Raw genomic sequence first — 54,929 nt, 5'->3', positions numbered from 1 at the left:
TCATCGATACAAGGAACACTAGGAAAAAAGATAGTTGGAATTCAAGTTACGGATACCGATGGCAATAAAATTTCGTTTCTTCGTGCAACAGGTAGACATTTTAGCAAAATATTATCGTCCTTGATACTTCTAATTGGTTATATAATGGCTGGATTTACCTCAAAGAAACAAGCATTACATGATATGATTGCTGGCTGCTATGTCGTAAGAAAATAATCATATTTTAGGTTTCGACTAGAATAGAGCATTATGTTTGGGCTGCTAATTGGATTTATGGTTGCATGACAGTTTATTCATCAAAAATAAAAAGAAATCCTTTTTTATTTCTTAAGTGTACGAACGAGTTCGTTCATTGAAGACGAAACAAAGGGTAAGCAAACATATTAAACATGGCTAATATGTACTTACCTTTATTTTTATTTTAGGTCTTAATGATTTATGGCAGCCTTTTTTTAGTGGTTTAATGTATACAGAAGCTTACTCCAAATCTTGAATTCTGCATGGCTCGGTTCATTAAATATACATCGGCTTCTATCATATAGCATCTCATAAGAATCACACGTTCCCGATATTCTACCCAAACCATTAAATACCGTCATTCCCCACACTACACTCCCGCTCATAACAGCATTTCTTACAGCCATTTCATCGGTTGATCAATCGAATGTTTTGTGATTATTGATGTGTTTTTAATAAAAAGAAAAGAGGATACTAATCATACAGAAATAGCCATGATGCTCTGTACAATCAGTGTCCTCCCGCTCTCGGTCTTAGATTGAGTTTTGTTTCCATTATAAAAAAGACACATTAATGGATATCTCTTTTCTTAAAACGTCCACCACGTACTTCAGCCATATCAGCTATAGCTAAAAAAGCATTTGGGTCATTTTCTTCGACAATTTCTTTAAGTTTTGCTTCCTCAAGACGAGTAATCACACAAAATATCACTTTTTTATCGTCACCAGAAAACGCTCCTTCTCCGCTCAAATATGTAACACCGCGCCCTAATCGGTTCATAATAGCATCCCCAATGATTTCAGAGTTATCACTAATAATCCATGCCGACTTCGATTCATCTAATCCTTTAATGACAACATCAATCGTTTTAAAAGCAATCACATAGGCCAAAATGGAATACATCGCTCTATCCCAAGTGAAGACAAACCCGGCAGTACCGAGAATAAAAATATTAAAAAACATGATGATCTCGCCAACGGAGAAAGGAAGTTTTTTGTTCATGAGTATAGCGAGTATTTCAGTGCCATCCAAAGCACCACCATAACGAATGACAAGACCTACTCCTGTACCGAGAATCATTCCGCCAAAAATGGTAGCTAATAAAATGTCTTCTGTAAAGGCTGGAACAGGATGAAACAGGGAGGTAAAAATAGATAAAACGGTAATCCCGAACAATGTGGAAATAGCAAAAGTTTTGCCAATTTGCTTATAACCCATAAAAAAGAACGGAAGGTTTAAAAGAAAAATAAAAATTCCAAGACGAAATCCCGTAATATGGGAAAGCATAATTGAAATGCCTGTTATGCCTCCATCAATAACTTTATTAGGGACTAAAAAGATTTCAAGTCCTACTGCCATTAGAACAGCCCCGATGAAAATAGCAGTTGCCCTTTTAATGATTTTAGCTTTAGATAATCGTTGATGTTGAATCTGCACCTTGCTCAATTCTGTCAATGGTTCTCCTCCTTTTTTATATAATGATTGCATGTATTTTATTATAACAAAAAATCATTAATGATATTGAAAATGGTACACGAATTACATATATTCTGATACTCTTATGCTTTTCTTGATTGGTGTAGAAAAGAAAATAATTATCATTTTGTTTCCATATCCCTTACTTCAATTTTTGTAGAAGTAAATTCTACCTGACGTATCTCATCCTCTTGTTCCTCACCTTTTAAAGTAATGATGGCTTTATTTCCATTCCATTTAATTATGACGTTTTCTTCACCTAAAGCTTTACCATCATTCGCTAATTCAGTTGAAAATAACAATTTTTTAGGACTGTTATTCTCTTTTCCATAAACATAAACTGTATGGTTACCAAAGGTCAAAGGATGATCCGCTTCAATGATTATTTCGTAATCACCTGATTCAGATTTTGATGAAGTTACCACATCAGTATCGGTAAAACAAATAATAAGAAATAATAATAATCCTACTAAAACAGCCATACTTACTAAGAGTATTTTCCAAAGTGTTCGTAATGGCTTTTTCAACATGTCAATGACACCTCAATAGAAATAAAATTTTCACGAGGTATGATATTCGTTGTAATTTTCATAAGTCCTCTAGATATAAGATTAGTTGCTCACATTATGAGTAAACATATTTGCTATTATATTTAAAAATAAAGGGACTGACCCAAAAGCAAAGTGTCAGTCCCTAATGTTCTTAAATTTTTAATCATTTTCCCTCTACGGTTATTTTTTAGTTTTGTAAACACTGTCATTAATTGTTTTACTAATTCAACAACATTCTGATTTAAAATGCCACTATCATCAAAACCTTGATTCAACATTTTTTAACTGTAAAAGATCTTACCTTTCCTAATGAAGAAAATCATCCTTCCGACTCTGGCAGCGTAGAGATCACCGGCTCGAGCCCGATATGCTCCATCAGAAAGAGGGTGCCCTAAATGGGGACACCCTCTAGTTCGGCAATCTTAAGTCGTTTTCTTTAATCTTTCCAAACTTTTTAAGCATATAGTAGATGGCATATGAAACTGCAGCTGGAACGATTACGTAAGTGATGAGCATCGCTGGAACAATAAATTCGATATCATATGTTGTTAACAACTGTAATGGTGCTACGAAAGAACTTAATCCCATACCCGCAATCTCTTTTCCTGCTTCAATCTTGAAGATTAACGCGGAGATAGGCCCAACAATCGCACTGGCAACTACTGTTGGTAGTAAGATGTAAGGGTTTTTTGTAATGTTAGGCAATTGCACTTTAGGAGTACATACAGCTTGAGCCAAAATCCCGCCTAGTTGATTTTCTTTCCAAGATATAATAGAGAATCCGATAAAGTGTGCCGCACAGCCTGCTAAAGCTGCTCCCCCTGCAATACCGCTTACATCTAAGGCCATCGCTAATGCCACAGATGATGCCGGCGAGATTAAGAACAATCCCCAAACGACGGCTAAAACGATTGACGAGAGCAGCGGGTTTCCTGCCGTTGATGATTTAATCACCCCGCCTACCATTGTTAAAACAGGGGCAATGACATTGGATAACCATAAACCGATCAATCCAGCTATTAAAATGGTTCCTAATGGAACAATCATCATATCCAGAGCTGTTTTTCCGCTCATTCGTTTGCCTACATAAGTTGCAATCGTAGCTGTTAGCAGTGCTCCAATCGGTTCTCCTGATTTAATGAAAACACCTGCATCTGTAATGCTTAGCGCACCTGCCCCAACTGCCGCGGCCATCATCGCTGAGAAGATGACGAGAGCGTTCGCTCCCATCATTAAGGCAATTCCCACACCGATTGCTGGTGCCATCAAACTAATCGAAATCGTACCAATTTGTACAAGTGCATCAATTCCAAAGCTTGTTCCTATGTTTTTAATCAACAAACCAATACCGAGTGTAACAAAAATTCCTTGTGCAATACCTGTTGAAGCTTTAAAAACTCTTGACATCACATACTCTTTCATAAGAAGCTCCTTCTTTCCAAAAAGCAGCAATATTTTTTGCAAAGTAGACTTATACCGTTGCTAGATTCTTTTGTTTGTAACCGATGCTTTCCATGTATTCCCGTAATATAGCATTGGATTGTCTGAACTTTGCTTGCTCTTCTTCCGTTAATCGAAGCTCGACAATTTCTTTAATCCCTTCACGAGTAATAACGGCTGGAACACCTGTACAAATATCCCTTTCGCCGTACTCGCCATTCAACACGCAAGATAGGGCAATGATTTTATGGTCATCATTGAAAATCGATTTTGTAATAAAAGCTAATGCATTTCCGATACCGTAATAAGTTGTCCCTTTTCTTTTTAAAATCTCAAATCCAACCTTTTTAACGTTTTCAGCAATTTGCTCTAAATCGACCTCACCAAGTTCTTCTTTTCGTTCTTCTAAAATTTCTAGAAGCGGCTTTCCACCTACGTAAGTGTGAGACCAGACGGCAAACTGTGAATCACCATGTTCCCCCATCATGTAGCCGCTAATACTTCTTGGGTCGACATCTAAAATTTCCGATAAAAATGTTTTTAATCTCGAAGAATCTAACGAAGTACCTGTTCCGATCACTCTATTTCTTGGTAAACCGGATAGTTTCCAAACATGATAGGTGATAATATCAACCGGGTTGGAAGCTATTAAGAAAATTCCATCAAAACCGCTCGCCATAATTTTTGGAATGATATCTTCCATAATTTTCGCACCAATCCCTAATGTATCTAGGCGAGTTTGTCCTGGCTTTGGCGGTGGACCAGCGGTAATAATGGCTACGTCGACATCTTGCAAATCTTCGTATGATGCTGTACGAACTTTTGTTCTTGAACTTATAAAATCTATGCAATGAGATAAATCTAAGGCTTCACCTATAGCGCGTTCCTTGTTGATATCGACCATTAATAATTCGTCACAAATCCCTTGGTTTATGATGGAATAGGCCGCACTTGAACCAACTAATCCTGTACCGATGATCGCAACTTTTCTTGTGGTTTTCCTCATCTTGGTCATCTCCTTAAAAATAGCTATTTTATATTGTGAAATATTTCACAATATCGTTTAAAAAAAATAATTTGTTTATTAAACAATAAATTTGTGAAACATTTCACATTCTCATTGTATAGCTGCTGTAATTAAATTTCAATCAGAGATAACGCTTACAATTTGAAAAAATTTTGAATAAAAAAGACATGTGTTGAATAGGAGTATTGTTTTTTATTATGAAAAACTTTATTCCCTATGTTTCATATCGTTTTAAATGATAACGCTAAATAACCAATAAACGATAAACGACTGTCTCACTAAATTTTCAGCAGTGTTAATTTCATTTCATATTTACCTTCGTATTATGTTAAATAAAAAAAATGAGCACATTTTCTACCCATAAAAACGCTTTCAGTCTATTTTACAAATATTTTTCTAACAGAACCTTTATTTTGATATTGAGATAGAGGATGATGAAAAAAGTATTTCGAGACATGCTCGAAATACTTTTTAAATGAATTTATGGTCGTCATCGAAAAGAAATGGAATCATATGATGGAAATAGTGTTTCAATACGGTTTGACGGCTAAGTAAACGGTAAAAACAAGTCAACACCTCGATAAACTATTGAACCTAGTCCGCCATGTGGAAATCTCTTAGTAAAGATGACAACGCGTATTATGAACTGTCCGCGACTTAACTTCATCTGAAGTGGCAGCTTCTAAGCAAATGCCCGCATGCTAACGCTTGAAGTATAGAATTAACAACGTCGAAACGAGTTTTGTCACTTGTATCTCTGTTCATTTGTTCAACAATTGATTGGCTTTGCTTCTTCTTTCTTGATGCCCATACATTGTCAGCCATATTCCGTAAAAAATCTCTCCTGTTTGATAGCAATTTTACTGCTATCTACACAGAAGAGATTGCATTGGGAAAGGAATATGGTTGTACTTGTTAGCATAAAACATGCAAGATTGGCGGAATGAGTCAAGTTATTTTGATTGTTGATTATAATTATTGTTAATTGGAATGTTTTTCGGCTTTTCCGCTATCTCTTTGGAAAATTCCATAGCCGTCGCTAAGTTGGGCATTCTCATTCGTTGATTGATAAAGCTGTTTACACCCTGCATCGCACGCTGAATCGGTTTTGGCATCATATATTGAGCATTGCGTCCTCTTCTCATGCTGAAAACGGTTGTCGCGGCAATTCCCAAGCCTAAACTTAATACAGTCCATATGGCGTTGTTATTGCTCCGACGTCCTGTTAAGCGCGATAATTGACGCCACACTCCTCTATTACGCCCAAAATTAAATAGACGCAAACGATTCATGAGTTTTACACTCCTCTGTTCGAATTTTCCTTGCGCTCGAAAAGAGAATGATTCTTTTCGAACATTTATTAATGTACGTTAGAGAAGCAAACTCATGCATGGAAAACACTTACTTAATAACACTGCATATTCTGATTCCAATGAGAAATGTTAATTATGAAAGGCTATTTATGATCAAAAAAAGCAAGATTTTCGCCATGTTTATGCCAACGGAAGAAAAAATAAGGTTTTCGGTCCGATTTTTGTTTTAAGAGATCGTTGGTTTATGGTATAAAATTAAAATTTCCCCTCATATTAACCCTCTCGCTTTCGATATTTTAACGCTGCTATATAATTCGGCGAAACTCGCTTTAACGTGACTAACTATCGTGGATTGCAAGCATGCTTTTTGTTAAAAGTCATTCAACGCTTCTCTCAGCAACTGCATAACCTCTGTTCGCTCAAGCTTGTTCATTTTCCCTCTCCTGTCATATTTAATTCTAATAAAAATATTAAAATTTTCCTGATTTTTTCCGATATAATACTTGTCTGTTCTTTCACATAAAATCGCCGGCTTTGAAAGAGATTTGCAACCAACGCAGCTTAAGGAGGGTGATAGCGATGATGCAAAAAATGAAGCAATTGCCGTTTATAACGAGAATTATTTTGCTGACAACCATATTGTCTTTGGCACTTGGCGTTTCATTAATCGTTGCTAATTTAATACTGCAAAGCAATATTTTAAAAACGGAAATGAATAAACAAGCAACGGCAATTGCCAAGCAGTGGGGAAAGAAAATTGATGTGGATTTAGTTGAGACGGCAAAAAATGAAACAGATTTTAATGATCCAGCGCAGAAAAAGCTAACAAAGTTTTTTGATAATATTTCCAAGTATAATCCAAATGTTGCCCAAGGATACATATTCGGAACGGACTTGCAAGACGGAAACAAAACGACAATTATTTCCAGCCCTTCACATATTGTTGAGCAGTTAGAGAAAAATGGGATTAAAGTTGGAGATTTGTACGAGCAGCCTCCGACCATTGTCAAATCCATTAAAAAGCTGAAAGAAACAAAACAAATGGTCGCTTCAGATATTTATGAAGATCAATTCGGTACATGGGTAACAGTGCTGTATCCGATTCAAAATGATTCAGGAGAAGTGTTCGCCTTTTTTGGCATTGATGTCGATGCGAGCATGGTGAAAAATGGAAAAGAAAAATTATTTACTGTTTCCTTGTCGATTCTTGTGCCTGTTCTTATTTTAATCATGCTCGTGCAGGTCTTTTTCATCAGAAGCAGTGCCAAACCGTTAAAACAGCTTTTATCAGGCATCGAGCAAATGAAGCAAGGCAACTTGGATATTCACTTGCCAACACGGGAAGACGATTTAGGAAAAATGAATGAAGCCTTCAATCAAATGGCTGCAGAAATGAAAAATATGATTCATAAAATTAAGGAAACATCCGAAACAGTGTTAAAGTTTTCTGAAATGGTAACGGTTGTTTCGCAAACGTCAAGAGAGCATTCTGTTAAAATCACCGGAGATATAAAAGAAATGAACGAAGGAATTGAGACGCAAGAAATGTCTATCTCCGAATCAGCGGGGGCGATTGAGCAAATATCTGCGGAAATTCAACAAATCGCTCACTCATCGCAAGATATATCCCTTCTTTCCAAACAGATGGAAGATTATGCGGCGAAAGGAATGGCTGCGATCAACGATGTGACGAAACAAATGTCCAATATTAGTGACAATGTAAAACATTCAAGCGATATTATCAGTTCTCTTAAAGCACATTCCGAAGAAATAAGCGCAATTTTGAAACTTATCACAGAAATTGCCGAACAGACAAACTTGCTTGCTTTAAACGCAGCGATTGAAGCAGCTCGCGCGGGAGAGCACGGAAAAGGCTTCTCAGTCGTAGCGCAAGAAGTTCGCAAATTAGCGGAAGGGTCAAACCGCTCGACCGTGCGAATCGCTGAAATCATTGAAGAAATTCAGAGAGAAATCCAGAACGCGGTAAAGGCGATGGAAAGCGGTACGAAAGAAACGAAAAAAGGACAAGAAGTCGCGAAAACAGCGAGCGAATTGTTCGAAAAACTGAAAGGTTTTTCCGACCAGCTTGCCGAGCAAATTGAGGCGGTTTCCGCAGGAACCCAAGAAATTTCCGCGGCCACGGAAGAAGTTACCGCTTCCGTACAAGAGTTAACGCACGTTGCGAACAAAAATACATCCATTTCGCACCAAATCGCAACAAGCGCTAATGAGCAATTGGAATCTGTCAACCGTTTGGCTAATTCAGCAGCGGAACTCAACCAATTGACAAAAGAGCTTCAAGAGATTGTCGGAAAATTCCACGTATAAAAAACGAGACGATGCTTTCCGCATCGCCTCGTTTTTCTTCCTTAAATGAGCACTAACTCTTTCGAGTGAATATCCATGAAGTGCTTCAAGAAATCTATATATCGCTCCACGTCTTGCACTGTCGTGTAAGGAGAAACGGTATAAAACTTATGGGCATAAATCGGGACGCGCGTATTCGTGTTTCTCGCTTCCACTAATCGTTGCTTTTTCGTGCTTCCAAAATAAATCATATCGCGATGCAAGCCGATTAACTCCGCGAAGTTGTCATTGTACTTGTTAACAGCTTCAATTTCCTCATATGTAGCTTTCCCATTTACTTCTTCTTCCCAAGTCACTTTTTCCGGATAAAATCGGAACGTCGTCACAGGCGACACATTGTTAGTAACCGCCACATTCGGAAATGCTTGCATTAATTTTTTTCTAAACTCAAGATTGACACGGATATAATTCGCTAATAATTGTTGATATCCTTTAATACCAAATGCAAGCAATGAAGCATAGATCGGAATTGCGCTACCCATCCGCGAACATTCCAGCGTATAGCTTGTATGATAGCTTCCATAACCGCGGTTTCCAACATAAGGTGTTTCGGTTGGATCTAAATCAACATACTGCAAGTTCATTTTATCTTTTATTAAGAACAAGCTTGTAATATAAGGAGTTTGTCCAAGTTTATGGAAGTCAAACACCATACTGTCAGCTAAGTGAACATCTTTAAACAATGATTGATAACCTTTTAAAACTTGGCAAACGTCTTCTTCCAACTGTAATGGGTTTGTCTCAAAATCATAATCATTGAAAAATGTATACATTCCACCCATTGCTGTATCTGCATGAATATAAATCGGTGGTAAGTTATACTTTTCTTCTAATGAAGTAGTTATGTTTTTAATTTCGCGAATATGATCGATACCGAATGTATCAGTTGTTCCCATTGTCGCTAATACGTAAACAGGGATACCACCGTTTTGAATTACTTCTTCCATTTTTTGTTGCAAATCTTGTAAATTCATGGAATGGTCGCGATTCGCTTTTATACGAATGAGATGATCGGTACCGATTCCAGTTGCCTCAACCGATTTATACAAGCTGTAATGGGATAGCTCCGAGCAGAAGCAGTATAAATTATTCGGAATGCCCGTACGGTTGGCTTCTGGAAATTGACGGGCAATCGCAAGTCGAAGCGAATTAAATACGGCACCTTGCCCTCCCCAAGTCGTATATCCCGCACTTTGATTAGGATCATAACCTACAATTTTGGATAACATACTTGTAATCCTTACTTCGGCGTTCGCTGCCGCAGCTCCCTCGACATCCCAGACATTGTTCCCATTTAACAAAACCATTAACAGATTTCCGAGAATGCTGGCAATGTTCGGAAGTGGTGTGGCATTCGCCAAGTAATTGCTATTTGGGTAACGATGTCCTTTCGCTAACTTCAAAATTTCCTCAATGGTTTCATCCAATGTAATCCCTTGCTCTGGCACATTAGAAGTAGAAATAATTTGATTATAATAGTCTTCCGTATATTCCGGCATTTCCCCTAATGTGAGCTTAGCAGGATTTTTTAATTTATCAAATTCAGTGATTAGTTGATTCATTTTTGAAACAAGCAAATCACGAGTTTCTTTATTGCCATCTTGACTTGGAAACAGCTTTTGAATCTCATCCATATAATTCATTTGATTTCATACCTCCGCATCGTTGGTTAGATGTTATTTAAGAAAATCAAGAAATCCAAGTACATCTAAGAAAACAATTAAGATGGCAATAGGTGCCACATAACGAATTAAGAAAAACCAAATATCGAAGAAAAGTTTACTGATTGTTGATCCTTGTCTTAACTCATCAAACAATGTATCTTTAGCAATCTTGAGTGAGACAAATAGCGAAATTAATAATGCACCTAATGGCATTAACACGTTGCTGACAGTAAAATCTGCAATATCAAAAATCGTTCTATTAAATACCTGAAAATCTGCCAAAACTCCAAATGAGAGGCAAGAAGGGATACCTACGATAAAAATAAGAATTCCAATAAGCCATGTAGCTGATTGTCGCTTCTTCGCATCATTTTTAGCAACGGAAGCAACGATAATTTCAATCATGGAAAATGCTGATGTTAAAGCGGCAAATAAAAATAAAATTAAAAACGCAATAAAAAATAGCGAGCCAAATGGTATATGATTAAAAACAACAGGCAAAACAGCAAAAACTAGCGTTGGACCAGCGTTTGGCTCCATTCCAAATGAAAAGATCGCTGGGAAAATGGCTAATCCCGCAAGCACGACAACGAAAGCATTCATCACAACAATCGATATAGCCGATTTCGGTAAGCTTTGTTCCTTATTAAGATAAGAACTATAAGTTACCATGACCGATACACCTAAAGATAATGTAAAAAATGCTTGTCCAAGAGCATATAACACTGCTTCTGAAGTGAGCTTTGAAAAATCAGGAACAAATAAAAACTTTAATCCTTCTATCGCTCCATCTAAAGTCATGGAACGAAATACCAACAATAAAAACAACAAAAATAACGCCGGCATCATTAATTTACTAGCTTTTTCAATCCCTTGTTGGATTCCTTTTGCCACTACAATAATTGTTAATAAGATAAAAATAAATTGTGCTAACAACGTTTGAAACGGGTCCGAAATGAGTTGACCAAATAGTTCTCCATATTGAACTTGCGATAAACCACCCAACTCTCCGCTAACCGCTCTAAATAAATACAAAATAATCCATCCGCCGACTACACTGTAAAAAGATAAAAGAATAAAGCAAGCAATCATTCCAATCCATCCGGTTACATGCCATAACGTGTGCGGAGCTAGTTTTTTGTAAGCAGAGATAGCATCACTTTGGGTATGGCGACCAATCACAAATTCACCAATTAATAAAGGATACCCCAGCAATAACGTAAAAATAAGAAAAACTAAAAAGAAAGCTCCTCCACCGCTCGTTCCGGCTACATACGGAAATTTCCATATGGCGCCTAATCCAATTGCTGAACCAGCTGCGGCTAAAATAAAGCCAATTTTTGAAGCCCACTGCTCTTTTTGGGAAAGTTGCGACATCCTTTCACTTCCTCTCATATTGTTTCGATAAATGCTCCGACACTCTTTTTATCGCCAAAATATGAGGAATTTTAATATTTTAAGATAATGTTTTTTACTTTTTTATAAAAATTTATCCTTTTTTGGAAAATAAACAAAAAGCAGGAACCCGTTAAAGATTCCTGCTTCGTTTGTTAATTATCATACACACTGCTCTTTTATTTTTTGAAGAAAACAAACAGGTTAGTTTCTGTATCATTGTCTTAAATCCGGCAACAATTCTTCTACTGATTGATCGTTGGAAATAACGTTACTTCTTGGAGAGCCTTGCTCAAAAAGTTTAAATCCATATTTCGTCAGTTCTTGTTTTTGTTGTTCAGTTAAATGGTTATAAGAGACAACAGTGGGAGCCCCTGTTGACTTATAAATCAGGTTGCCGGTAACGGGGCATTGAAAAACATCGGCCACATACCCTTCCCCATCTTCAATCGTAAACAAACGAATAGGCATTAAGTTCATATTTTCTTTCCTTTCCATCACTTTTTCTTTATTACGATTGTCCAATCTATGCTCCCTTATGCAGAAAAAAGATCGTGCAGCAATGACGAATAGAGAATCATCCTTATGCCTCACTCTTTTCTGATGAACAATCAGTAATGTCTATCTCTTTCATCCATATTTACCACTAATAAAATTATATTCCTAAAAATATTATTGCTGTGGATAAATTTTCTTACCTAAAATCACTAAATCTCTTTCGATACCGTCCAACTCAGCGACTTTTGGTAAATGCCCCCATTTTTTAAATCCAAATTTATAAAATAATTTCAAACTTGGTTCATTATGTCCGAAAATAAATCCAAGTAACGTTTTAATCCCGAGCTTTGGACATTCATTAATCGCTCTTTGCAGCAAATGACTGCCAATCCCTTTTCCTCTATATTCTTCATCGATATAAATACTGATTTCCGCTGTATGCCTGTATGCTGGTCTTCCATAAAATGATTGAAAGCTAAGCCAAGCGCACACCTGTCCGTCAGCTTCAACAACCCAAATCGGCCGAAAATCCGGAGTATGTTCAAAAAACCATTTCTCTCTGTTCTCCACTGTAACAGGCTCAATATCAGCTGTAACCATTCTTGTCGGTATCGTTGAATTGTATATATCGACAATTGCCTTTAAGTCTTCCTTTGTTGCGTCTCTAATGATCAAGTTTTTATTCATTTTCCCACTCCCTGAATATTGAATTTTATTATGGTGCAACGCAAAGGTTAGTTAATTTGAAAAAACAATATGATTCTCATTATTTTATCGCTCATTTACATTCCCTAACAACCCATCATCAGTCAAAAAATGTAATAAAGGGGACAGGAGAATAGTGTCTGGTAGGTCTAGCCCAAAAAAATGCACATTTTACATTCAATCTTCTATCACAGAAGAGATGATCCATATGTATGTAAGCATAGTTATACCGCTTGACGATTTGCTTTTTAAACATCCTGACAATGTCAACTACGGTTTAGTTGGATATCCTGATTTCATTTTTATTAAAAAATTGGCAATCATTTTGCCGACTTTTTTACGTTTGTATGATTAAAAAAACGGTTATAACAGAAAATGAGAATCATAAAAAATTGGAGGGAGTTAAAATGAATAGTAAAGAAAATCACACTAAACCATTAATTTTGGGAATGGGATTAAGTACTTTATCAACCTTAGTCATATTTTTTCTCATCAAACCGTTTCTGCTTGATGCCGTCTCCTCTACTTTAATCGAGTTGTTCCTTTGGATAAGATAATTACAAAATTTCATCATTGGCGTATGTTATATCAACAATGTCTTTTAAAAATAAAAAATGTATTTTCCCCTCTTCATCTAAAATTTTTACTTCTCCTTTGTATACATGCACATCACGAATCATTCCTCTTAGATACTTAAAATCGCCGTTCACGTAATAAGTAATACCCATCATTTGCGTTCTTGCCATTGCTTGCTGCATCATTTGATTGAACTGCTCATACTGTTGCTCGTCAATGGCAGGCTTTTCTTTATAGTTAAATTCTTCGTACAAACGAGACAACAATCTCTTTATGCTCTGGCAGCATCATCGCTGTCTATTTTTTTGCGCCGCGGTCATGAATCATGGCTTATGTCCCCCAATCCGTTGACTGCGCTGGATCGCTGTTCCTCCTAACGTGTAGCTTTTTGCTCGTAAAATTGCCGTTGCTCCATATTTGGCACGGATTTCGTCCATCACATATCCAAGCGCTCTTTTTTTTACTAAGTTATGAAATAAGCTCATTTGCAACATGTTATCAGGGACAAGTTTGGAAAGAGAAATAGAAACAGAGCGCACAATGCGACCATCGTAGTTTTCTTGGAACAACTGTAGACACGTTTGATAAATGTCCATCGTTATATTGGTTGGTGTGTCGATTGTTCTGGAACGTTGAAAGCCTCCTCCCCCTTCCGTACGTGAATAGCCTATATGTAAAGAAACCGTTTTTCCAGCGACTCTCGCTTTTCGAGCTCGCATGGCTACTTCTTCTCTCATCTCAAGAAGCACGGTTTTGATTTCTTCTATATAGTGACAACACTTTTGTTGATGGTTAGTTTTTTGTTACAAAAGAATAGCCTTTCTCTTTACAGCCAACTTGAAAAAGAAAAGCACGGTTGAAATTAAAAGATGTTATGCGTGGAACAGTTACATTTATATTAAAAAATTTAAATTAAGTTTAAAAATAGGTTGTAAGTTTCTTGATTGTCATATCTTTATGATATGTAAAATGTTTATAAAAACAGAGAGATTTGGTATTCAAAAAACGGTGGTATAGCCAAGTGGTAAGGCAAAGGTCTGCAAAACCTCGATCCCCGGTTCGAATCCGGGTACCACCTTCGTTTAAAGTACAAAAAAAGCGGCTTCCCTTCGAATGAAGGGTTTTTTATTGAATGGCTACAACCTGTTCGTTAAAAGGTTTATTGAAAAGAAAAAACCGCTTAATCCTTATAAGGACTTAGCGGTTTTGATTTCAAATTACAAATGCATAAAACAATTTAGGCAGTTCCTAAAGTACCCTTTCCACCTGCACCACCATCATGACTCAATAGTCTTAGATAATAGGTATCTTTCGGTATAGTTACTTCAGCATAAAGAGATTCTCCTGGATCAAGGGACCAACTTTTAACAACATCATCAAAATAAGTGGTTTCCATGATTTGTACGGTCATTACTCCAAATCCACTTGTATGACTTGCAGTAACTTTTGCTCTACCAGTCAAAAGGTTAATTTTTGGGGAATCAGCTAAACCAGCACCAAGGGGAAGAGTGACTGATACACTTGCTTGAGCTTCTACTTCATTGTTTTCCAACTCGTTTGTTGTATTTTGGTAGTTTTGATTTTCTTGTGTCATTTTGGTTTCCTCCTTTTTTAATTAAATTTTTTATGTCAGCTGATAAGAACTTAAAAGCTGTACCATATAAAGAAAAAGAAAACCGTATAACCACAACCAATTTGTAAAGTTTTTAAAGAGTGTGTATTGAATTTAACTTATAATTAATGAGGATGGTTTGATTCCCAATTGTGTACTTATTCGTGTTGCCATTTTATTTTTAAAGACCCTCTGTATTCATCTCATTCTCACCCGTTGTTCTTTGTAGGTTCAGATTTCGATGGCTATTTCTACATCTTCATATAATAGTTCATCAGTCATAAAGTACTTTTTCCGATAAATAAAAATAAAAACACTCAGATAACTAAAACCTCTGAGTGTTTTTATTTATTCTTATTTGTTTGTGAATCTTAAGTGATTAAAAGTTTAAAGATTTTATACCCAACTAAACCAAACAGTAAATTCAGCAATGCAAGACTAATGGTATTGGTGAAGTTTAAACTTTCTTGTAAATTAAGAAAGAATATATGGTATAAATATTTACTGGAGCCAAAAGTAGCTAATTCTGCTGATATATAGAGAAAAATTAATGTAATTGGAATGCTTACGTCACCAAAAACGGCAAATAAAATTAATGAAACAACGGCACTGATTAAACATTGTGTAAATAATAGCATTAAGATTGGTAAAGTCTGAAATTCATCAAATCTAAATTCAATCGCTATAATTAGAGATATCAATGGAATAAATAAAACAACAAAAAACATAATTAATATCTTTTCTATATTTGTTTTATAATACAGCCACATATACTGAAAATTCCCTGTTCCCAATAAATCATAAAACAGATATAACGTCCAAATACATACAAGCGGAATGAACGTTAACTGAAGTAACACTATTACTACATTAACATTGTTATTGGGTATACCAAAAATGAAAAATAACATTGCAACGAAAATGGCCATCGGCAAATATAGCAGCCATCCTAATGATCTACTTTTTAATTGGAGTAAATTTATCATGGAACTACCTCTCCTTTTAATAGAGATACATAGCTGCCTAAAAATCCGGGTTGAACTGGTTTATATAATTGGTGGTCGGCAATAGGTTTTCTTGTAATGAATTTTACCTTTACTAATTTATCAGATATCTTGTCTATTTTTACTATTTCCCCTATAACATTTAATTTTTGTAAATCATTCAATTCTATAGTGGCTTCATAGGAAAGATTTTCTGAGCGTTGTATCATTTCGCTTAAACTACCTTCAAACCTTTTCTGTCCTTTTTCAATTACTACGATATGGTTACAAATATATTCAATGTCTTCAGGCAAATGAGAAGAAATTATTATATCCTCCACCTTCTCACTTATAGTTAAAAGAATATTTCTCAATTTAATACATTCTATTATATCTAATCCGGCAGTTGGCTCATCTATAATTAAATAATTAGGTTTATTTAAAAGGGCTTGAGCTATCCCTACCCTTCGATGTGTTCCACCAGATAATTCTTTCATCTTTTTATTCTTATAATTAGCAAGATTAAATAATTCGATTAGATATTCTATATGAGCGGAATCAAAATTCCCTTTCAAAGTAGCGAGTAGTTTCAATACTTCATAAACTGTTAAATTAGGATAAATAGAAAAATTTTGAGGTAGATATCCTATCCGTATTGGCTCATTACTTGTATTATTGAATATAATTTCGCTCCCTTTATCGCCTTTTTCCACGGAAGCAATAATTTTCATTAATGTAGATTTACCAGCACCATTTGGCCCAATTATCCCTGTAATTCCTTTTAGCTTTAGGTTTAAATTATCTATTATCTTATTCCCTCTAATAGTTTTTGATAAATTTTTTATTGTTATCATTGTATTGCCCCCATTTGTGTTGTTTTTAACAACTTCTGAAGTTGTTCCCAGTCATTTTCTTCGTCATCCTCTAAAAGTAACTTCCATTTGATCAGAAATTCATTAGGTAGTTTTGTATTATTGTATTTCAGTAATTGATTATAAATTGGTTTATCTTTTTCACTGATATAGGGTTCGGCAACTAACTGCTGATATTGTTTGAATATAAAAGAAGATTTGTCTTCAAAGTCGTTATCTAAGTTCGCACCTAAAAAACTATTAAAGACTAACCAATTCGCAAATTGTTCAGGTCCATCGAAATTCTTATTGTTGTTAAAAGCAAATTCCATCTGATATGGAATTGTTGTATTTAATGGACGTTTCTTCGTTAGTTCCACTGGGTCCAGTTGGATGATTAATTGTTCTTTCGTACCCGATGTAAAGGTAAAGATATATGAGTCGTTAATAGCCATACTAGGCAGCAAAACGATGTTTTTTGGAAGTTTATAATTTGTTTTGAAAAGATTGTTGTAATTACTTATAATCTTTTCAAATTCTACAAGATATTTATCTAACTCAAATTCATAACTAAACCAAGATTTCGGATAATAAATGTTGTGATCATCTTTTTTCCTTTGCGTTAAATCTCCACTGATTAATGTGAGTCCAGTCGCTTCCCCTTCATAAACTGAACTACTCCTTTGTTTTAAGTTTACATAGTCCAGCTTATCTTTTCCCTCATATGTTAATTTAAATTTAATCGGTTCTGGATTACTAAGTTTATTGGGTATAACGTGTTCGTTGAAAACAAAGTGAGTAGGAGTCATTTTATTGGTAGGTATCCAACCAAAATCAGAAGGCAAAAACACCTTATTCTGTGTGGCCGGATTAGCAAGTGTTCCATTGCCAGTATATTTAACATTAAGTGTCATGGTACGTTCTTTATAATTCAACGGTAAGTTAACGATTGTATAGTCACCCGTCTGTTCGAATAGAAGATTTATACCATTAGAATCATTAATTTCAGTTATATGAAAACCTTTATACAAAGTAAAAGCAATTTTAGATGTCTTTATATTGTTAACTTCCATTTCAAGATCTACAGAAAATTTTTCGTAATTCTTTACCACTACCTTTATGTTTTCAATCTTATAATCAAATAAATCCTTATATGGAATCTTATGTCGTTTTTCATAGAAATCATATTCGTCTAGGTATCCATCTAAATAATTAATATTATTAGATGAATATGGTATTAAACTAAAACTAACCAAAGTAAACAATACCGATGCTATATTAATCCGCTGTAATCTTTGTTTAATTGCTGTAAATATAGAAAGGATACAAATCCCTAACAAAATCAATATATATATCACTTTTTTTGCCCAATATAACTGAAAACCATAGAAAGGTTGATAAGGCACATTCATATCTTGTACACCAAGATTCAAGTTATGCAATAACGAAAATCCTTCTGTTAACTGAGTGTTGGACAAGAGATTATTTACGAAGTACTGGTTTGTAGGTGATAATAATGCCCATATTAGTATTAAATAAGCATATGAAAAGGTACTGCGTGAATTAACACCAACGATGTATCCGATTAATCCAGTAATAAAATACGGTAATAAAAGGTTATTTATCAGAAAGGCGCCACTCTCAAAATAAAAATGATTGGATGGATTCAAATGAAAGTAATACAAAGTTGTAATAACAATTAATGAGAAAACAAAAATCGTAATAATTAAGAGTAGTAATACAATATTTAAAAGAAGTACTTTAATAATACTGCCTTTGATGGTTTTATATAGAGCCATCGCTCCTGAATTCTTCCTTGCTAATCGAAATCCCAAAAACATAAAAAACAGCATTCCTGATTGTATTAAAAAGCTCGATAACTGCAAAGCATTACCTGCATCTTTTAGTTTAAACAAAGTGCTGTACAATAAAAAACCTGCATAAATATATAAGCTGACTAAGCCAAGTATAAGTAAATATTTATGTGACTTTATAGTTTGGACTGATAAAATCTTAAATGTCCTCATTCTCCCACCCCAATTAAAAAGTAATGAACCATTAAGAAATCTTAACGGTTCATTACTTTCTTTTTTAATTAGAAATACTTACTCTTGCGTAGATTTTACTTGGTGAATACGCATAAGCGTAGTAGCTAGAAGGCTCAAGTGAAACCCATTCGGTAACACCAGTACCCGGTGGATCGATACGGAAATGCACATAAGGATCCGGAAGAACTGCCACTGATTTTCTAATACTAGCTTCTAGGCGATCCACAGATCTACTTTCATTAAAAGAACTAAAGCTTACACCTCCGTTATGAACAGCAATATTAGCTCCACTTTTGCTAGATTCGTTCGATAAAATAGCTGTTGAAGTAGCTGCTTGTGCGGTTGTAGCCAAAATTGCCATAAACAGCATACTGATAATCAGGAAGATTGATTTTATATTTGATTTACTTGTGGCTAGACTCATGATATTTACCTCCTATTATTTTTAAATGTTTTTATATTGTTTTAATTAGAGAAATAACCAACTTTTATGTTATTTCCTTTGTTTATTAGTCGTTCACGCTTACTGCATATTGGCCGCCCTGTGTGCATAATAGTTACTTGGCTCAAGGGATACAGTTCTAGACCAGTTACTTCGCGGCGCTATCATCCGATGTCATGTGTAGGGGCCAGGAAGTAAAATAATAGATTTCTTCACATCTTCTTCCATACCCCGAAAATAACTGTAATTATTAGCAGCAACATAAGCACTACCACTATGAATCGGTATGGAAGGTCCATCTTTAGAAGTCTCTTTGTTTAATATTGAAGTAGAAGTAGCGGCCTGAACGGTAGACACTACAGCCCCCATTAAAACCATAGTGGGAATTAAACCAATTTTTCTTAAGTTCGTTTTAGATGATGTTAATCATAGATTCCTACTATTTTTAAAGTTGAGTAATGAACCAAAGAATCGATTCATTACTCATTTTTTATCTACTAACTAACGGTTTAGCAGACAAAACAGAAAATGGCTTCAACAACTGGTGTCATACCATACGCCGGAGCAGCTTGTGCGCAATCACATAGTCTTTGGTCACAATAGCAATTTGGATAGTCAACGTTATTTCTTGAATAACAGCAGTCATGTGACTTACAACAATGATCTAACTCATTAATCCCGTATTGGGAAGAAGTACAAGCAACAGAACCTCCACACTTCATACCACACCAGATATATCCACCGGGCAAACAACCATCAAGAAACCCTTCGGAGTCAACTTGATCTAGCAGCATCCCCGGATAGTAATTTTCATCGATAGGGAATTCCTCTTTTGCCTGAGTATCAACTTCAGCAGCCGCTTTAATTGCCTCTTCAGTTAATCTAGTTTCAAACGAAGAGATAAATGTGTCATGTCTGGCCTTGAAGTGAGTTACCGTAAATCCCTCTCCATCGTCACTATTACGAGTGATACTTCCAATAAAGAAGTCGTTTGTTGTTTCTTTATCGCCATTCAGATGACGGACAAGGTATTTGATTTTTACATTGTCGTTTACCTTTAGGTATAAAGATTTAGCAGAGATAACGTCATTACCTTTTACTACGTCAAACTTCAGAGCTTGGATAACCTCAACTGTATCCTCATTGAAATCGAATTTTTCTTGTTGCTTCATTTCACGGATAAGATTTTGAAATTTTAGTTTGTTGTTGAAAGTAGAAATTAGTTCTTTAATCTCTACTTGGTCTAAATAATTACCAACTAACTGCATTTTGGTATCCTCCTTGTTTTTTTATCTTTTGTCAGCTGACACTATATATAGAAAAACAAAGGGGAAAAGTTACAACCTGATAAAATAAAAAATCAATTTATTCATGTGGAGAATTTAAACCGCATGCATATAATTAATTCCTATATAATGGAAATGAATGAATTTTATTTATTTTCTTTTAAATTGTTTACCTTTTACGTACATAAACGTCTTATCAGTAGGAGGTTTTACATGAATGAGTTCGATTTAGGGGAGAAACTACATGAACAATTGGAGCGAGTAAAGGTCTATCTTTTAAAAATGGGGGCAAGTCTGCAAGATGCTGAGGATGTGACCCAAGAAACGGCTTACAAATTTTTAACTTATATAGACTCTGTAAACATTGAACATGTAGAAAATTGGCTTTTTCGTGTATCCGTTAACTTATATTACGATTTATGTCGCAAACGTAATAGACAACAAAATATTTTATTGAAATTCAATTACAAAGAGTTATTTGAGGAATTCACGCCTGAAAAAGCAGTCCTTCAAAAAGAATTAGAAAAAGACATTTATATCCTTTTAGACCGACTCAAACCAAAATATGCACAATTTCTAATTTTAAAATACAGCATAGGTTTAAAACTAACAGAAATTGCGGCTTTATATGATATGAAAGTAGATTCCGTTAAGACAATCATTCACAGAGCACGAAAACAATTCATAGAGGAATACAGGAGGTATCAAAATGAACGAGGATAATGAGTTTCTTCCGAAAGATCCAGATTTTAGGGAATTGGTTAAAAAAGCAAAAAGAAATTCTATTTTAAGGATAATTGTTATATCTCTAATTATAAGCATAGTTGTCGTTACCGCTTTTTACTTTATTGGTAACTTCATTATGAAAAGTAAGATTAATGAAGAGGTGAGAAATGATGCAATATGGCATAGTATCCACGGTGCCAATATAGTAGAACAAGGAACGAGTATTAATTATTCGTTATTTTCAGCAACTTCAAAAACAGAGTTTTTCAAAAAAGTAAATGACATTCCTGTACCTTGGACGTCTGTAGAGAAAGTGTATTACATCTTCGGTCAGTCAAAAATTGTCACTTCAGGAGGTGCAATTGGAACTGGAAATGTAGAGAAAAAAAGAATTCCGATGTACTTTAGCGGAGAAAGAGTCATTGAATTTATTCATCCAAAAGTCAACGCTTCTTTATTTGATGATAGAAGCATTGTTTCCAACATGGATGATGATAAAATAGTAGAATTGGCTCTTTCGTTTGATAAAGGGTATAAAGTAACGGATATTCAAAAAATATTCAATAAAAATATCTCTTGGTTTTGGGTTAATACCTATAGCCAATCAGATATAAAAGATTATAACGACTTCATTAAAGAAACCGGAAAAGATTTTACTATCATTGGTGATGATGCAATTGGTTTTCATTATAACAATCAACCAGAGAGTAATTGGGGGGCAGAATCCTTCATCCGCAATCTAAAGGCCCTTAAACAAAATGGTTCTTATAAAGATTTAGCCGATAAAATCATTCAAAATATCACACATAACAACAAAGAGAAATTGTCAGCCGAAAACCTTGAAATTATAGGTGTAGTAATCACTGGAACTCCTAGCGAAATTGAAAAATTTAATAACGTACCTTTTGTTCGAGCCGCTTCCCTCGGAGTCACTACTGATAGATATTAACTGATAGATATTAAATGAAATGAAGGAGTGTTATTCATCTCATTGCTTGTTATGTTCCTCTTTCTCCTATTTCTTAATATTTTTGTTGTTAAGTTTCTGGTACTACACGCAGCTGTTGGATAACTTCTGGTCTAATCGCCATGCTTTTGTATTCACCAATAGTAACGGCTATAACCATTTATATTACACAATCAGGAGCCGGAATTATCTTTGGTATAGCAAGCTTTATGAATAGAAGTATTTTTTTATTAAGGGCCTTCTCACAAGGAAAAACAAGTCTGACTGTTAAGTCATATCACAATAAGGAGGACTATTATGAATAAAATAACAAAAATTAGTATAGGTGTATTCGGGATATTAGCATTAGGTATAGGGCTTTTTTCTTTCGCATTTGCACAAGGCATGAAGGGAGATGAGGATGAAGCTAAAAAGGTAAAAATACAGGCACAGGAATATATAAATAATACATTTAAAGATAAAACTGTTATTTATGGCACACTATTTGATAATATGGGTAACTTCTCAACATTTGAATACGCTGCTAGAGCAGAGAACAAAAAGGATCATACACAGTTTTTAGTCTATTACAATGAAGAAACAAAACAGATGGAAGACACCTATATTGCGGAGAAGTGGGAAAAGGAATTAGAAAACAATATACGTCCTTATATTGAGCAAAAGCTTGGTTCGCTGGATGAATTTTGGATAGAATATGATGAAAGGACCGGAATAACATATCACGTGAATCCAAATAAGCCAAGTAGTTATAAAGAATACGATGCGGCCCCTTTTATTCAGATATCTATACCTAGAGAGCCGGATAAAAAGGACGAAGAGATTTTTAACGAGATCGTATCATTTATTCAAAAGGATGCTGGATTAAAGCATGGAACAGTTTCTATGAATTATGTTAAAAAAGGTGTACCAATAGATGATAAAGAATGGCGCGAGACCTTTTAATAAGTTCTAAAGAGTATAATTGAGTAAACAAAAGGAGCTTAAAAAGTTATCTAAGCTCTTTTTGTTTAGCTATAGGCTACTCTGAAAATAAGAGGTATACAACAGTATAAACTCAATAATATCAACAATATAGCTTATTTTAATAAATCGTTGTGCCAAAACACACTAAACAAAAGTGTATATGATCAAATTAAGTTCAATCAAGGTTTCTGATGTTTTAATTTACGAAGCCTTCTCAAAACTACAGTGAATGGGGTTTATGCTTAGTTTTAAAAAGCGGCAAAAAATAACTGTTCCCAACCAGGGGAACTGCTGTAAATCTTACGGGACTTCAGATACTGATTTCGAATGGGGTGAGTCCATTGTTCTTTTCGTTCTTTCTACTTGTTTTTCGAACGTTCGGATCATCCGTAAACCTTCTTTCTTCTAAAAAACGATGAACACTTGGACACACCTGCATAAAACGAAATTCATTTTCGTATTGAAAAACGAACTCGTAATCAACCACTTAAATCTTGTATTTCTTATCTATTGTTCTCTTTTACGTCTTTGGTCACCTTGAACCTTTTGTAATTATAATTGTTATAATCTCTCCGTTCGCCGTATTCCCTTTTTAGACTTAACATCATTAATTAATTCATCTAGTAACTTTTCTTGATTAAATCCCCTGATTTTTGAGACGATAATGCCATTTTCTTTTTTAATAGTAAACGGCGTACCGTACCCCCCTAGTTCCTTAAATTCTTGAAAATATTCCTCATTTTCATAAATATCCCTTTCTTCAAACTCAATCCCCTTTTCAGTTAAGAATTCTTTTTGTTCTTTGCAATATTTGCAATTTTTCACCGAATATACAATAACTTCCATAATAAATACCTCCTATTTTTTAGTTTACATATAATGAAGAGAATTCTTAAAATGAATACCTTCTAGCTTGCATTTTTTCTATTTTGGATTTGGTCTTTTAATTCCCAAAAACCTGGTGTAGAATCGACATCGTATCCTTGGATATACATAATTAATTTACACTTTAATTCTTGTGCCAAATCTTCGCGTTCACTATAGTTAGTAAGGGTTAGGGACTTTCTTAATTTTGGTTCAAACAAATTAATAATGGTTTCTAATGCCTTTACATTTTTCTTGGATTCTTTTACTAATTCATATAGCATAACAAACATACTGTTCACTCCTTTCTATATTCTTTAATAACTTCGCTTAGTTGAAGAATGACTATCTCTAACTTTTCCAGTTTCTTTTCAAAACGTGAAAACAAGTAGATAGTAATCGCAATCGGAAAACCAAAATTACCTACAATTGTTATCCATTGAGGAAATTCAACTACAGTCATTTCTTAATCTCCCCCTTTTCATTGATAAAGTTATAAATATTTTTTAATGCTTTCTTGCGCGTTTTAGAGATTGCTTGTTGCGATTTGTTTAACACTTTGCTAATTTCTGTATCTGAAAGACCTTTCACATATGCTAAATTAATTACCTCTCTCTGTTTATCCGATAATGTTAGAATAGCCTCATAGAGTACAGGGTCAGCAATATAATCCTTTATATCATCGCTTTGTATAATCCATTCTATTTGTATTTCCGCTTCAGAGTCAGTAATCATGTCTTTAAACGAAATATCCTCTTCTTCCTTCAACGGTTTATCAACTGTCAATGTATATCGATTCAACATTTTACGGTATCGTTTATCAAAATTGACTGCATTAAAATATAAAGCAGTTGAAATAAATGCAGTAAATCTTATACCAAAATAAAATTTTTTAAATTCTTTATCTAATAACTCTTTGTTTTCATCTGTAGGATTACAAATAACTTCCAAAAACAACTTCCAATTCTTTTCATTTTTTAGAAATGATTTGATTATTGGATTTTCTAAAAATTCCTTATTCTGTTTTTTAAAGATTTCTATTTCTTGTATACAAAGGTTATCTAATCCTTTTAGATTCAAAATCTTACCCCCTTTTGTTAACAAAAATGAACATATGTTCTGTTTTTGTGTTCAAAAAAATGACCAATTGAAATCTTAGTCATAGAGGAAATACAATTTTTTGGATAAATCATTTACTTTTATGAATATTTTAAAATATTATATCACTCAATTTAAATTATTTTACAAAAATCCATAATTTTGTTAGAAGTTTTTGCTGATTCTTTTACTAACTCCAAAAGGAACTCTCTTTCCTCATTTGATGAATTTTCATCTAAACACTTTGTAAAGAAAGCTTGAGTTCTCCTAGCTTCACAAAAGCATTTGAGTAGCATTTCTCTATTTCGAGTTTCCATTTCTTTACCACCCTCTCTTTTTGAGTTTGGTTTTTTCTCCAAATTCAACAAATAAATCTCTTTATTGCGGCTCACTTTAATAGGAGTTGTATGTTCCATTAACAATTGATAGATTTCTATTTCTTTTAGTTCTCTTCGAAATAAACCTTCGTATTCTTCAATTAATAAAGCGATAGCTCCGGCTACATGAGGTGTAGCCATAGAAGTGCCAGATAAGACAGCATAACCATTTTTTAAATAGGCTGAATTAATTTTTACTCCCGGTGCATAAAGGTCAACTGATTCGTTTGTGTTAGAAAAGTAAGCAATCTCATTTAATTTATTGATTGCACCAACTTCTATTACCTCTTTATATGCTCCCGGATACCGATATTCATTTGTTTCTATATTCCCATCTCCGTCATTACCTGATGCAGCTACTACCGAGATATCATGAGCCACGGCTCTCTTAACCGCGTCATATAAATCGGAACTTGGGTTTCTGGTACCTAAAGATAACGAAATAATCTTTACTCGCTCACCCGCTGGACCTCTCCAATCAACAGCATAGTGAATCGCTTCAACTAGTGAGTTTATCGAACCGCTTCCAAATTGGTCTAACACTTTTAAGATGAGTAACTTTGCATTTGGGGCCACTCCCACTATTCCCTTACCATTTATCGAACCAGCTATTATTCCTGCAACATGAGTTCCATGTCCATTTGTATCTTCGAAAATACTGATGTCACCTCCATACTCTTCTGTAAAATTATACCCTCCTATTATCCTATCTTTTAAATCAGGATGATTAGTGTCGCATCCGGTATCAATTACAGCAACCACTACTCCTTTTCCTGTGTAACCTTGACTCCATTTATATCGCGAACCAATATCTAGAATATTTGAAGGTGGATTTTCTTCTGGTGAAGTAATTTCTAATAGATTAATTGGTAGAAGGTTTACTTCGTTTTTTTTCATATTGACCCTCCTATCATTTTTAGGATTATTCTATTTATAAAGAAATCTACTATAATGTATTTACAACCTTTTTTTAAAAAAATTTCCATTACTAATAAATAAGTTCCTTGCTTAATGTAAATTAATAAAAAATTGGCTAAAATTTTCTTGTTGTTCACGAACAAAAAGATGATTACTTGTATGAGATAGTGGATGAATTAAACTTAAATACGAACTTTGTGTTTATCAAACTTCGAGGCAATTACTGCAAAACAAATAAAGCGTGAAATGAACGAGAGAAACAAAGACGCTCTCATTGAATCATTGAAACGAAAAATCAAAAACTTAAAAGACGAAAACAAGCAATTACGGAAACAATTGAAAGTAGCTTACGCAGAAGTTTATAAACTGTCAAACGGAGGAACAATATCCCCTCCTTGTTTAACTAAAGCGTTGAAAAGTAGGATAAGATTTTAATGAAACCTTTCCCTAAACAAAAACGTATATGTAAAAAATGTATAAACGTATAAAAAGAGTATTGAATGAGTTCTTTTATAATTATCTTAATTATTGTTTTAGTTGTTCTTGTTAACTTCTTTTGGCTTGATGTAGATAGAAAAAGATAGGATTGGATGAGAAGCTGGAGTAAAATCCAAAAGATTATATTTTTTGGGTTTTTTATTGTTATTTCATTAGCTATTTATTTTGGATTAAGTACAGAATACTTTTAAGTTGGAATTTGTACTGTGTGAAAATGAATTTGATTGTTTAGCTAACGAGGGGCATTAATGGAATAAAAAACAAGGTAAGCAAACATATTAAACTTGACTAATATGTGCTTACCTTTATTTTTTAAGGATTTTTATATTTTAGGTCTTGATAAATGTTGTTTCTTGGAAGGTGATGATAATCAATCATGGCGAAACATCTCTATCCTAAAACAGAACATACGTTTACATATTACAAGAACACATATTTTTGTTTCGATATCCTTCTAAAATAAAAAAGCGCAATTCCCTTAGAAATTGCACTTACATTCCGCGAACAAACGGCAAGTTGTTATTTGTATATATTTTTTTAAATATAAGGAAATGGTACATAAACTCTTCAAACGTGAAAACATCTTCCGTATCAAACAAGTACATCTCAAAAAAGTTTGCTAGAACATCTGGGTCGAGATCATCTACTTCTCCTGATAACATAAGAGGATAACGAATGTTTTGAAACAATAAAGTATATCCAAAATCGTCAAAAATCTCTTCGACTTGTTCAATAGTCATACAATCTTCCTCCTTATCAGCAGTATTGGACAAAGAAGGGAGACTTAAACGAAACAAATAAGAAAAACGCCTTCTTTAGGCGCTTTTTCTTATACCTCTTCTAATTCCTCAACAGGAACTTCTCTTTTTTCTTCATGACTCCCACGCATATGAATGGTTGCTGTATTGTTTTGCTCATCATAGCTATCAATCCATACAGATACACCGTGATAATGAACAGTGATATCTGCTGGAGAGGAAACAATTTGTTTAACACGGTTCATATCCATTTTACAAACCCTCCTGCGATATATGTTACTTTCACAATGTTTATCTTTTCTTATTCAAGGAAATTTATGCAAAAAAAATGAACAACTGCACAAACTATTGCTAAATGATGACTTATTTTGGAGGAAACATGTATGAGATTTTATTTAATGAGTGCTTATCTTCGACTTCCATTATTTTCTCGTATTTTACTTACAGGCGGCAGCTTTGTTCTTTTATTCGGATTCTTGATTCATCTCATTGAACCAAAAACATACCGCACGATTTTTGATGGCATATGGTGGGCAATTGTCACAACCTCGACAATCGGATATGGAGATTTCGTTCCGGAAACAACGGCAGGAAAATTAATAGCGATTCTTCTCATTTTGTTAGGCACAGGATTCATCTCTGCTTATTTTGCCGCTTTATCGGCTGCAGCGGTTTCTAAAGAAAATGCATTAATGAACGGAAAGCTTGCCTATACAAAAGAAGGGCATACGATTATCATTGGCTGGAACGAACGAGTGAGGAAATTGTTAAGCCAATTAACGGAGTTTCGTCCTTTTATGTCCTTTGTCATTATTGATGAAACACTAGACAAACTTCCGATATCAAATAAAAACGTTCACTTTATAAAAGGAAATCCGACGTACGAGCATATCCTACATAAAGCTAACATTGCAAAAGCGAAAACAGTGTTGATTACTGCCGATCAGCATAAAAATGAAATGGAAGCAGATATGGCAGCGATTTTAACCTTGTTAACGATGAAAGGACTGAATCCCCATATTTATGCAATCATTGAAATTCTTACTGCTCATCAAGTGAACAATGCGAAACGGGCAGGAGCAGATGAAGTCATTCAGACGAATTCACTTTCTAGTTTTATGATGATGAACAGCATGTTATCTCCGGGAATTTCACAAATCGTTGAACATTTATTGGATCAATTAAAAGTCGAAAAATTGCAACCGGTCGATGCCCCTAACGATATGATTGGAAAGACTTTTAAACAAGGACATGAAATGCTTTGGGAACAGCAAATTCTTTTACTTGGCATTATTAGAGGAGAAGAATCTTATCTTAATCCTTCCCCTCATTTTGTCATTGAAAAAAATGACCAATTATTCATTTTGAAACATTAATGAAGCAAGGTTTCTTCCAATTCTTTTACTAAAGCTTTGCCAACATTAATATATTTTTCTGGAAACTGAGCGTCTGGATCCTGAGGCTCGGAAAACTGGTTGAGTGAAGTACCTAAATTGCCGACATGAACATTGTCATCTAAACCAACCTGATATTTGTGCGACAGCAAATACGGTCTTCCAAGCTTCACTGTTGTACCATGCGAATCAAGCTGCCCATCGACTGCTTCAAATGGCACGCGCAAAAATTGATAACCGACTTCATCATCAATTTTGTAGTCGAATGAGCCGTGGTCATAATCCCAGTTACCGCCAATCGTGTAACCGAGCGGCTTGAGCTCTTGTTCCAATTTATACAACCGGAATGTTTTCCCCTCAAGGCGAGAAGGAATTTCAATCATATGAACAACCTCCTTTTTTAGATAGGTTGCCCCAATTGTAAATATATTACTTATACAAAAAGAGGCTTTCCATAATAAGAAAGCCCCTCCGCTTATTTCAACCATTTTTGAAGTTCCATCTTCTGTCCATCTTGTTTTCACCTCTACCTTCCAGTCCCGTGGGTAATATTTGAAGCGAAGAAAAAACAACTGTTAGGGTATTTAAAGCCCCTTTCGGATAAGAAGATCTTTTTTACACATCTTTTTTTGTAAAATATTCTCTCTTTGTTGTTCAGCTATCACTCCTCCATCCAACATAGCTGTAAGATTAGAGACTGCTTAAATGCTCATGGATTAATTTCCATTCACCTTTTTCGTTTTTAACGAACACATTAGTGGCTCTACCACTACCCGAAACAAATTCTCCGTTATGATAACCTTCATAATGATAGGTATAAGTACAAGTTGCAGAATTTTGATCAACGGTTAACCAGTGTACATGGTTTGCAGTATAAACTTCTTCTTTAATGATATCCCAAGCATTTTCAAAATAATTTTGGATTTCTTGTATAGTTGTACATGTTTGGTCTGTAAACCAAAAAATAGCATTTTCATGCAACATTTTTTTCACATTATTGAAATCATGGGTATTCGTTGCCTCTATGTATTGCTGTAATGCTTTTTTATACCCCATTCATTAAACCTCCTGAACAACAATTGTTTCATTTAAATTCCTTATTCAATAATCCTCCCTAATACTGTTTGATAATTCCTGAAAATTCAAACTAATTCCAATATATATAATCCTTCTCATTTGAGAGGGCTTTTTGCGTATAAACATTTGCGCTTCTAAAATATACGTCACTTCTTTAGAAATAGTGAAAATGAATGGCTATGAAACGCTTTAAGCATTCTTCACATCATACATAGCTTCTTTAGAAAACAAATGTTGACCTTCGTTCTTTAACTAACGCACTCCTTAATTAAAAATAAAAACACTAAAGAAAAGCTACTAACCCCTCAAGATATCTTCATTGTCATTAAGATTCTTGATTTATTTGTCACATAGCCATTCTTTGTAAAAAATAACTCTGGTTTTCCTTCTCCTCTCTCTGTGGATAAATATGCTAAATCAACTTTTTTCTTTAAAAGAATGTTTTTTAAGTAATTGAGTAAGCTCGTACCAATTCCCTTTTGTTGAATATTAGCTAGAACGCAGATTTCATTAATGTAAAATCTTTTGCTATCTGCCCATTGCTCTTCGTTTCCAACTAAAAACCCCATTAATCGATTGTTGGAATCAAAATAACCTATTCCTATATATCCAGGAGTCTGACTTATATCTAACAATCGTTTATAAGATGTCTCGAAACTCCAAGATTCGTTCCAAGGTTCCGAACTAAAAACACAGGTGAAAACTTTAGCTACTTCTTCTAAATCTCTTTCTGATAATAAACGAATAGTATTCTCCATTAAAATTCCCCCTTGCAATAAACCTAGATAATTTCTCCATACAACATATCCCTTTTGAACTACCTTGTAGTTGACCAGAAAAATCTCATTAAATGCGAATCTAAATAAAATTTGCTGATCAGATTATTTCTTCGCTAAATTCCAGGTAATATAGCATTATCTTTTTTGGAAATACATTACCATAAACTAACTATTATTACCACATAATTCAAATAATTTCCTTCCCTTATCTTAATAAAAAAGTCCCTACCGTTTTGGCAGGGACTCTATTTTAAGCGCAATTTTTGTCCGACACGAATTAGATCAGGATTTTTGATGTTGTTCAACTTAACTAAACTTTGTACTGTTGTTTTGTACCGTCTTGCAATCGCGCTCAATGTATCGCCTTTTTTCACGATATAAACTTGAGATTCTTCTTTTATGTCTGCAGCTTTCACTAATCTCTTATTTCCAACCTTATCATATTTATAAAGTTCATATTTTTCAATGATATTCATTAGCTTCGCCTCATAATTCGGATCGGTGCAATATCCACATTCCTGGACTTTTTTGCAGGCGAGAATGTAGTTCGTTTCACCGATGATCGGACGATACTTGTTTTTATCCCAGGATACGCCGTTGTGGTAAAGTTGAGCTAAGTCTTCTAAACTCTCATACCAAGAAAGATATTTTCGGAAAGGTGCATCAATCGATACCTTTTTTCCTTTCTCATATTCATGAGTCCTCATCGTAATCGATTGCCCTTTATAACTTCCTTTAATCCCGAAAAGATTTTCTCCCTTCTGAGCTAGTCCACTTTGTCCATAATTACTCTCAAGGCAAGCCTGTGCAATCACAAAAGAAGTCAGAATTTTGTACTTTTTTTGAATCCGTTGCGCGTAAGGGACAATCGTTTTAATGAAGTCCATTCTACTCATCCTTTTTCTCCTCTCCTTTAAGGATCTCTACTGCTTGCATGAAGCTGTCTGGAACAGCTACTCCCATTCTTCCCGCATTTTCAAAAATACTTAACAATTCGTTGGTCATATAAAAAACGATAGTAGCATCTCGGAACATATTTTTTATTCCGAGCGCACTATCGACTTGATAAACAAGAGCAATCATTACAAATGATCATAACTTTTTTGACTATCCCTTTCAATCCAACTTTGCTAAATAATGTTTTCTCTATATATTCTGCAGCTACGCCGCTGCCATAATCAATAACACTCATCCAAATAGAGCAACAAGCAATCTAGTCGTTAAACCCACAATACCACCAAAAATGGCAGCACGAGTTTTGAAAACAACATCAAATCGTTCCATTCAATCACGCATTTCCTAATGAAATAAATAAAGAGCCTTAAAAAGCTCCTTATTGTCCTAAAGAACGATCAGTATAAGTTTATTCTTCTAATACTTCAATTTTAATTGCTTCTCCTTGACTTGGGGCTGATTCCTTTAATATCTCATTACAGTAAACTTTAACCTTTTGTTTTTCTTCTAACCGCGTTTTAGTTTCTTTGCTAATATTTTGAATATCGAAAACTACACCTTTAAATCGAAATAATTCATTTAGTTCTTTTTCAGTTTTATTCTTTATATCATCCTTTTCAATCGTTGAAATAACCCAAATGGAATCGTCATTTTTACTTATAATATAGCCTTCTTCCGAACACTCTTGATATTTAGGCCTTTCCTTTGTTTTAGACGTCTTTTTCCCACTCTCATTTGTACAACCAGAAATAATCACTGTTATTAAAAATAGAATCAATAACAGTCTTTTCACGCTATCAACCTTTCTACGCGTATGTTATTACTTTTTTAGTTAAAATATGTCAGAAAATCATTTCTATTCTTCGATTATTTCAACCTTTTTTGCACTAGTTTCTGCAGGGGTTGATAGGTTTACTGGTTGTCCTTTCTCCATCCACACAATCACTTTCTGCCCTTCTTGTACCTTTGAATAAATTTCTTTTTTGACATAGAAGTATGTGCCGTTCCTTTCTTTAATCAACTCCTGCTTTGTCTTATTTTCCACATCATCTTTGGTTATATTTCCGATAACAAGCAACTGATATACACCACCACGTTCACGCTTTTCAACAACGTAACCTTCCACCTTTAGATACTCTACATGAGTTGCACTGTCAGTCGAGTTATCTGTTGAACTCTGAGTTGAGCAAGCTGTTAAAAATAAAAACATACCTAAGAAAACAAATAGGACTTTCTGCATAATTATCACCTCCAATTTATTAGACGAATAAATAGTCATTTAGTTCCAGTTCATTTTGATTTATCTCTCTCCTCAAACGATTTTTCCTAAAACACCACCTTTGAATACCATCACTCTGTCATACGGTTACAGTGTATAACTCTCCAAATACAGGGGGCACTACACTTTCTCCGTCAAAAATCAAACGAGAGCGACCGCTGCTGTAATTCGAGTCCACCCTCGTAAATTGAATAATTTTTTCTTCTTTTTTGTTCATGAATTTCGAAAGAAAAAAATCATGGTCTATCATATGGACACTAGACTTCGTGTCTCATTCGAGCACCATCTTTGAGTGGTATCGTCCATCCGAACGTATTTTCCTTTGATGCCAAGAGGAGAATAATCAAATTCAAGTACATCCATGTAGTCGTATAACGGATTGATTAAAGTGACTTTCCCGTAAACTTGTGAGGCCTCGAAAGCAATGCCTGAACATATGCGTCAAGTGACTGGCTCTTCGGTTCGTCCCATTATACTAAACGACGATCGGCATTTAAGATAATATAACAGAAAAGGAGTCATCAATCCATGGGCATCCTTTCAAAAGTACAAAGACGGGGAAAAGCGGATGCTCAAACTGGACGTTGGGATTGGCCCATCGACCGGGAAAAGAAAGACAACAACGAAACGAAGATTTCGAACAAAGATAGAGGCGCAATTGGCCACTGCGAAATTAGAGTGTGAATTAGCGAACGGAGTATATATGAAAGTATATATGAAAGCATATATGAAGAAAAACGATCGACTGCTTGTATGTAAGAGAGGATTTGCTTGAATAGGTCGATACATACAAAAAAGGGAAGGTAAAAGAATGGACGTACCGAACACATTTGAGATACATCTATAAAGTATTTTATTCCTTCTTTCGGCCATATACGGGTAAAGGACATTTCCAGACATCAATACCAGAATTTCATTAATGAACTTTTGAAAACGAGAAAAGAGTCAACAGTCAAATACTTTCATAACACGTTCAACTTAGGCCACGAAAGCATCTCCATCACGGCGGATACGTACACCCCTATCACGAAAAAAATGAAAAAAGAATCGAGAAAAAGATTTTCGGAGTACATGTCAAACCACATTTGAAAAAATGTGGTCAAAATGTAGTCAAACACCATTTTTGCACTCCGAAAATCTGCTCTTTTTCTTTTCTCGATTCTTCGAAAAATACCGTTATTTCAAGCGTTTTTCAAGCTCCGCTTTCTTCTCTTCATACCCAGGTTTACCTAAAAGTGCGAACATATTCACTTTGTACGCTTCTACACCTGGTTGGTCAAACGGGTTCACACCTAACAAATACCCGCTCATCGCGCAAGCTTTTTCAAAGAAATACACAAGATAACCGAATGTGTATTCATTTAATTCTGGAAGTGTAATGACTAAATTCGGCACACCACCGTCTGTATGCGCAAGAAGCGTTCCTTCAAATGCTTTCGTGTTGACAAAATCAACCGTTTGGCCAGCTAAGTAATTCAATCCGTCTAAATCACTTTCTTCCGCCTCAATCACTAAGTCATGGCGTGGCTTTTCCACCTTTAATACCGTCTCAAATAAATCGCGGCGACCTTCTTGGATATATTGCCCTAATGAGTGAAGGTCAGTTGAGAAATTGGCAGATGCAGGGAAAATTCCTTTTTGATCTTTTCCTTCACTCTCGCCAAACAGCTGCTTCCACCACTCAGCAAAATATTGCAGCGCCGGTTCATAGTTAATAAGCATTTCAATCGTTTTCCCTTTATTGTAAAGGATGTTGCGAACAGCTGCGTACTGATAAGCAGGGTTTTCTTCAAGCTCTGATTTACTGAAGTCTTCACGAGCCTGAGCTGCCCCTTTCATCATTTCTTCAATGTTCGCACCGCTCACCGCAATTGGAAGCAAACCAACCGCTGTTAAGACAGAGTAGCGTCCACCAACATCATCTGGAATAATAAATGTTTCATATCCTTCTTCTGTTGCTAACGTTTTTAATGCACCGCGCGCTTTATCCGTTGTTGCATAAATACGCTTACGTGCTTCCTCTTTTCCGTATTTTTCTTCAAGCAACTTACGGAAAATGCGGAAAGCAATCGCTGGTTCTGTTGTTGTTCCTGATTTAGAAATGACGTTAATGGAGAAGTCTTTTCCTTCCAACAAATCCATTACATCTCTCATATATGTGGAGCTGATGTTGTTACCAACGAAAATAATTTGTGGTGTTTTCCGTTTTTCTGTTGGAAGAGCGTTATAGAAAGAGTGTTGCAACATTTCAATCGCTGCGCGCGCTCCTAAGTAAGAACCGCCAATACCGATGACAAGCAAAACGTCAGAGTCTGATTTAATTTTTTCCGCTGCTTTTTGAATGCGGGCAAACTCTTCTTTATCATAATCGACAGGAAGGTCAATCCAGCCTAAAAAATCATTTCCCGCTCCTGTCTTCTCATGTAATGAATGATGCGCAACCTTTACTGCATCACGTAAATATGTAAGCTCATGTTCTCCAAAAAAAGATAATGCTTTTGAGTAATCAAAACGAATATGTGTCATGTATTCGTTCCTCCAAACCAAAAATTTTTTACCTTATTCCACTTTAACGAAATGAGCTTCGATAATCAAGTTAGCGGAGAATTTGTAAGCGAATTCATTTGTGACATTTTTTAGAAAAAGCTCATACATGTCGTATGAGCTTTTGAAACATTAAAGCGAGGCACGTAAAATCGCTAAGACATCGTCACGATTTAATGGTTTAAACCGCCCGAGCTCATCATGCGCCATTGCCTTATCTGCCATTAATTCCAGATTTTCTTCGCCAATTCCGTAATCAGCTAAACGGGATGGGGCACCGATGCTTGACCAAAACTCACGCAGCTTTTCAATACCTTCTAAAGCGACTTCACGGTCAGATTTTCCTTCTGGGTTAACATCAAACACACGAATCGCTAGTTGTTTAAAGCGAGCGACGTTTTCATCAAGCACGTGTTTCATCCAATTTGGGAATAAAATCGCAAGCCCTCCTGCATGCGGGATATCATAAACAGCAGAAACAGCATGTTCGATTCTATGTGTTGCCCAATCTCCGCGCAAGCCCATTTGCAGAAAACCGTTTAAGGCAATCGTACCACAGTAAAGAATCGTTTCGCGCAGCTCATAATTTTCCAAATCATTAACAAGCTTTGGTGCTGTTTCCATCACCGTACGCAATACCGCTTCGCACATACGGTCTTGCAGAGGGGTGTTTTTTACATTATGGAAATATTGTTCAAAGACGTGTGACATCATATCAACAATGCCGTAAATCGTATGATCCTTTGGAACCGTCAATGTGTAGGTTGGATCCAAAATAGAGAATTGAGGGAATGTCACAGGACTTCCCCATCCATATTTCTCTTTTGTTTCCCAATTCGTAATAACGGAACCAGAGTTCATTTCTGAGCCGGTTGCCGCCAGCGTTAAAATCGTACCAAATGGAAGAGCTTCCGTTACTGTCGTTTTCTTCGTAATGAAATCCCATGGGTCACCATCGTATTTTGCCCCCGCGGCAATCGCTTTTGTGCAGTCGATCACGCTACCGCCGCCGACGGCTAATAAAAATTCAATATTTTCTTTTTTACAAATATCTACGCCTTTATGTACAGTAGAAAGACGCGGATTTGGTTCCACTCCCGGGAGCTCAAATACTTCAACAGCTAACTCGTTCAAAATGTTCATAACTTGATCGTACAAGCCGTTACGTTTAATGCTGCCACCACCATATACAAGTAAAACTTTTTTACCATATTTAGGGATTTCTTGTTTTAGTTGTTCAATTTGTCCCTTTCCGAAAATTAGTTTTGTCGGATTATGAAACGTAAAATTCTGCATCACTTATTCCCTCCTTCACACTTTCATTATCATTAATTTTTCCCTGTTATGTAAAGTAAAGACACTTCTTTAATGCAATGAATATTTTTATCACTTGTTATGCAACCTAAAAGCGAATGATATAAAAAAGGAGGAATCCGTTTATGAGTACACTTCAACGTATCGCACTATTACTTACAATTATCGGAGCAATCAACTGGGGCTTAATCGGCTTCTTTCAATTTGACTTAGTTGCTGCTATTTTCGGAGGACAAGACTCTTGGTTATCACGCATCATTTACAGTCTTATCGGAATCGCGGGTTTAATCAACCTTGCCCTTTTATTCAAACCAGCTGAAGAACTCGGACGCACTGAACCAAAAGTTTCTAGGACATAAGAAAAGCGGAGGCGCCGGAGCTAGACAATAAGAAAAGCGGAGGCAAACGCGCCTAACTGCAAACAAAAGAGGCTGACCCCAAGCGAAGTGTCCCCCACAATTACAATATATAGTGTATAACATGGATCAATCACTATATATCATGAATTGTGCGTGAAGTCAGACACTTTCGGGTCAGCCCTTTTCGTCATTTGTTAAGTAAATCTTCACGCTTTGACTGTTCAATCCATTCTTGTAACTTCTCTTTTAATGTGTTAAATCCTCTTGGTTCTTCGGCACTCGTTTTTATTTTTGCTTGCCGTTTTACTTTTTTCTCAACCAATGCTTGTTTTACAGGCTGACTTTCTGTTGCCTTTATAGAAAGGCTGATTCTTTTTGACTCTTCGTCTACAGAAAGAACCTTCACTGTTACTTCATCGCCAACTCTCACATGCTCATTGATGTCTTTAACAAACCCATGCGCAATCTCCGAAATGTGTACAAGCCCTTGCGTATCTTCATCAAGTGCTACAAATACACCATAAGGCTGAATCCCTGTTACTTTTCCTTTTACGATACTACCTACTGCAAACTTTGCCATGAAAACACTCCTAATTTTCTTTAATTTGGATACTGTTAAATATGCAATTTTAGATTATACCACTATGAATATGTATAATCAAAAAAACTCCATGTCTTAATAAGAAATGTGACAAATTAAATAAACTTTACCTAAATTAATGCAAAAAACGATAGCATTCGATAAGTACAATTCGAAAAAAATGATATGATAAACATAGAAAACTCACATAATGAATATAAAGGAGGAAGAAAAAATGAACACAATTGGCCAAAACATAAAAAAGTACCGCGAACAACGAAAAATGAGCCAGCAAGAATTAGCGCTAAAAGTACGAGTAGGAACGGCAACAATTCAAAAATATGAATCGGGAGAACAAATCCCCGACACACAAACCATTTTAAAGCTTTCAACCGCTCTTGATGTGCCTGCATCAGAATTGATGGAACAAGAAGTTTCCAACTCTTCAGGGCTTGACCCGGAAATCGAATATCTCATTAAGGAAATCGGCATAAAACGAGCAAAGTTGATTTTGCGAAAAGCAAAAGAATTTAGCGAAGAAGATTTTTTACGCGTCATGCAAATGCTTTATGAAATTAAATATAATCAATCGCAAACAGAGTAAAAATCATTGATGGCAAATTCCTGATTTGGAATTTGTCTTTTTTAAGGATGAAAACTGTTTATTGCCGCTAAGGCTAACGTACTTCATAAACGAATTGGACATTAGTTTATGCTGTAATGTATTCCATTCAATAATAGCCATTACACTTTTTAAATATATGTCAACTTTTCCGTCACCGCATTGCCGCGGGACAGAAAAGCCAAATCGTCTTCATAATCTAGTTAAGAAACGCTTCATGCGCTTAACAGCTTCCTGTAATTGCTCAAGGGAAGAAGCATAGGAACAGCGAATATATCCTTCCCCGCTTTCGCCGAAAACCATTCCTGGCACAACCGCTACCTTTTCTTCTAACAATAGCTGTTCAGCGAATTGTTCTGACGTTAGGCCTGTTGCTTTGATAGAAGGAAACGCATAAAAAGCTCCACCCGGCAAATGGCAAGATAGCCCCATTTCATTTAATGATTGCACAAAATAATTACGACGGCGGCGATAGCTTTTCTTCATTTCCTCAACGTCATTCGCACCGTTTTTTAATGCCTCAATCGCACCATATTGCGCCATCGTTGGGGCGCACATCATTGTATATTGGTGAATTTTTAACATTGCCTGTAAAAATTCCGAAGGAGCAGCCGCAAAGCCAAGCCGCCATCCTGTCATCGCAAATCCTTTTGAAAAACCGGAGACGAGAATCGTCCGCTCGCGCATCTCTTCGATAGCGGCAAAACTTGTATACGCCTCGTCATAGGTTAATTCGGCATAAATTTCATCAGAAATAACAAGTAAATCATACTTTTTGACGATTTCACTAATTGCTTCGAGCTCTTTTTTATTCAACACCGTACCGGTTGGATTGTTAGGAGAACAAAGAATGAGCGCTTTTGTTTTCGAGGTAATGACTTGTTCTATTTGCTGCGGCTGCAGCTTAAATTCATCTGCTCCGCTCGTCTGTATGGAAACAGGAATACCTCCTGCCAAGACAACAAGCGGTATATACGAAACAAAGCTTGGTTCCACCACAATGACTTCATCGCCAGGATTGATAATCGCTCTAAGGGCTAAATCAAGCGCTTGACTAGCCCCGACTGTTACCAGAATTTCTGTTTTTGGATCATATCCAACATGAAAATTACGCAAAAGATAGGATGCAATCTCTTCACGAAGCTCCAACAGTCCCGCGTTTGCCGTATAAGACGTATACCCTTGTTCTAGAGAAAGAATACACGCTTCCCGCACGCTCCATGATGTCACAAAATCAGGTTCCCCTACTCCGAGAGAAATCACTCCTTCCATGCTTGCCGCTAAGTCAAAAAATCGGCGGATACCTGATGGCTTTAAGTTCACTACGGTTTCCGATAAATATTCTTTTGTTCTGTATGTCATGGCGACATCACGATCCGTTTGTCTTGATCCCCCTGTTCAAAAACAGTTCCGTCATGTTTATACTTTTTTAAAATAAAATGGGTTGTTGTTGAAATAACCGAATCGAGCGTCGATAACTTTTCGGAAACAAAATGCGCTACTTCAGACATGGAACGTCCTTCAATCACAACGGACAAGTCGTACGCACCGGACATTAAATAAACAGATTTGACTTCCGGAAATTTATAAATTCTTTCCGCTACTTCATCAAAACCAACGCCGCGTTTCGGTGTTACTTTCACATCAATCATCGCTGTAACACCTTCGTGTCCATCGATTTTACGCCAATCAACAATCGCTGCGTATTGCACAATCACTTTTTCTTCTTCTAATTTGTGCACAATCTGCTCTGTCTCTTCGATGGATAACGATGCCATTTTTGCAATTGTTTCTAGCGGCAAACGTGCATTTTTAGCCAGTATTTCCACTACTTCTAATTCTTTTTCTGTTAATTTCATAGTTAACCCCTCCTATATTAGAATTTTCACATAATTTGAATAAATTTGCACGAAAAATTTTCGTAAAGTTCATTGGTTACAATAAAAGAAAAGCAATTGTTGAGGTGAAAGAGAGATGACAACCATTGCAGCAGCGAACCATTTCACAGCCAATATCCATGGAGTGAACATCCACTATGAGCTATACAATCAACGAAGCAATCAACCTTTTATTGTGTTAATTCACGGCTTTCTCTCGTCCACCTTCAGCTACCGACGGCTTATTCCATACTTGATGAATGATTTTTCGGTATTAGCGCTTGATTTGCCTCCGTTCGGCAAAAGCGAAAAATCCATTCGTTTTCAATATACGTATAAAAATCTCGCTACACTTGTTATTGAACTATTAGCTCGCCTGCAAATACGAAGCTGCATTTTAGTAGGACATTCCATGGGCGGACAAATTTCCTTAAACATCGCAAAACAACGTCCGGATTTAGTCCAGCAAATGATCTTGTTATGTAGCTCAGGTTATTTGAAACGCGCACAAATGCCGCTTCTTCTCTCCACATATATTCCGTATTTTCATTTATATGTGAAACGTTGGCTCGAGCGGCAAGGAGTAGAGAAAAATTTATTAAATGTCATCTATGACCATTCATTGATTGACGAAGAAATGTGTAAAGGATATGAACAGCCGTTTTATGATGAGCAAATTTTTAAAGCACTCGCCCGGCTCATTCGCCATCGTGAAGGAGATTTATCCTCTGAGGAATTAAAAAAAATTAAAACGCCCAGTCTGCTCGTTTGGGGCGAGGAAGATAAGGTCGTGCCGATTCATATTGGCAAAAGGCTTCATCAGGACTTGCCAAACTCGCAATTTATTTCATTTCCGAAAACAGGCCACCTTTTGCCTGAAGAAAAACCGAGTCATGTGTATGAGCAAATTTTAAGGTTTATTCATTAGAATAGAGCGATAAGGTCTTTTCCTAGATAAATAAAAAAACGGAGATGCTCTCATTAGCTCTCGCAGCAAAATGTTCTTCATCTCCGTAAATGTTTTTTAACATATGGGATATTACAGATAACAAATAGGCTGACCCCAAAGTGCCAGCCCCCCCATCTATAATACATAACGGATGAGAACTAATTATTATGATGGATTTCACGTAAGGTCAGACACTTATGGGTCAGCCTATTAGTTAATCGTACATTCCGCTTCATTTTTCACTTTTAATAATTCCTCTGCTATTTTCATGCATTTTTCCAAAGGAATAACCTCTTCAAACGAGAATTCATAAATAGCTTGAATTTTTCTTGCTAATGGCTTAATTGCATCACATTCGTGAACGGCTTGTAAAACGTCGACAGCCTCTGTTTCGTAAGCGTCGCTGCCATAACCAAGCGGATCCCAGTGCTGAATCATATCTAATAGCGTCATATTCATTTTTTGCGTATTCATCTTCATCACCTTTTTTATTTTAACATGAGCATATAGGAAATGGAGAGATGTTTCATGTATTCGTTTGACGATTTTATTGAACGGCGAAACACCTATTCTGTCAAGTGGGATGAAACAGAACGCATTTTTGGTGTAAAAGATGTATTGCCAATGTGGGTAGCTGATATGGATTTTCAAGCTCCTACGGAAGTGATTGAAGCTTTGATAAAAAGAGTGGAGCATGGCGTTTTTGGCTATACATCCATTCCTGTTTCGCTAAAACAAGCCGTTTGCAACTGGATGGCGGGCAAGCACGAATGGCGAATTAACAGTAAATGGCTCTCCTTTTCTACCGGAGTGGTACCCGCTTTAGCAACTGCTATTCAAGCGTTTACCTCTCCAGGTGATAAAATTATCGTACAAACTCCTGTTTATTATCCGTTTTTCCAGCTCGTCCAAAAAAACAACCGTGAACTTGTACTCAATCCGCTTCAACTGACAAATGGAAAATATGAAATGGATTTCGCTAACCTGAAAGAAAAGATAAAAGGAGCAAAATTGTTACTTCTATGCAACCCACATAATCCCGGAGGACGGGTATGGTCAAAAGAGGAGTTGGCTAGGTTGGGAGAGTTATGTCTTGAACACAATGTCATTGTCGTTTCCGATGAAATTCATTCCGATTTAGTTTTTTCTGGTTCCCGACATACACCGTTTGCCTCGATTTCCGAGGAGTTTGCTCAAATCTCAGTCACGTGTATCGCTCCAACAAAAACGTTTAATTTAGCCGGCTTACAATCCGCTATCTCAATTATTCCAAACCGCGCATTAAAAAAACAGTTTGATAACGTTCAACAGCGGCAAGGTTTTTTCACGCTCAATACGTTTGCAGTCATCGGGACGGAAGCTGCTTACCAGCATGGCGAACAATGGCTTAACGATTTATTGAAATATATCGAGGGAAATGTTGAATTAACTTGTTCCTTTATTGAAAAACATTTATCAAAATTGAAAGTAATGAAACCGGAAGCTACCTACCTTGTATGGATTGATTGCCGCAAGCTACAAAAAAGCGACCAAGAACTAAAACAACTTCTTTTACAGAAAGGAAGAATTGCTGTTGAACCAGGGAACAAATTTGGCGAAGACGGTAACGGTTTTATTCGTTTAAATGTCGCTTGCACTCGGGAAACATTGCAAGAAGCATTGAAGAGATTAGTAGCAGCACTAGCGGATTTGTAAATATAACGAAACAACAAATAAAGAGGTTGTCCAAAAAGCAAAGTGTCAGACCCCACAACACAGGTTAAATAAACTACATTACTGTGGATGCGCCTGAGATCATACACTTATGGACAGCCTCTTATTGCTACTAAATCCTTTACTCTTACTTGCCCGCTTTATTTTCTCCCGTTTTTTCCCGCTCATGTTTCTCTTCTTTGCTTTCGCCTTTGCCTTCCATTTTCTTTATTTCTCCACAGGCAATTCTTCCACCGGCATCCCCTGCCGGCTGTGTCATCCCATCATCTTTTTTCGCATGTATCACGAGAGATGTTCCCTCTTTTGTTAATAATGTTGTTTTTCCTTCCTTTAACGTCACTTGCGGAGCAAGAATCTCCGCTTTGACTTTTCCGTCTTCTCCCACAATTAAATTGGGCAAATCACCGGCATGAGCTCCTTCGGGATGAAGCAGACCATGCTTTTTATCGTCCGGATTATAATGATTACCTGCTGATTTAAAGTCTGGTGGCTTGCAGCTTCCTTTTTCATGAATGTGAAAAGCATGCTCCCCCGGCGGCAATCCTTCAAGATTTAATTCAAGTTTAACCCCTTCCGGCTGTTCTGACAGCTTAACCGTTCCTAATGAATCACCAAAGCTATTAAACATCTCTACATCCATCTTTGTCGGTGGCTGTTCGGTACAAGCGCCTAAAACAGCGAAAACACACAAAAAAAGCGTTCCTCTTTTTAACACGTAAGACCCTCCAAAAACACGTTTTTGGGTCTAGTGTTTCCTTAATAAACAATATCTATAACTGTTGATCATCTTTTATCATATTTTGCTTTCTCAGCTGTTCCTCAAACTCTTTTGCTTTTTCCTCTTGACGCTTAGAAATTTTGATAATGAAACGCATTGCCAATATAGCGGCAATAAAAAACAGCGTAAACGTAATCGCCGCCGGAATGTATTCCGATTTATCTTCTGGAAAATATAAAAATAAGTTCAATATATAATTCAATAACATCTTTCGACAACCTTTCACACATATAGATTTATAACCATATTATATCAAAGGTGTTTCGCCCACTTCTACTTTTGGAAATAAATAAGCCAAATCACTTTTGGAGTGACTTGGCCCATTACAAAGCAAATTTATTTAACAGCTTGCTGAAGTCGACACGGTCGCCAATCGTCGGCGGCTTTGGTTTTGCCATATATTTTTTATCCTTTTCAATCAATTTGAAAATATTATACGTTGTGAATGCATCATCGAGCGCACAATGATGTTTGCCAACCCCTTCGTTTCCGTACTCTTGTACAGCTTTCCATAAACCGGTTTGATTTTGCTCTCCAAAAAACTTTTTATATTCCATCGCTAAATCGCGATGCTCACTGGTGAACGGAAATGGGAGACTCGCTTGCGAACAGTTATGCCTGAGCACTTTCATATCCATATTTCCCCATGTAATAACCGTACTTGGATATAGGCTGTCATATTTCTTCAGCCGGCCGACAAGTTCCTGAAGGCTAATTCCTTTGTCTACTTGTTCTTGTGTTATATTTAAAAATGATTTACATCTCTCTGTCAAAATTGGAAACTTAATCGGCTTTACATAAGCAGAAAATTGATCATAAATTTCACCATTTAATACGGAAACAAGACCGACTTCAATAATTTCTGGAAAAAAACCACGCGGACTTCTTTTACTTTCGGGCATCGTGAATTCAAAGTCAAGAAATAAATATTGATGTCCTTCCTTCACATCTCTGTCCCCCCTTTTTCAGAAAATAAAATATTACAACCTTTTCAATAACAAAGCAAAAATATTATTTCGACCAATGGTATTATTTTCATTATATCATGAGATTCCATTCTTTTACGGTTTTTTTCGAAAAATATTTAAAAAAAGGCGAAATATTCAAACCATTTACCCAGCATTGACCGCACCTGTGTATACATGGAAAATGATAGTATGAAACGTAGTGTCTTTTTTACAGAGGAAGTGATAAATAAATGCGTGCAATGATTGGGTATTTATTGACGTTATTGACCTTGTCTTGCTTTTATATACTCGTTTTAAAAGTTGGGGAAGAATGGAACAATGTCAAACCTGTTTCAGCAGTCCTTGAAGGAAAAATCAAAATGAACGATATTCATTTACAGCAAAACAGTTATATTTATGACCGAAATAACGAATTAATTTCCGAACATATTAACGAGCAAAAAAGGAAATATATTTCGTTAAAAGAGATACCAGACATTGTGAAACAAATATTCATTGTAACAGAAGACTCCCACTTCTATGAACATTCTGGATTTGACATAGCAGGAGTAACTCGGGCCGCGATTGTCAACGCAAAAAGCGGCGCTCTTGAACAAGGAGGCAGCACCATTACGCAACAGCTTGCCCGGAATCTTTTTTTAAATCATGAAAAAACATTGAACCGGAAATTAAGTGAATTGCTTTACGCTTACCAACTCGAGAAAAAGCTGACAAAAGATGAGATTTTAGAATTATACTTAAACGCGATTTATTTTCAAAACGGTATTTACGGAATCGAAACGGCTGCTCAATACTATTTCAGCCGCCCGCTTAAGCAATTAAGCCTTGGGGAACTTGCGTTTATATGTGCGATTCCAAACAATCCGTCATTATATGACCCGCTCACTCATTTTACTGAAACAAAAAAACGACAGGAGCGCATCCTGCAAATTCTTTTCAACAAAGGGATTATTAACAAGGAAACCTTCGATGCAGCGCGTTCGGAACAAATTTCCTTACGCTTACAAAAACCGGTTGACCTTTTTCCTGATTATGTTACATATGTGTACCATGAATTAAAACAACTCATTTCCCTCAAAGAAGGAATCAGCGGTGAACAATTGGACAAGCGGGCAAGCGAAGTATTGCAATCGGGAGTGCGGATTTACACATCTCTCGAGCCACGCATTCAACAGAAAGCCATCGCGGCGGTTCAAACATATCTTCCGTACAAAAATGTGCAGGGAGCAGCTGTCGTGATCGACCATACAACCGATGAAATTATCGCTTTAACCGGCGGCAAACATTACAAAAAGTTTGACTTTCACCGCGCTTTTCAAGCGTATCGTCAACCCGGTTCCGCTATTAAACCGCTGCTTGTGTACGGCCCTTATATCGATCGATTTGGAGCAACCTCCTATTCACTCGTTAGTGCAAAGGCGTTTTGTAAAAATGGTTACTGTCCAAAAAACTACAGCAATCGCACTTACGGAATGGTAACGCTAGAAACGGCGCTCCAATATTCATATAACACTCCAGCCGTACGGTTGCTTGATGAAATCGGAATAGAGCAAGCATTTGCCTATTTGAAAAAATTTGAATTCAACAGTCTGACAACTAAAGACTACGCACTTCCGGCAGCGATTGGCGGCTTTACAAAAGGAATGACACCACTTGAATTAACAAACGCCTATACAACATTTGCCCATGACGGAATGTTTCAAAAAGCGCATGCCATTCGCAAAGTGACAGATTTACAAGGAAATGTGCTTTATGAATGGCCGCAACACACAAAGAAAGTTTGGAGCAAAAAGACAAATGATATAATGCGGAAAATGCTCGCTCAAGTCGTGAAGGAAGGGACAGCGAAAAAAGCTTATTTTCCAAGCCCTTATATCGGCGGAAAAACAGGGACAACAAACGATTATAAAGATTTATGGTTCATCGGGCTTACAAATGTTTATACTGCCGGTGTATGGGTTGGCCAAGACAAGCCGACAAATATAGAATTGATTAGTAAACAAACACCGCATTTACACATCTGGAAAACGATTATGCAATCTAAAAAATGACAAGAGGTTGACCATTTCCATAGTCAACCTCCTTGCTTTTCATCATGAAAGGGGCAGACTCTCTAAAAAACTGTTATACAGTTTTATACATACATAAACAATCGTTAACATAAACGCAAACCAGAATGCAATATGAAAAAACACCATTCCAATAAGACCTGCTGGCGTTAACGTAGAATACGTTTTATAAACAAAGTAAATAAAATATACGAGTGTTGTTACTAAAAAGAGAGCAGCAACAACGACAATATAATTGACAAACAGAAGAGACAACATTCCGCTCAAAACATAAAACACCGAGCCAAAACGAATTTCATTTAAAACCAATCCATGTCGATCTTTTGAAAAAAATAGCATCGACAGCTGAATCATCGTATCAGCAATTAATTTTAAAGCGGAAAAAAGCATAAAAAAAAGCAAACTTGCGAGGAAAAAAAGAGTGAGTTTGATTCCGTTTTCCGAAAAAAACTCTAACATTCCGCCATATAAACCAAATTTTTTAAATAAACGAATGATTTCTATTTCTACATAAATGCCAAAAGCTATGCTGTATAATATAATCGCAATGAGTGGCAAATATCCGGTTACATATGTATTTTTCATAAATACAGCCTCCTACGCTTTCATTATAAAAGATGCACTATAGAGAGGGAATATCACATGAAAAAATGGATTCATTTATTGCTCATTTTTCTGTTATTTGGCTGCTCTAACTCAGCCGAACCAAAAACGACATTAACGATTTCAGCTGCAGCAAGCATGAAAGACGTTCTTAGCTCCATTAAGAAACAATATGAAGCAAAACATCCATCTGTGCAATTATCATTCAATTTTGCTTCAACCGGCACGCTTAAAAAGCAAATCGAACAAGGAGCACCTGTCGATCTTTTTATTTCTGCATCACCAGATGTCTTTAAAGAGTTAAAGAATAAAGGGTTCATTATACCAAGGCAAAACAATCATCTTGTTTACAATGAGCTTGTTCTCATTGCTTCAAAAACAATCACAACACCCATTCACTCACCGGAAGATTTAACAACCAAAAATATTCAAACGATTGCCATTGGTATTCCGGAAACCGTTCCTGCCGGAGCCTATGCAAAGCAGTGGCTCGAAGCTGTACATGTTTGGGATAAAGTAAAAAAGAAGCTGATCTTGGCGAAAGATGTCCGCGAAGTGCTGACTTACGTTGAATCAGGAAATGCAGAAGCGGGAATTGTCTATCGAACAGATGCTCTTTCTTCTAAAAAAATAGATATTGCCGCTCAAGCAAATCATCATCTCTTTAAAGAACCAATCGTATATGAAGCGGGAGTTATTCAGTCGTCTCCTCATAAAAAGCAGGCAAAGGATTTTTTATACTATTTACAAAGTAATGAAACGAAAAAAATTTTTAAAGAGTTCGGATTTATATTGGAAGAAAGATAAAGGTGCCCTATAATATTTGAAGATGCGCTTAAAATAATATAATTTATGTCATATGTTATCGTAAAAAGGCGGAGTTCGGGGTTGAAAAACGTTATTATCCATAAAATTATGATATTCATTTTCACAAAAGATCAGCTAAGAGGCTACTGGAACAAACAAAAGCCAATTGTAGACTTTGATTCCCTTACAATGAATGAAGCTTGCCGAAGATATGCTTCATCACTCCTCACACAGCTAGCTTGAACAACACATTCTTAACCATGGCTAGAGGAACGAAGAACGAAAAAGAAGGACTTGTATTAGAGGAAGATGACTCACGAGAAGATATCCATGTCGAAGTAGTCGACACCTCCATTCCTAGTCGTGCATCAAGCAAATTATTTATTGACCGCCTAATAGAGTTTACTTGCGATCATCGTCAATTCTCATTTTATCTCAAAGAACTACATAAAGATGGAAACAAATTAAATGGTCCATCATACGGCGGTCCAGTGAATGCCAAATAATTATAACAACGAAGGGATGAAGACCATTGCATGAAACAATAACAAATGAAGTTTCGAACTTCCAGTACTACCTAGCGATCGGCATCTTTTTAATTACTTATGCCATCATCATTTCTGAAAAAATCAATCGTGCTGTGATTGCTTTACTTGGCGCGGCATTCATGATTGGGTTCGGCATCGTTGATTTACATAAGGCGTATACACATCATATTGAGTGGGGAACGATCACCCTCCTTATCGGGATGATGATTCTTGTCAACATCACAAGTAAATCTGGTTTTTTCCAATATGTTGCTATTAAAGCAGCAAAAATGGCAAAAGGAAATCCGATTCAGATTTTAGTGATCTTATCATTGTTAACAGCTACGTTATCCGCATTTCTTGATAACGTTACGACCGTATTGTTAATCGTTCCTGTAACGTTTTCCATTACAAGAATATTACGTGTAAATCCTGTACCTTATTTAATTTCAGAAGTATTATTTTCCAATATTGGCGGAACCGCAACATTAATCGGAGATCCGCCGAATATTATGATTGGCTCAGCGAACAAACATCTCGATTTTAATGATTTTCTATTTCATTTAACACCTATTGTAATCGTTATCATGCTTGTTACCGTAACGATTCTATACTTTATATACCGCAACCAACTAAAATCCGATCAAAAATTGATTGAACAATTAATGCAAATTAACGAAAAGGAATATATCAAAGATGTTGTTTTATTAAAAAAATCGGTAACTGTATTAGGATTGACAATTTTAGGTTTCATTTTCCACTCTGTTATTCATCTCGATGCGGCGGTTATCGCGATGACAGGAGCGATTATTTTAATGTTAATCGGCGTTAAAGAGCATGAACTTGAAGAAGTATTTGCTTCTGTCGAATGGGTAACGATTTTCTTCTTTGCCGGCTTATTTACATTGGTCGGTGGACTTGTTGATATCGGTTTAATTAAAAGCCTAGCCGAGCACGCGTTAAAAGTAACAGGTGGAGACATTTCCGTAGCTTCTTATTTAATTCTTTGGGTATCCGGTATTGCTTCAGCAACGATTGATAACATTCCGTTTGTCGCAACAATGATTCCGCTTATTCAAGATATGGCAGTCGGCATGGGCTTATCCCCTGACTCTCCACAAATCGATGTGTTATGGTGGTCATTGGCACTCGGAGCCTGCTTAGGTGGAAACGGAACGCTCATCGGGGCATCAGCCAACGTCATTGTTGCAGGAATGGCGTCGCGTGAAGGTCACGGATTCAGCTATTTTGATTTTCTTAAAATCGGAGCTCCTTTAACGCTCATTGCTCTGCTTATCTCTCATGCCTATATTTGGATTCGTTATCTCATGTAGGAACGATTTTCTAAGAAAAAGCGCGTTCATCAAGCGAACGCGCTCTTTTTTATTTTTCATGCATATAGTATAGAGGAAATTTTGTAAATGAAAGGATGGTTGATTATGTATTTTTATAGCGCATATCCCCCCATGCCATATCAACAGCCTTTTTACAATGCTTATCCAGCATTCTCTTTGACGTCTTATCGCCAATATCCGCCAATTGACACTACATTATTTAATCAATCCATTATCGCTATGCAAAAACTAATGAAGGATGCAAGCCTCATTTTGAAAAAGCTAGCTGAATCAAAGGAATTTGCCTTCAAAGTAATGTCCGCTGCGCAAGAATCCCATACAAAAGAAGTAAAACAATTAATTGAGTCAATTGGTATTCAGTCTAAAGTCGATATTTACTATAATCCTGACGGCATCCGCCTAACATTATCGTCAAAGGCTGGGCAAATCGAATGCTGTAAGTTAGCCATCTCTTTGCGCTGGAAAACATTTTTATGACGAAAGAGGCTGTCTCATAAGGTTAGGTCCTTATGAGACAACCTCTTTATACTTTAGGCATTATCGTTTTTATCAATCGACTGTTTTTTTCCGATAGTCCCTGCATCTCTTAAGTCGTATCCATCATCATTTTTGCTGACATGAATGATATCTTCATTTGCTCCGCTTTTGCTTGCCCTCATGATTTCTTTTGCATATTCATCGAGTTCCATACTCATTCCTCACTAGCCTAGTAATAAATTAAGCAAATATAGTTTATGCAATCGTTAAAAAAATATGTACCCACCTATCGCGCTTATCCGCTCATGTTACTTCTCAATATTTACTATATTAAAAAAATTAAAACTGTAATCATTGATATTGTCAGGAGCGATTGATTAATGATACTTTTTATTTAATATTGATTTTGACGATGTTTGTCGAAAATTATCAAAAAACTTATGTAAGCAGCAAGGAGAGAGGGAAAACATGAATTATATTTGGGGAATATTAGGTATTATAATCATTTTTTCCATCGGCTTATTGTTATCAACGAATCGAAAAGCCATCAAATTACGCCCCGTATTAGGAGGTTTGGCGATCCAACTGATTTTTGCGGTCGCTGTATTAAAATGGGAAACAGGAAAAAATGCATTAAATTGGTTCACATTTAAGGTGAATAACATTATCAGCTGCGTAAATGAGGGAATTAACTTTTTATTCGGCGGCTTTTTTACGAAAGAATCCGGCATTACATTCGTATTTGCCATTCACGTATTATCTATTGTCATTTTCTTTTCATCGCTTATTTCTGTGCTTTATTATCTTGGTATTATGCAATGGGTTGTTCAAATTATCGGTGGAGGGTTATCTAAGCTTTTAGGGATACGCAAAGCCGAGTCGGTGTCGGCTGCAGCAAACATTTTTCTCGGACAAATCGAAGCGCCGCTTGTTGTTCGTCCTTATATCACCAAAATGACGCAGTCGGAATTGTTCTCCGTGATGACATGTGGACTTGCTTCTGTCTCTGGTTCTGTTCTTGTTGGCTACTCCTTGTTAGGTGTGCCGCTGGAATATTTGTTGGCTGCTAGCTTTATGTCAGCACCGGCTGGGTTAATTATGGCAAAAATTATTGTTCCCGAAACCGAAGAAACAAAATCAGATGAGGAAATTAAGATGGAAGCGGATAATGAATCTTCGAATGTCATTGATGCCGCGGCCAGAGGTGCCAGCTTCGGCTTGCAGCTCGCTCTCAATATCGGGGCAATGCTTCTTGCATTTATTGCTTTAATTGCTTTAGTAAACGGCATTCTTGGGGAAATTGGCAGCTGGTTTGGTGTAAAAAATTTATCTTTAGAACTTATTCTTGGTTATGTGTTCGCCCCCCTTGCTTTTGCCATCGGTGTTCCTTGGTCTGAAGCCATTACAGCAGGAGGATTTATTGGCCAAAAACTTATATTAAATGAGTTTGTTGCCTATTCTTCATTCGCCCCGCACATCGAGAATCTTTCTGCTAAAACGGTTGCGATTATCAGCTTTTCACTTTGCGGATTCGCAAATATTTCAGCACTGGCCGCTCTTTTAGGCGGACTTGGAAGCTTAGCACCGAATCGTCGACAAGATATTGCGCAATTAGGATTCAGATCACTTATCGCTGGAGCATTGGCTTCTATGTTGAGTGGAGCCATTGCCGGCATGCTTATATAATCTCTCATAAGCAGCGGATAGTTTACTTTCAATAGGCTGTCTCAAAAACAAAGGGTTAAATCTCAGCTGTAATACTTATAATCAATGAAAAAATTACAGCCGTTTAAGTATATAACCCTTTATGAGACTGCCTTTCTTTTTTGTTAACCTTTTCAAAAATAAGATTGACATATTTCACGTTATTCGGTACGATTTTGTTAACTACATATAGCAGAGGTGTTAACATATGTCTCATCAACCAAGATTCCGTGCACTTGACCTTACTTTAATCGGAATGTTTGTCGCGTTAATGGCAATTGGTGCAAATATTACATCATGGGCACCATTTTTAGTTATCGGCGGTGTACCAATTACACTTCAAACATTTTTCTGCGTGCTAGCAGGAGCTCTTTTAGGCCGTCGTCTAGGGACTTTAGCAATGACGGTTTATATGTTAGTCGGTTTAATCGGTGCGCCAGTATTCGCCCAATTTTCTGGCGGTTTCGGCATGATTGTCCGCCCGACATTTGGTTTTATTTTATCTTTTATTCTTGCCGCATACGTTACAGGACTTGTCATTGAAAAAAGCGACGGAAATCCTTCTATTGCTCGCTTTATCACTGCCACATTAATCGGTATGGTTATTAACTATGTCGTCGGTACAAACTGGATGTATTTCGCATTTAAATTTTGGGCTCAAGCACCAGAAGGATTTTCTTATTCTCTTGTCTGGAGTTGGATGCTTGCCCCGCTTCCAAAAGACATTATTTTATCCGTTGTTGCTGGAATGATTGCACCACGCATTTATTTCTCATTGCAAAAAACGTCTTCTTATACACGCCGCACCGCTTAACATAAAAAGTGCATGTCGTAAACGACATGCACTTTTTATATGTTAGAAAAATAGTTTTAAGACTTGATAAACAAATCCTGCAATAAGTGCAGAAATAGGCAATGTAATAATCCATGTCAACACAATACGCCGTGCTACTCCCCATTTTACACCTTTCACGCGCTGCGCTGCACCAACACCCATAATAGCTGATGAAATAACATGCGTAGTACTTACAGGCAAGTGGAAAGTAGTTGCCGCAAAAATAATCATCGCAGATGAAAGGTCCGCAGCAGCTCCATTAACAGGGCGAATTTTCATAATTTTACCGCCAACTGTTTTAATAATTTTCCATCCACCGATGGAAGTTCCAATCCCCATAGCAAGAGCTGCAGAAATGCGCACCCATTCCGGAATATCTGTCGTTGAATGATAATTGGCTGCAATTAATGCCATTGTAATAATTCCCATCGCTTTTTGCGCATCGTTTGTTCCATGTGTGTATGCCTGCATCGCTGCTGTTACAACTTGGAACATGCGGAATCCTCTTGTCGTTCTTGTTAAATTAGCATTTTTAAACAGGATACGGAAAAGACTCATAACAATAAAACCGACAGCTAAAGCTAGAAACGGCGAAATAATAAGCGATTGTAAAATTTTAAGAAATCCTTCATAGTTTAAAATTCCGAAACCGGCAGCCGAAATTGCTGCACCGGCAATAGAACCAATTAATGCGTGTGAAGAACTGCTCGGAATTCCGTAATACCACGTAATCAAGTTCCAGGCGATCGCTGCCGTTAATGCGGCTAAAATCACAACAGGACCGTTCTCTAACGCAAATGGATCAACAATATCTTTTGTAATTGTCTTCGCCACTCCTGTAAATGTTAAGGCACCGGCAAAGTTCATGACAGCCGCCAAAATAATCGCTTGACGAGGTGTTAGCGCTCTTGTTGAAACGGATGTTGCAATCGCGTTTGCTGTATCATGAAATCCGTTAATAAAATCAAACGCTAAAGCAAAAATAACAATTAAAACGGTCAGAGTTAAGATTGTATCCATACTCTCTATAGTCTCCCTTACGCATTACGCATAATAATCGTTTCAATTGTATTTGCAACATCCTCACAGCTGTCAGCGATCTCCTCAAGCATTTCGTACAATTCTTTATACTGAATGAGTTTAATTGGATCTTTTTGCGTTACAAATAAGTTTTTAATCGATGCACGTAAAATTTCATCGCATTTTGATTCATAATCTTTAATTTTAATCGCATGCGCTCTCATATCGAGCAGTTTTTTGTTCGCTAAAAGCTTTAAAGCTTCAGAGATTTCAATTGTGCTTTGGTAAATATTATTGAAAAACTTCGCCATATGATCATCAATGTCTGTAAAAGAAAACATTTCAAAACGAGCTGCACACTGTTCTAGACCATCTAACACATCATCCATTTTCATTGCTAATTGGTGAATATCTTCACGTTCAATCGGTGTGATAAACGTTTTGTTAAGGGCAACAACTAACTCATGAATAAAAGAGTCGCCTTTCTTTTCATATTCCTTCATAACGCGGGCAAACTCTTTTAAATCACTTAAGTTGTTAATTTTGTACTCAACAAAATACTGTGCTGATTCTTTGACATTTTCCGAAATAGTAAATAATAAATCAAAAAACACGTCTTTTTTTGGCGAAAAAATCATATGAAAACCCCCATTTATACTATATAAAATATATAGAAAAAAGAGCCACCTGTCCTATTTTATCAAG

General features: G+C 36.2%; 67 protein-coding genes, 1 tRNA gene and 1 pseudogene (1 of these 69 only partly in view). 23 read left to right on the top strand and 46 right to left on the bottom strand.

Going from position 1 to position 54,929, the window contains the following annotated elements:
* Positions 1–216 carry the 3' end of an RDD family protein gene (locus HNQ85_RS08920; protein ID WP_181537377.1) on the top strand. 291 nt of this gene lie to the left of the window's left edge, so the window shows 216 of its 507 coding nt (coding positions 292–507); the start codon falls outside the window, past its left edge; its stop codon occupies positions 214–216.
* 591 nt (positions 217–807) lie between these two features.
* On the opposite strand, the gene HNQ85_RS08915 is transcribed toward HNQ85_RS08920, so the two are convergent.
* From HNQ85_RS08915 to HNQ85_RS08895, 5 genes are all read right to left on the bottom strand, one after another.
* Entirely contained in the window at positions 808–1,692 is an 885-nt protein-coding gene (locus tag HNQ85_RS08915; RefSeq protein ID WP_181537376.1) for a YitT family protein, read from the bottom strand.
* A gap of 143 nt (positions 1,693–1,835) precedes the next feature.
* A complete protein-coding gene (locus HNQ85_RS08910) occupies positions 1,836–2,243 on the bottom strand; it encodes a hypothetical protein (protein ID WP_181537375.1) in 408 nt (135 codons plus the stop codon).
* Between the two features lie 429 nt (positions 2,244–2,672).
* Positions 2,673–3,686: a PTS transporter subunit IIC gene (locus HNQ85_RS08905; RefSeq protein ID WP_181537374.1), complete on the bottom strand. Its 1,014-nt coding sequence runs from the start codon at positions 3,684–3,686 to the stop codon at positions 2,673–2,675.
* 49 nt (positions 3,687–3,735) lie between these two features.
* Positions 3,736–4,710 carry an L-lactate dehydrogenase gene (locus HNQ85_RS08900; RefSeq protein WP_181537373.1) on the bottom strand — a complete coding sequence of 325 codons (975 nt, stop codon included), beginning with the start codon at positions 4,708–4,710 and terminating at the stop codon, positions 3,736–3,738.
* 974 nt (positions 4,711–5,684) lie between these two features.
* Positions 5,685–6,023: a hypothetical protein gene (locus HNQ85_RS08895; protein WP_181537372.1), complete on the bottom strand. Its 339-nt coding sequence runs from the start codon at positions 6,021–6,023 to the stop codon at positions 5,685–5,687.
* 600 nt (positions 6,024–6,623) lie between these two features.
* Between HNQ85_RS08895 and HNQ85_RS08890 the strand changes: the two genes are divergently transcribed.
* Positions 6,624–8,372: a methyl-accepting chemotaxis protein gene (locus HNQ85_RS08890; RefSeq protein ID WP_181537371.1), complete on the top strand. Its 1,749-nt coding sequence runs from the start codon at positions 6,624–6,626 to the stop codon at positions 8,370–8,372.
* A gap of 41 nt (positions 8,373–8,413) precedes the next feature.
* Here HNQ85_RS08890 and HNQ85_RS08885 read toward each other — a convergent pair whose 3' ends face one another.
* The 4 genes from HNQ85_RS08885 to HNQ85_RS08870 all read right to left on the bottom strand — a co-directional run bounded on the left by HNQ85_RS08885 (position 8,414) and on the right by HNQ85_RS08870 (position 12,655).
* Positions 8,414–10,045, bottom strand: a complete 1,632-nt coding sequence (locus tag HNQ85_RS08885; RefSeq protein ID WP_181537417.1) for a pyridoxal phosphate-dependent decarboxylase family protein — start codon at positions 10,043–10,045, stop codon at positions 8,414–8,416.
* Positions 10,046–10,087: 42 nt separating this feature from the next.
* Entirely contained in the window at positions 10,088–11,452 is a 1,365-nt protein-coding gene (locus tag HNQ85_RS08880; RefSeq protein ID WP_181537370.1) for a sodium-dependent transporter, read from the bottom strand.
* A 234-nt stretch (positions 11,453–11,686) separates the two neighbouring features.
* Positions 11,687–11,950, bottom strand: a complete 264-nt coding sequence (locus HNQ85_RS08875) for a hypothetical protein (RefSeq protein WP_181537416.1) — start codon at positions 11,948–11,950, stop codon at positions 11,687–11,689.
* Positions 11,951–12,142: 192 nt separating this feature from the next.
* Positions 12,143–12,655: a GNAT family N-acetyltransferase gene (locus HNQ85_RS08870; protein ID WP_181537369.1), complete on the bottom strand. Its 513-nt coding sequence runs from the start codon at positions 12,653–12,655 to the stop codon at positions 12,143–12,145.
* Positions 12,656–12,881: 226 nt separating this feature from the next.
* On the opposite strand from HNQ85_RS08870, the gene HNQ85_RS08865 reads away from it, so the two are divergent.
* On the top strand, positions 12,882–13,028 hold the full coding sequence (locus HNQ85_RS08865; RefSeq protein ID WP_181537368.1) for a hypothetical protein: 147 nt from the start codon (positions 12,882–12,884) through the stop codon (positions 13,026–13,028).
* Positions 13,029–13,080: 52 nt separating this feature from the next.
* Positions 13,081–13,230 carry a hypothetical protein gene (locus tag HNQ85_RS08860; RefSeq protein ID WP_181537367.1) on the top strand — a complete coding sequence of 50 codons (150 nt, stop codon included), beginning with the start codon at positions 13,081–13,083 and terminating at the stop codon, positions 13,228–13,230.
* Here the strand turns inward: HNQ85_RS08860 and HNQ85_RS08855 are convergent, their stop codons facing one another.
* Together HNQ85_RS08855 and HNQ85_RS08850 are read right to left on the bottom strand one after the other, a co-directional pair.
* Positions 13,231–13,512: a YolD-like family protein gene (locus HNQ85_RS08855; protein ID WP_220129155.1), complete on the bottom strand. Its 282-nt coding sequence runs from the start codon at positions 13,510–13,512 to the stop codon at positions 13,231–13,233.
* A gap of 60 nt (positions 13,513–13,572) precedes the next feature.
* Complete coding sequence (locus HNQ85_RS08850) at positions 13,573–14,016, bottom strand: DinB/UmuC family translesion DNA polymerase (protein ID WP_343046501.1); 444 nt, start codon at positions 14,014–14,016, stop codon at positions 13,573–13,575.
* Positions 14,017–14,256: 240 nt separating this feature from the next.
* Here HNQ85_RS08850 and HNQ85_RS08845 point away from each other — a divergent pair.
* A tRNA-Cys gene (locus tag HNQ85_RS08845) sits at positions 14,257–14,327 on the top strand.
* A 159-nt stretch (positions 14,328–14,486) separates the two neighbouring features.
* Here the strand turns inward: HNQ85_RS08845 and HNQ85_RS08840 are convergent.
* The 7 genes from HNQ85_RS08840 to HNQ85_RS08810 all read right to left on the bottom strand — a co-directional run bounded on the left by HNQ85_RS08840 (position 14,487) and on the right by HNQ85_RS08810 (position 20,453).
* Positions 14,487–14,843, bottom strand: a complete 357-nt coding sequence (locus tag HNQ85_RS08840; protein ID WP_181537365.1) for a hypothetical protein — start codon at positions 14,841–14,843, stop codon at positions 14,487–14,489.
* A 389-nt stretch (positions 14,844–15,232) separates the two neighbouring features.
* The gene (locus tag HNQ85_RS08835; RefSeq protein WP_181537364.1) at positions 15,233–15,847 is read right to left on the bottom strand and encodes a hypothetical protein; all 615 of its coding nucleotides are present in this window, start codon (positions 15,845–15,847) and stop codon (positions 15,233–15,235) included.
* Positions 15,844–16,698 (bottom strand): ABC transporter ATP-binding protein, encoded by an 855-nt coding sequence (locus HNQ85_RS08830; protein WP_181537363.1) that lies wholly within the window; start codon positions 16,696–16,698, stop codon positions 15,844–15,846. The genes HNQ85_RS08835 and HNQ85_RS08830 overlap by 4 nt, the downstream gene beginning before the upstream one ends.
* Complete coding sequence (locus HNQ85_RS08825) at positions 16,695–18,722, bottom strand: hypothetical protein (protein ID WP_181537362.1); 2,028 nt, start codon at positions 18,720–18,722, stop codon at positions 16,695–16,697. Before HNQ85_RS08825 ends, HNQ85_RS08830 begins: the two co-directional genes overlap by 4 nt.
* A gap of 64 nt (positions 18,723–18,786) precedes the next feature.
* The gene (locus tag HNQ85_RS08820) at positions 18,787–19,167 is read right to left on the bottom strand and encodes a hypothetical protein (protein ID WP_181537361.1); all 381 of its coding nucleotides are present in this window, start codon (positions 19,165–19,167) and stop codon (positions 18,787–18,789) included.
* A 192-nt stretch (positions 19,168–19,359) separates the two neighbouring features.
* On the bottom strand, positions 19,360–19,542 hold the full coding sequence (locus HNQ85_RS08815; protein WP_181537360.1) for a hypothetical protein: 183 nt from the start codon (positions 19,540–19,542) through the stop codon (positions 19,360–19,362).
* A gap of 152 nt (positions 19,543–19,694) precedes the next feature.
* Positions 19,695–20,453 carry a hypothetical protein gene (locus tag HNQ85_RS08810; RefSeq protein ID WP_181537359.1) on the bottom strand — a complete coding sequence of 253 codons (759 nt, stop codon included), beginning with the start codon at positions 20,451–20,453 and terminating at the stop codon, positions 19,695–19,697.
* A 231-nt stretch (positions 20,454–20,684) separates the two neighbouring features.
* Between HNQ85_RS08810 and HNQ85_RS08805 the strand changes: the two genes are divergently transcribed.
* The 3 genes from HNQ85_RS08805 (at position 20,685) to HNQ85_RS08795 (ending at position 23,106) form a co-directional block, all read left to right on the top strand.
* A complete protein-coding gene (locus tag HNQ85_RS08805; RefSeq protein ID WP_181537358.1) occupies positions 20,685–21,194 on the top strand; it encodes an RNA polymerase sigma factor in 510 nt (169 codons plus the stop codon).
* Entirely contained in the window at positions 21,181–22,146 is a 966-nt protein-coding gene (locus tag HNQ85_RS08800; RefSeq protein ID WP_181537357.1) for an anti sigma factor C-terminal domain-containing protein, read from the top strand. The genes HNQ85_RS08805 and HNQ85_RS08800 overlap by 14 nt, the downstream gene beginning before the upstream one ends.
* 315 nt (positions 22,147–22,461) lie before the next feature.
* On the top strand, positions 22,462–23,106 hold the full coding sequence (locus HNQ85_RS08795; RefSeq protein WP_181537356.1) for a hypothetical protein: 645 nt from the start codon (positions 22,462–22,464) through the stop codon (positions 23,104–23,106).
* A 582-nt stretch (positions 23,107–23,688) separates the two neighbouring features.
* Here HNQ85_RS08795 and HNQ85_RS08790 read toward each other — a convergent pair.
* From HNQ85_RS08790 to HNQ85_RS08770, 5 genes are all read right to left on the bottom strand, one after another.
* Positions 23,689–23,973 carry a glutaredoxin family protein gene (locus tag HNQ85_RS08790; protein ID WP_181537355.1) on the bottom strand — a complete coding sequence of 95 codons (285 nt, stop codon included), beginning with the start codon at positions 23,971–23,973 and terminating at the stop codon, positions 23,689–23,691.
* 62 nt (positions 23,974–24,035) lie between these two features.
* Entirely contained in the window at positions 24,036–24,284 is a 249-nt protein-coding gene (locus tag HNQ85_RS08785; protein WP_181537354.1) for a helix-turn-helix domain-containing protein, read from the bottom strand.
* Between the two features lie 5 nt (positions 24,285–24,289).
* The gene (locus tag HNQ85_RS08780) at positions 24,290–24,454 is read right to left on the bottom strand and encodes a YvrJ family protein (RefSeq protein WP_083978747.1); all 165 of its coding nucleotides are present in this window, start codon (positions 24,452–24,454) and stop codon (positions 24,290–24,292) included.
* Positions 24,451–25,071, bottom strand: coding sequence for a sigma-70 family RNA polymerase sigma factor (locus HNQ85_RS08775; RefSeq protein ID WP_181537353.1), 621 nt, complete (start codon positions 25,069–25,071; stop codon positions 24,451–24,453). Before HNQ85_RS08775 ends, HNQ85_RS08780 begins: the two co-directional genes overlap by 4 nt.
* 152 nt (positions 25,072–25,223) lie before the next feature.
* Entirely contained in the window at positions 25,224–26,363 is a 1,140-nt protein-coding gene (locus HNQ85_RS08770) for a S8 family peptidase (protein WP_181537352.1), read from the bottom strand.
* Between the two features lie 237 nt (positions 26,364–26,600).
* Between HNQ85_RS08770 and HNQ85_RS17595 the strand changes: the two are divergent.
* Positions 26,601–26,750, top strand: a pseudogene (locus tag HNQ85_RS17595) (DUF6262 family protein); the annotation flags it as partial.
* A 623-nt stretch (positions 26,751–27,373) separates the two neighbouring features.
* Here HNQ85_RS17595 and HNQ85_RS08765 read toward each other — a convergent pair.
* Positions 27,374–27,622, bottom strand: coding sequence for a hypothetical protein (locus HNQ85_RS08765; protein WP_181537351.1), 249 nt, complete (start codon positions 27,620–27,622; stop codon positions 27,374–27,376).
* Between the two features lie 89 nt (positions 27,623–27,711).
* On the bottom strand, positions 27,712–27,891 hold the full coding sequence (locus HNQ85_RS08760; protein ID WP_181537350.1) for an H-type small acid-soluble spore protein: 180 nt from the start codon (positions 27,889–27,891) through the stop codon (positions 27,712–27,714).
* Between the two features lie 132 nt (positions 27,892–28,023).
* Between HNQ85_RS08760 and HNQ85_RS08755 the strand changes: the two genes are divergently transcribed.
* Entirely contained in the window at positions 28,024–29,016 is a 993-nt protein-coding gene (locus tag HNQ85_RS08755; RefSeq protein WP_181537349.1) for a potassium channel family protein, read from the top strand.
* On the opposite strand, the gene HNQ85_RS08750 is transcribed toward HNQ85_RS08755, so the two are convergent.
* The 8 genes from HNQ85_RS08750 to HNQ85_RS08720 form a co-directional block, all read right to left on the bottom strand.
* Positions 29,013–29,417, bottom strand: a complete 405-nt coding sequence (locus tag HNQ85_RS08750) for a YugN-like family protein (RefSeq protein ID WP_181537348.1) — start codon at positions 29,415–29,417, stop codon at positions 29,013–29,015. The two genes, HNQ85_RS08755 and HNQ85_RS08750, sit on opposite strands and share 4 nt — an antisense overlap.
* A 307-nt stretch (positions 29,418–29,724) precedes the next feature.
* Positions 29,725–30,090 (bottom strand): YybH family protein, encoded by a 366-nt coding sequence (locus HNQ85_RS08745; protein WP_181537347.1) that lies wholly within the window; start codon positions 30,088–30,090, stop codon positions 29,725–29,727.
* A 326-nt stretch (positions 30,091–30,416) separates the two neighbouring features.
* The gene (locus HNQ85_RS08740) at positions 30,417–30,869 is read right to left on the bottom strand and encodes a GNAT family N-acetyltransferase (protein ID WP_181537346.1); all 453 of its coding nucleotides are present in this window, start codon (positions 30,867–30,869) and stop codon (positions 30,417–30,419) included.
* A 266-nt stretch (positions 30,870–31,135) separates the two neighbouring features.
* On the bottom strand, positions 31,136–31,786 hold the full coding sequence (locus HNQ85_RS08735) for a glucosaminidase domain-containing protein (protein ID WP_181537345.1): 651 nt from the start codon (positions 31,784–31,786) through the stop codon (positions 31,136–31,138).
* The gene (locus HNQ85_RS17940) at positions 31,779–31,973 is read right to left on the bottom strand and encodes a phage holin family protein (protein ID WP_343046499.1); all 195 of its coding nucleotides are present in this window, start codon (positions 31,971–31,973) and stop codon (positions 31,779–31,781) included. Before HNQ85_RS17940 ends, HNQ85_RS08735 begins: the two co-directional genes overlap by 8 nt.
* Positions 31,945–32,082, bottom strand: a complete 138-nt coding sequence (locus HNQ85_RS17935) for a phage holin family protein (protein ID WP_343046498.1) — start codon at positions 32,080–32,082, stop codon at positions 31,945–31,947. Before HNQ85_RS17935 ends, HNQ85_RS17940 begins: the two co-directional genes overlap by 29 nt.
* 171 nt (positions 32,083–32,253) lie before the next feature.
* Positions 32,254–32,637, bottom strand: a complete 384-nt coding sequence (locus HNQ85_RS08725; protein ID WP_181537344.1) for a DUF3221 domain-containing protein — start codon at positions 32,635–32,637, stop codon at positions 32,254–32,256.
* 63 nt (positions 32,638–32,700) lie between these two features.
* On the bottom strand, positions 32,701–33,084 hold the full coding sequence (locus HNQ85_RS08720; RefSeq protein ID WP_181537343.1) for a DUF3221 domain-containing protein: 384 nt from the start codon (positions 33,082–33,084) through the stop codon (positions 32,701–32,703).
* Positions 33,085–33,691: 607 nt separating this feature from the next.
* Here HNQ85_RS08720 and HNQ85_RS08715 point away from each other — a divergent pair.
* Both HNQ85_RS08715 and HNQ85_RS18055 read left to right on the top strand, forming a co-directional pair.
* Complete coding sequence (locus tag HNQ85_RS08715; protein WP_181537342.1) at positions 33,692–33,898, top strand: Arm DNA-binding domain-containing protein; 207 nt, start codon at positions 33,692–33,694, stop codon at positions 33,896–33,898.
* A gap of 68 nt (positions 33,899–33,966) precedes the next feature.
* A complete protein-coding gene (locus tag HNQ85_RS18055; protein WP_181537414.1) occupies positions 33,967–34,212 on the top strand; it encodes a tyrosine-type recombinase/integrase in 246 nt (81 codons plus the stop codon).
* An 87-nt stretch (positions 34,213–34,299) separates the two neighbouring features.
* Here HNQ85_RS18055 and HNQ85_RS08705 read toward each other — a convergent pair whose 3' ends face one another.
* Entirely contained in the window at positions 34,300–35,649 is a 1,350-nt protein-coding gene (locus HNQ85_RS08705) for a glucose-6-phosphate isomerase (RefSeq protein WP_181537341.1), read from the bottom strand.
* A 150-nt stretch (positions 35,650–35,799) separates the two neighbouring features.
* On the bottom strand, positions 35,800–36,963 hold the full coding sequence (locus tag HNQ85_RS08700; protein WP_181537340.1) for an iron-containing alcohol dehydrogenase: 1,164 nt from the start codon (positions 36,961–36,963) through the stop codon (positions 35,800–35,802).
* Positions 36,964–37,106: 143 nt separating this feature from the next.
* On the opposite strand from HNQ85_RS08700, the gene HNQ85_RS08695 reads away from it, so the two are divergent.
* Positions 37,107–37,340: a DUF378 domain-containing protein gene (locus HNQ85_RS08695; RefSeq protein ID WP_181537339.1), complete on the top strand. Its 234-nt coding sequence runs from the start codon at positions 37,107–37,109 to the stop codon at positions 37,338–37,340.
* A 187-nt stretch (positions 37,341–37,527) separates the two neighbouring features.
* Here HNQ85_RS08695 and yugI read toward each other — a convergent pair whose 3' ends face one another.
* Complete coding sequence (yugI, locus tag HNQ85_RS08690; RefSeq protein WP_181537338.1) at positions 37,528–37,920, bottom strand: S1 domain-containing post-transcriptional regulator GSP13; 393 nt, start codon at positions 37,918–37,920, stop codon at positions 37,528–37,530.
* A gap of 235 nt (positions 37,921–38,155) precedes the next feature.
* Between yugI and HNQ85_RS08685 the strand changes: the two genes are divergently transcribed.
* Positions 38,156–38,524 (top strand): helix-turn-helix domain-containing protein, encoded by a 369-nt coding sequence (locus HNQ85_RS08685; protein ID WP_181537337.1) that lies wholly within the window; start codon positions 38,156–38,158, stop codon positions 38,522–38,524.
* A gap of 210 nt (positions 38,525–38,734) precedes the next feature.
* On the opposite strand, the gene HNQ85_RS08680 is transcribed toward HNQ85_RS08685, so the two are convergent.
* Positions 38,735–39,904: an aminotransferase gene (locus HNQ85_RS08680; protein ID WP_181537336.1), complete on the bottom strand. Its 1,170-nt coding sequence runs from the start codon at positions 39,902–39,904 to the stop codon at positions 38,735–38,737.
* The gene (locus HNQ85_RS08675) at positions 39,901–40,401 is read right to left on the bottom strand and encodes an Lrp/AsnC family transcriptional regulator (protein ID WP_181537335.1); all 501 of its coding nucleotides are present in this window, start codon (positions 40,399–40,401) and stop codon (positions 39,901–39,903) included. Before HNQ85_RS08675 ends, HNQ85_RS08680 begins: the two co-directional genes overlap by 4 nt.
* A gap of 115 nt (positions 40,402–40,516) precedes the next feature.
* Between HNQ85_RS08675 and HNQ85_RS08670 the strand changes: the two genes are divergently transcribed.
* A complete protein-coding gene (locus HNQ85_RS08670; protein ID WP_181537334.1) occupies positions 40,517–41,347 on the top strand; it encodes an alpha/beta fold hydrolase in 831 nt (276 codons plus the stop codon).
* Between the two features lie 231 nt (positions 41,348–41,578).
* On the opposite strand, the gene HNQ85_RS08665 is transcribed toward HNQ85_RS08670, so the two are convergent.
* Positions 41,579–41,842, bottom strand: a complete 264-nt coding sequence (locus tag HNQ85_RS08665; RefSeq protein ID WP_181537333.1) for a DUF1871 family protein — start codon at positions 41,840–41,842, stop codon at positions 41,579–41,581.
* A gap of 54 nt (positions 41,843–41,896) precedes the next feature.
* Here HNQ85_RS08665 and HNQ85_RS08660 point away from each other — a divergent pair, with 54 nt between their 5' ends.
* Positions 41,897–43,063: a MalY/PatB family protein gene (locus HNQ85_RS08660; RefSeq protein WP_181537332.1), complete on the top strand. Its 1,167-nt coding sequence runs from the start codon at positions 41,897–41,899 to the stop codon at positions 43,061–43,063.
* Positions 43,064–43,208: 145 nt separating this feature from the next.
* Here the strand turns inward: HNQ85_RS08660 and HNQ85_RS08655 are convergent, their stop codons facing one another.
* The 3 genes from HNQ85_RS08655 to kapD all read right to left on the bottom strand — a co-directional run bounded on the left by HNQ85_RS08655 (position 43,209) and on the right by kapD (position 44,806).
* The gene (locus HNQ85_RS08655) at positions 43,209–43,772 is read right to left on the bottom strand and encodes a superoxide dismutase family protein (protein ID WP_409994125.1); all 564 of its coding nucleotides are present in this window, start codon (positions 43,770–43,772) and stop codon (positions 43,209–43,211) included.
* Positions 43,773–43,851: 79 nt separating this feature from the next.
* Complete coding sequence (locus HNQ85_RS08650; RefSeq protein ID WP_181537331.1) at positions 43,852–44,067, bottom strand: hypothetical protein; 216 nt, start codon at positions 44,065–44,067, stop codon at positions 43,852–43,854.
* 115 nt (positions 44,068–44,182) lie between these two features.
* On the bottom strand, positions 44,183–44,806 hold the full coding sequence (gene kapD, locus HNQ85_RS08645) for a 3'-5' exonuclease KapD (RefSeq protein ID WP_181537330.1): 624 nt from the start codon (positions 44,804–44,806) through the stop codon (positions 44,183–44,185).
* 251 nt (positions 44,807–45,057) lie between these two features.
* Between kapD and HNQ85_RS08640 the strand changes: the two genes are divergently transcribed.
* Complete coding sequence (locus HNQ85_RS08640) at positions 45,058–46,878, top strand: transglycosylase domain-containing protein (protein ID WP_181537329.1); 1,821 nt, start codon at positions 45,058–45,060, stop codon at positions 46,876–46,878.
* Positions 46,879–46,920: 42 nt separating this feature from the next.
* On the opposite strand, the gene HNQ85_RS08635 is transcribed toward HNQ85_RS08640, so the two are convergent.
* Positions 46,921–47,481, bottom strand: a complete 561-nt coding sequence (locus HNQ85_RS08635) for a DUF5366 family protein (RefSeq protein WP_181537328.1) — start codon at positions 47,479–47,481, stop codon at positions 46,921–46,923.
* Between the two features lie 57 nt (positions 47,482–47,538).
* Between HNQ85_RS08635 and modA the strand changes: the two genes are divergently transcribed.
* From modA to HNQ85_RS08615, 4 genes are all read left to right on the top strand, one after another.
* Positions 47,539–48,306, top strand: a complete 768-nt coding sequence (gene modA / locus HNQ85_RS08630; protein WP_181537327.1) for a molybdate ABC transporter substrate-binding protein — start codon at positions 47,539–47,541, stop codon at positions 48,304–48,306.
* Between the two features lie 200 nt (positions 48,307–48,506).
* Positions 48,507–48,812, top strand: coding sequence for a hypothetical protein (locus tag HNQ85_RS08625; protein ID WP_246326822.1), 306 nt, complete (start codon positions 48,507–48,509; stop codon positions 48,810–48,812).
* Between the two features lie 26 nt (positions 48,813–48,838).
* Positions 48,839–50,167 (top strand): ArsB/NhaD family transporter, encoded by a 1,329-nt coding sequence (locus HNQ85_RS08620; protein ID WP_181537326.1) that lies wholly within the window; start codon positions 48,839–48,841, stop codon positions 50,165–50,167.
* Positions 50,168–50,254: 87 nt separating this feature from the next.
* Positions 50,255–50,665, top strand: a complete 411-nt coding sequence (locus HNQ85_RS08615; RefSeq protein ID WP_246326821.1) for a hypothetical protein — start codon at positions 50,255–50,257, stop codon at positions 50,663–50,665.
* Between the two features lie 53 nt (positions 50,666–50,718).
* Here HNQ85_RS08615 and HNQ85_RS08610 read toward each other — a convergent pair whose 3' ends face one another.
* Entirely contained in the window at positions 50,719–50,877 is a 159-nt protein-coding gene (locus tag HNQ85_RS08610; RefSeq protein WP_181537325.1) for a hypothetical protein, read from the bottom strand.
* A gap of 256 nt (positions 50,878–51,133) precedes the next feature.
* On the opposite strand from HNQ85_RS08610, the gene HNQ85_RS08605 reads away from it, so the two are divergent.
* Positions 51,134–52,351, top strand: a complete 1,218-nt coding sequence (locus HNQ85_RS08605) for a NupC/NupG family nucleoside CNT transporter (protein WP_181537324.1) — start codon at positions 51,134–51,136, stop codon at positions 52,349–52,351.
* Between the two features lie 226 nt (positions 52,352–52,577).
* The gene (locus tag HNQ85_RS08600) at positions 52,578–53,183 is read left to right on the top strand and encodes a biotin transporter BioY (protein ID WP_181537323.1); all 606 of its coding nucleotides are present in this window, start codon (positions 52,578–52,580) and stop codon (positions 53,181–53,183) included.
* 42 nt (positions 53,184–53,225) lie between these two features.
* Here HNQ85_RS08600 and HNQ85_RS08595 read toward each other — a convergent pair whose 3' ends face one another.
* Positions 53,226–54,224 (bottom strand): inorganic phosphate transporter, encoded by a 999-nt coding sequence (locus HNQ85_RS08595; protein WP_181537322.1) that lies wholly within the window; start codon positions 54,222–54,224, stop codon positions 53,226–53,228.
* A gap of 17 nt (positions 54,225–54,241) precedes the next feature.
* Entirely contained in the window at positions 54,242–54,862 is a 621-nt protein-coding gene (locus HNQ85_RS08590) for a DUF47 domain-containing protein (protein WP_181537321.1), read from the bottom strand.
* Positions 54,863–54,929 lie beyond the last annotated feature (67 nt).

It is taken from the genome of [Anoxybacillus] calidus (genome assembly GCF_013760845.1).
Lineage (GTDB): Bacteria > Bacillota > Bacilli > Bacillales > Anoxybacillaceae > Paranoxybacillus > Paranoxybacillus calidus.
This window is presented reverse-complemented; position numbering and strand designations above follow the sequence as displayed.

What these genes read in the sequence shown, in the direction of transcription:
- HNQ85_RS08910 (WP_181537375.1), bottom strand. Translation starts at nt 2,243, where the DNA reads ATGTTGAAAAAGCCATTACGAACACTTTGGAAAATACTCTTAGTAAGT.
- HNQ85_RS08905 (WP_181537374.1), bottom strand. Translation starts at nt 3,686, where the DNA reads ATGAAAGAGTATGTGATGTCAAGAGTTTTTAAAGCTTCAACAGGTATT.
- HNQ85_RS08900 (WP_181537373.1), bottom strand. Translation starts at nt 4,710, where the DNA reads ATGAGGAAAACCACAAGAAAAGTTGCGATCATCGGTACAGGATTAGTT.
- HNQ85_RS08895 (WP_181537372.1), bottom strand. Translation starts at nt 6,023, where the DNA reads ATGAATCGTTTGCGTCTATTTAATTTTGGGCGTAATAGAGGAGTGTGG.
- HNQ85_RS08890 (WP_181537371.1), top strand. Translation starts at nt 6,624, where the DNA reads ATGATGCAAAAAATGAAGCAATTGCCGTTTATAACGAGAATTATTTTG.
- HNQ85_RS08885 (WP_181537417.1), bottom strand. Translation starts at nt 10,045, where the DNA reads ATGGATGAGATTCAAAAGCTGTTTCCAAGTCAAGATGGCAATAAAGAA.
- HNQ85_RS08880 (WP_181537370.1), bottom strand. Translation starts at nt 11,452, where the DNA reads ATGTCGCAACTTTCCCAAAAAGAGCAGTGGGCTTCAAAAATTGGCTTT.
- HNQ85_RS08875 (WP_181537416.1), bottom strand. Translation starts at nt 11,950, where the DNA reads ATGAACTTAATGCCTATTCGTTTGTTTACGATTGAAGATGGGGAAGGG.
- HNQ85_RS08870 (WP_181537369.1), bottom strand. Translation starts at nt 12,655, where the DNA reads ATGAATAAAAACTTGATCATTAGAGACGCAACAAAGGAAGACTTAAAG.
- HNQ85_RS08865 (WP_181537368.1), top strand. Translation starts at nt 12,882, where the DNA reads ATGTATGTAAGCATAGTTATACCGCTTGACGATTTGCTTTTTAAACAT.
- HNQ85_RS08860 (WP_181537367.1), top strand. Translation starts at nt 13,081, where the DNA reads ATGAATAGTAAAGAAAATCACACTAAACCATTAATTTTGGGAATGGGA.
- HNQ85_RS08840 (WP_181537365.1), bottom strand. Translation starts at nt 14,843, where the DNA reads ATGACACAAGAAAATCAAAACTACCAAAATACAACAAACGAGTTGGAA.
- HNQ85_RS08835 (WP_181537364.1), bottom strand. Translation starts at nt 15,847, where the DNA reads ATGATAAATTTACTCCAATTAAAAAGTAGATCATTAGGATGGCTGCTA.
- HNQ85_RS08830 (WP_181537363.1), bottom strand. Translation starts at nt 16,698, where the DNA reads ATGATAACAATAAAAAATTTATCAAAAACTATTAGAGGGAATAAGATA.
- HNQ85_RS08825 (WP_181537362.1), bottom strand. Translation starts at nt 18,722, where the DNA reads ATGAGGACATTTAAGATTTTATCAGTCCAAACTATAAAGTCACATAAA.
- HNQ85_RS08820 (WP_181537361.1), bottom strand. Translation starts at nt 19,167, where the DNA reads ATGAGTCTAGCCACAAGTAAATCAAATATAAAATCAATCTTCCTGATT.
- HNQ85_RS08810 (WP_181537359.1), bottom strand. Translation starts at nt 20,453, where the DNA reads ATGCAGTTAGTTGGTAATTATTTAGACCAAGTAGAGATTAAAGAACTA.
- HNQ85_RS08805 (WP_181537358.1), top strand. Translation starts at nt 20,685, where the DNA reads ATGAATGAGTTCGATTTAGGGGAGAAACTACATGAACAATTGGAGCGA.
- HNQ85_RS08800 (WP_181537357.1), top strand. Translation starts at nt 21,181, where the DNA reads ATGAACGAGGATAATGAGTTTCTTCCGAAAGATCCAGATTTTAGGGAA.
- HNQ85_RS08795 (WP_181537356.1), top strand. Translation starts at nt 22,462, where the DNA reads ATGAATAAAATAACAAAAATTAGTATAGGTGTATTCGGGATATTAGCA.
- HNQ85_RS08790 (WP_181537355.1), bottom strand. Translation starts at nt 23,973, where the DNA reads ATGGAAGTTATTGTATATTCGGTGAAAAATTGCAAATATTGCAAAGAA.
- HNQ85_RS08785 (WP_181537354.1), bottom strand. Translation starts at nt 24,284, where the DNA reads ATGTTTGTTATGCTATATGAATTAGTAAAAGAATCCAAGAAAAATGTA.
- HNQ85_RS08780 (WP_083978747.1), bottom strand. Translation starts at nt 24,454, where the DNA reads ATGACTGTAGTTGAATTTCCTCAATGGATAACAATTGTAGGTAATTTT.
- HNQ85_RS08770 (WP_181537352.1), bottom strand. Translation starts at nt 26,363, where the DNA reads ATGAAAAAAAACGAAGTAAACCTTCTACCAATTAATCTATTAGAAATT.
- HNQ85_RS08765 (WP_181537351.1), bottom strand. Translation starts at nt 27,622, where the DNA reads ATGACTATTGAACAAGTCGAAGAGATTTTTGACGATTTTGGATATACT.
- HNQ85_RS08760 (WP_181537350.1), bottom strand. Translation starts at nt 27,891, where the DNA reads ATGGATATGAACCGTGTTAAACAAATTGTTTCCTCTCCAGCAGATATC.
- HNQ85_RS08755 (WP_181537349.1), top strand. Translation starts at nt 28,024, where the DNA reads ATGAGATTTTATTTAATGAGTGCTTATCTTCGACTTCCATTATTTTCT.
- HNQ85_RS08750 (WP_181537348.1), bottom strand. Translation starts at nt 29,417, where the DNA reads ATGATTGAAATTCCTTCTCGCCTTGAGGGGAAAACATTCCGGTTGTAT.
- HNQ85_RS08745 (WP_181537347.1), bottom strand. Translation starts at nt 30,090, where the DNA reads ATGGGGTATAAAAAAGCATTACAGCAATACATAGAGGCAACGAATACC.
- HNQ85_RS08740 (WP_181537346.1), bottom strand. Translation starts at nt 30,869, where the DNA reads ATGGAGAATACTATTCGTTTATTATCAGAAAGAGATTTAGAAGAAGTA.
- HNQ85_RS08735 (WP_181537345.1), bottom strand. Translation starts at nt 31,786, where the DNA reads ATGAGTAGAATGGACTTCATTAAAACGATTGTCCCTTACGCGCAACGG.
- HNQ85_RS17940 (WP_343046499.1), bottom strand. Translation starts at nt 31,973, where the DNA reads ATGATTGCTCTTGTTTATCAAGTCGATAGTGCGCTCGGAATAAAAAAT.
- HNQ85_RS17935 (WP_343046498.1), bottom strand. Translation starts at nt 32,082, where the DNA reads ATGAGTGTTATTGATTATGGCAGCGGCGTAGCTGCAGAATATATAGAG.
- HNQ85_RS08720 (WP_181537343.1), bottom strand. Translation starts at nt 33,084, where the DNA reads ATGCAGAAAGTCCTATTTGTTTTCTTAGGTATGTTTTTATTTTTAACA.
- HNQ85_RS08715 (WP_181537342.1), top strand. Translation starts at nt 33,692, where the DNA reads ATGCTCAAACTGGACGTTGGGATTGGCCCATCGACCGGGAAAAGAAAG.
- HNQ85_RS08705 (WP_181537341.1), bottom strand. Translation starts at nt 35,649, where the DNA reads ATGACACATATTCGTTTTGATTACTCAAAAGCATTATCTTTTTTTGGA.
- HNQ85_RS08700 (WP_181537340.1), bottom strand. Translation starts at nt 36,963, where the DNA reads ATGCAGAATTTTACGTTTCATAATCCGACAAAACTAATTTTCGGAAAG.
- HNQ85_RS08695 (WP_181537339.1), top strand. Translation starts at nt 37,107, where the DNA reads ATGAGTACACTTCAACGTATCGCACTATTACTTACAATTATCGGAGCA.
- yugI (WP_181537338.1), bottom strand. Translation starts at nt 37,920, where the DNA reads ATGGCAAAGTTTGCAGTAGGTAGTATCGTAAAAGGAAAAGTAACAGGG.
- HNQ85_RS08685 (WP_181537337.1), top strand. Translation starts at nt 38,156, where the DNA reads ATGAACACAATTGGCCAAAACATAAAAAAGTACCGCGAACAACGAAAA.
- HNQ85_RS08680 (WP_181537336.1), bottom strand. Translation starts at nt 39,904, where the DNA reads ATGACATACAGAACAAAAGAATATTTATCGGAAACCGTAGTGAACTTA.
- HNQ85_RS08675 (WP_181537335.1), bottom strand. Translation starts at nt 40,401, where the DNA reads ATGAAATTAACAGAAAAAGAATTAGAAGTAGTGGAAATACTGGCTAAA.
- HNQ85_RS08670 (WP_181537334.1), top strand. Translation starts at nt 40,517, where the DNA reads ATGACAACCATTGCAGCAGCGAACCATTTCACAGCCAATATCCATGGA.
- HNQ85_RS08665 (WP_181537333.1), bottom strand. Translation starts at nt 41,842, where the DNA reads ATGAATACGCAAAAAATGAATATGACGCTATTAGATATGATTCAGCAC.
- HNQ85_RS08660 (WP_181537332.1), top strand. Translation starts at nt 41,897, where the DNA reads ATGTATTCGTTTGACGATTTTATTGAACGGCGAAACACCTATTCTGTC.
- HNQ85_RS08650 (WP_181537331.1), bottom strand. Translation starts at nt 44,067, where the DNA reads ATGTTATTGAATTATATATTGAACTTATTTTTATATTTTCCAGAAGAT.
- HNQ85_RS08640 (WP_181537329.1), top strand. Translation starts at nt 45,058, where the DNA reads ATGCGTGCAATGATTGGGTATTTATTGACGTTATTGACCTTGTCTTGC.
- HNQ85_RS08635 (WP_181537328.1), bottom strand. Translation starts at nt 47,481, where the DNA reads ATGAAAAATACATATGTAACCGGATATTTGCCACTCATTGCGATTATA.
- modA (WP_181537327.1), top strand. Translation starts at nt 47,539, where the DNA reads ATGAAAAAATGGATTCATTTATTGCTCATTTTTCTGTTATTTGGCTGC.
- HNQ85_RS08615 (WP_246326821.1), top strand. Translation starts at nt 50,255, where the DNA reads ATGAAAGGATGGTTGATTATGTATTTTTATAGCGCATATCCCCCCATG.
- HNQ85_RS08610 (WP_181537325.1), bottom strand. Translation starts at nt 50,877, where the DNA reads ATGGAACTCGATGAATATGCAAAAGAAATCATGAGGGCAAGCAAAAGC.
- HNQ85_RS08605 (WP_181537324.1), top strand. Translation starts at nt 51,134, where the DNA reads ATGAATTATATTTGGGGAATATTAGGTATTATAATCATTTTTTCCATC.
- HNQ85_RS08600 (WP_181537323.1), top strand. Translation starts at nt 52,578, where the DNA reads ATGTCTCATCAACCAAGATTCCGTGCACTTGACCTTACTTTAATCGGA.
- HNQ85_RS08595 (WP_181537322.1), bottom strand. Translation starts at nt 54,224, where the DNA reads ATGGATACAATCTTAACTCTGACCGTTTTAATTGTTATTTTTGCTTTA.
- HNQ85_RS08590 (WP_181537321.1), bottom strand. Translation starts at nt 54,862, where the DNA reads ATGATTTTTTCGCCAAAAAAAGACGTGTTTTTTGATTTATTATTTACT.